Raw genomic sequence first — 46,748 nt, forward strand, 5'->3', positions numbered from 1 at the left:
GCATTGACCGCTTTTTCGCGGGCATGCTCCTCGTCCACTTCGACGATGAACATGTTCTCCTGGTACTTGTCCCAGTGGCCCGAGGCCTCCCACAGTTTGCGGTCTACGACCTGCGGCGTGTTCACCTCGACATAGCCGCCGCGTTCCTGCTGGCGGCGCATATAGTCCTGAAGAGTGGTGTAGACTTTCCAGCCGTTGGGATGCCAGAAGACCTGACCGGGCGCCTCTTCCTGCATGTGGAAAAGGTTCATCTCGCGGCCCAGCTTGCGGTGGTCGCGCTTGGCGGCCTCTTCCAGCATGGTCAGATGCGCCTTCAGCTTTTCCTTGCCGGTAAAGGCGACGCCGTAAATGCGCTGGAGCATGGGGCGATTGCTGTCACCGCGCCAGTAGGCGCCGGCAATGGACATCAGCTTGAAGGCATCGCCCGGCACCTGCCCGGTGTGCTGCAGGTGCGGGCCGCGGCACAGATCCTGCCAGTGGCCGTGCCAGTACATGCGCAGCGGTTCGTCGCCGGGAATGGCGTCGATGAGCTCGACCTTGTAGGGTTCGTTGTTGGCCTCGTAGAACTTCACCGCACGTTCGCGATCCCAGACCTCGGTGGTCACCGGCTCGCGCTTGTTGATGATTTCCTTCATCTTCTTTTCGATCGCCCCGAGGTCTTCGGGGGTGAAGGGTTCAGCGCGGTCGAAATCGTAATACCAGCCGTTCTCGATCACCGGGCCAATGGTGACCTTGGTATCGGGCCAGATCTCCTGCACGGCGCGGGCCATGATGTGGGCCAGGTCGTGGCGGATCAGCTCGTTCGCCTGCGCTTCGTCCTTCATGGTGTGAATTGCGATCTGCGCATCGGCATTGATCGGCCATTGCAGATCCCAGTGCTTGCCATCGATCGTGGCTGAAATCGCTTTTTTCGCCAGCGAGGTCGAAATGTCGGCAGCTACCTCGGCGGGTGTGACGCCAGCCTCGTAGCTGCGTGCATTGCCATCGGGAAGGGTGAGAGAAATCTGGGCCATATCGGCTGCTCCTCGTCGGTTTGGCGCCCACTGAACGCCCGGTTGCGGGTTGAATTGTTCGCGCTATGTGAAACGAGATGCAAAACGTGTCAAGCAATGAGAGAAGCAAGCCGGTGGAAAAACGCGTGTTTCAGGCGGTGACGAGTTCTGATGAGCCGCCATCCGCCAACGAGGCGCGCAATGGTCTGTGTCATGTGCTGAGCCTCGGTATGACCAAGATCGCCGACGGATTGATCGACCCGAAACTGGTGCTCAGCTGGCTGTTGACTGCGATCGGTGCCCCGGCTCTTCTTGTTGGATTGCTGGTTCCGATCCGCGAGGCTGGCGCCCTGCTGCCGCAGGTCCTTTTCGCGCCTCGGGTTGCGCGGATGCCCATCCGAAAGTGGGTCTGGGCCGCAGGATCGGCTGTGCAGGGGCTGGCAGCCGCAGCGATCTGTCTTGTCGCCCTGCAGTTTTCCGGCGCGGCGGCGGGGGTGCTGATCTGCGCGTCTGTCGCGATTCTGGCGGTGGCACGTTCGGCCTGCTCGGTGTCCTACAAGGACATTCTCGGCAAGACGGTTGCCAAAACCCGGCGCGGGGCGGTAACGGGCGCGGCGGCCTCTGTATCGGCCGTTGGTGTGATGATATTTGCCGGGCTGCTGATACTGGAGGGAGGCCGTAGCCAGACCATCGTCCTGCTGGCCATCGCGCTGGCCTCTGTACTGTGGATCGCTGCGGCGGCCGTGTTCACCCGGATCGAGGAGGAGCGCAGCGAAAGTCAGCCCGAGGGCGCATCGGTCGATTTCTCTATCCTGCGCCGCAATCCCAACCTGACCCGCTTTATCGCGGCGCGCGGGCTTCTGGTGTCCACTGCTCTGGCGCCGCCTTATCTGGTCATTCTGAACGGGACCGACGGGGAGTTTTCAAAACTTGGGGCGCTGGTCCTTGCGTCGGGCCTCGCCTCCCTTGTCAGCTCTTGGACGTGGGGACGGGCGGCCGACAAATCATCCCGGCGGGTTTTGATGCGCTCTGGCGTGATCGGTGCATTGGGGATGCTATGCGCGGTTGCGCTGTCACTGGCCGGGCTTGCACAAGGGCTTTGGGCGATACCACTGGTGCTCTTTTCCGTGATGATCGCCTATCACGGGGTGCGCCAGGGACGGTCCACATACCTAGTGGATATTGCACCAGAGCACGAGCGAGCCAATTGGACGGCGGTCGCCAACACGGTGATCGGGGTCTTGCTGCTTGCCGTTGGAGCCTTTGGGGGCGTGTTGTCTTTCCTTGGTCCCGAAGCGGTGCTTGTGTTGTTTGGTGCTTTGTCTCTGGCTGCTGCCGGAGTGGCACGCGGCCTGACCGAGGCAGAGTAGCGCGCTCCGGTCTTTACCTCGGCGAACCATTTGGTGCAGGGTGCGGCGAAAAGTCAAAAGGCGCTGCGGCGCTATTCTGGTGACAAAGGCGGGACGCGATATGGGCCAAACACAGTACCTAGAATGTGCGAATGGACGGCGGATTGCCTATCATGTGACGGATGGCACAGGCCCCGTGATCGTTTTCCTTGGCGGGCTCAAGTCCGACATGGAAGGCACCAAGGCCGTGCATCTTGAGGCTTGGGCCAAGGCGCATGGACGTGCGTTCCTGCGCTTTGACTATTCCGGCCACGGGGAAAGCTCGGGCACTTTTGAGGAGGGCTGCATCGGCGATTGGCTCGAGGATACGCTGGCGGCCATTGATGCCCTGACCGAGGGTGCGATCATTCCCGTCGGCTCTTCCATGGGCGGCTGGCAGGCGCTCCTTCTGGCCAAGGCGCGGCCTGAACGGATCGCCGGGATGGTCACGATTGCCGCCGCGCCGGATTTCACCGAGGACGGCTATTGGGCCAGCTTCACCGAGGCACAGAAGGCCAAGCTGGAGACGCATGGCTTTGTAGAGCTGCCAAGCGACTACATGGAACCCTACCGGATCTCCAAGCGCATGATCGAGGACGGGCGCAGGTGCCTTGTCCTGCGCGCGCCGCTGTCCTTGTCTTTCCCGGTGCGCTGCCTGCAGGGCACGGCGGACACGGCTGTCTCGACCGAGACGGCGCTGCGGCTGCTCGACCACGCAGAGTGCCCTGACATGCGCCTGACCCTGGTCAAGGATGCCGATCACCGGTTTTCAGATGAAACCTGCCTGTCTTTGATTGAACAGGCGATACTTGACGTGTTGGGGGCGGCGTGATGGAGAACATCGCGTCGGCTCTGGGCAAGACCGTCCTGATGCTTGGGGCCGTCGGGGCCGGATTGTGGGCCTTCGGCCCCTATGAGCCTGTCGATCTGAAGGCCTCTTTTGACCCGGCCAGTTTGGATGACGGGGTCGGGGCCTACTTCAAACGGGTTGAAAGCGCCTTCTCCGATATCACCCCGGGCACGGAAAAGCGCGTGGTCTGGGCCGGGGCGCCTGAGACGTCTACGCCCCTGTCTGTAGTCTATTTCCATGGGTTTTCCGGCACCTCCGAGGAAATCCGCCCGGTACCGGACCGCGTGGCTGCGGCCCTCGGGGCGAACCTTGTCTATACCCGGCTCGCCGGGCACGGACGCCCTGGGGCGGCCATGGCCGGACCCACTGTCAACGACTGGATGCAGGATCTGGCCGAGGCGCTGGCCGTGGCGCGGAAAGTGGGCGAGCGCGTGGTCGTGATTGCCACGTCCACGGGAGCGACCCTCATGACGGCGGCTGCGCTGGATCCAGAACTGTCGCGCGATGTGGCGGCGGTCGTTATGGTGTCGCCCAACTACGGCATCAATCACCCGGTGGCAGGCCTGTTGACCTGGCCCGCCGCGCGCCATTGGCTGCCGCTGCTGGCGGGCAGGGAACGCTCTTTCCCGGTACGCAGCCCGGACCATGAACGGTTCTGGACCACGTCATATCCTTCAGTCGCGGCAATGCCGATGGCCGCGCTTGTGAAGGCGGTGATGCAGCTGAAGGTCGAAGAGGCGCGCATTCCGGCCCTGTTCTGGTTTTCGAAAGCGGACCAGGTGGTGCGCCCGGATCTGACGGTGGATGTGGCGGCGCGTTGGGGCGGCCCGGTGCGCGTTCAAAATCACGACCCGGGGCCAGAGGACGATCCCTATGCCCACGTGATGGCCGGTGATGTCATGTCCCCGGGGCAAACGGATGTCGCGGTAGAGGATATTCTGACTTGGCTCACGGACCTGGAGATCCGGTGATGGAACAGCGTATCAGCCTGATCACCCTCGGGGTGCAGGATATGGACATGGCGGCGGCCTTTTATGAGGCGCTGGGCTGGCAACGCGCGCCAAGTCCGGATGGTGTCATCGCCTTTGATCTGATCTCGCAGACGCTGGGGCTCTACCCGCTTGAAAAACTGGCCGAGGATATCGGCCTGCCCCTGGCCGACCTCGGCACCGGAGCCATGACGCTCAGCCACAACACACGCAGGCCCGAAGATGTGGATGCGCTGATGGCTGCTGCAGAGGCGGTGGGCGCAAAGGTCTTGCGCCCTGCGGGCGATGTGTTCTGGGGGGGCTATATCGGCTACTTCCGGGCGCCGGATGGTCACATCTGGGAGATTGCCCATAATCCGTTTTCTCCGCTTGCCGAGAACGGTGCTTTCCGCTGGAACGGGTACCCGTCCTCCTCGTCAGATCAATCCCCCTTGTGATTTTCCGCGAGTCTTCGCACTGTTGACTTGATGGGTCGACTCGCCGCCGGATTGCGGGGCAGAAGACTGCACTCTTGACGGGGCACCAAAGATGGAATTCGAAAAAGCGGCTGATAGGGCAGGTCAACTTGGTGCCGAGCCGCTGGTCCTTCTTCCTGGAATGATGTGCGATGCGCGGATCTTTACCCCGCAGATCGAGGCCTTGTCGGCCTATTGTCCGGTCATAGTGGCCCCGCTTCTGGGCGGAGACCGGATCGAAGCGATTGCCGCACACATCCTGACGATGCTGCCCGAACGCTTTGCCCTGGCGGGCCTGTCCATGGGCGGCATCATTGCGATGGAGATCCTGCGCCGTGCGCCCGGCCGTGTCACCCGGCTGTGCCTCATGGCCACGACGCCTTTGGCTGAAACTCCGGCGCAGGCGGCCGAGCGGGAGCCCCTGATCATAGGGGCGCGTACCGGGCGGCTGGGTGAGATGCTTGAAAAGGCGCTTCCGGCAGAATGCCTTGCGCCTGGCCCCGGCCGTTCCGAGATCCTGAACCGGGTCAAGCAGATGGGGCTGACCTTTGGCAGCGATGTCTTTGTTGATCAGAACCGCGCTCTGCAGCGGCGCATGGACCAGCAGGCGGCCGCGCGCCGATGCCATGTGCCGACCCTGATCCTGTGCGGCGAATACGACCGCCTCACCCCCGTGAAACGTCACGAGCTTCTGGCCAGTCTGATCCCGCAGGCCCGGATGGAGGTCATCGGCGGCGCGGGCCACTTGCCCACCCTCGAGCAGCCAGATGTGGTCATCCGCGCGCTCAAGTCCTGGCTGACTGCCCCTGCAGAACAGCAGCACCCTGCTTAGGGTTTCGTAACCGCGTCCCGCTCTGCCTTGCTGAGCACCTGTGGCTCGCTCACCGGGCGACCCGTTTCGATGTCAAAGAACGGGGTTTGCTTCCAGCGACCCGACAGGCGCGCGGCGAGCATCCGTGTGAACATCGCATAGACCATCGGCAAAGCCCCTTTGGTCCTTGGCGGCTTGCCCGGGCGCCGCATGAAGGCACTCGTGGTGACCTTGCCGAAAATCTCGGGGCTTGCGAACAGGTTGGTGCGCATCCCGGCAAAGGGTAGCCCCGGTTTGATCAGGGTGTTGGCAAATGGCATGCCGCAGCACCCTGCATACCAGCGAAACAGCCCTTTTGGGCTCAGCCGCAACAGCTTGAGATGTTCGGCGCCCTTGGTGATATGAATGGCGTCCGGGGAGAGCTGGAACAGGTGCACTGGGCCCGGCGCCGGGTCAGGGCGGTTGTGGTGGATTTCATTGGCGCGGCAGTCGGCGCAGTAGCACTCCACGTGCGTGCCGGTCTTCAGCGCCTCAGGGGCAATGTGCCCCTGCAATGACCCGCAGCTGCAGGAAAACTTGCAGGTGGATGGATCGGGGGCTGCAGCCATGGCGTCAGACCGCGGCGATCTTTGGCTTGGTCCGTTTTGACTTGGGCGCGCCGTTACGGCTGTTGGCATTCATGAAGTCGATGACCAGCGGGCGGATGTTGTTGCGCCAGCTGCGGCCGGCAAAGATACCATAGTGCCCTGCACCGGGTTCCACATGGCTGGCCTTTTTTGCATCCGGCAGACCGGTGCACAGATCCAGAGCGGCGATACACTGGCCGGGGGCCGAAATGTCGTCATTGGCACCCTCTACCGTTTTCACGGCCACATCGGTGATCTTGCCGATGTCGACCTTGTGGCCATCGACGATGAATTCGTTCTTGGCAATCTCGCCGTTCTTGAAGATGCGCTCGACGGTTGAGAGGTAAAACTCGGCCGTCATGTCCATAACGGCGAGATACTCATCGTAGAACCGGTTGTGCGCATCATGGTCTGAGGCCTCGCCGCGGCTGACCTTCAGGATCTGGTCCATGAACGCCTTGGAGTGACGGTCCATGTTCATCGACATGAATGAGGACAGCTGCAGAAGGCCGGGATAGACCTTGCGCCCAACGCCCGCGTATTTGAAGCCAACACGCTGGATCATGGTTTCCTCGAGCTGGCCCATGGTAACGCGGCGGCCAAAGTCGGTGACTTCGGTCGGGGTGGCGTCAGGGTCAACGGGACCGCCGATCAGCGTCAGCGAAGAAGGCTGCGCATCAGGATCCTGTTCGGCCAGGTAGGCTGTGGCGGCCAGGGTCAGCGGCGCGGGTTGGCAGACGGCGATCACATGGGTTTCTGGGCCCAGTTCACGCATGAAATCAACGAGGTACAGCGTGTAGTCTTCGATGTCGAACTTGCCGGCGGACACCGGAATATCGCGGGCATTGTGCCAGTCTGTGACATAAACCTCGCAGTTCTCGACAAGGCTTTTCACGGTAGAGCGCAGCAGCGTCGCATAGTGACCCGACATGGGCGCGACCAAGAGAACCTTGCGCGGCTGAACCTCGCGTCCAACAACACGGAAGTGGATCAGGTCGCCAAAGGGCTTTTCGACCACGGTTTCGATTTCGACGGTGTGGTCTTTGCCATCCTCACAGGTGAAGGTGCCGATACCCCAGTCGGGGCGTGCCACCATGCGTTGAAAGGTGCGTTCCGTGACCTCTCCCCAAGCGGCCAGCCAGCTGAGCGCCGGGTTAGGGATCGCGGAGAAGGCCGGGTAGGATGCCATGGACAATGCCGTCGCCCCCAGCCACTGGTTCATGTTGCGGGCAGTTTCCATCAGGTCGTACGACATCATATAGCGCATGACTGGCTCCTTTTCGGTGTCCGCCCTGCAACCCGTTGCACAAATCATAGGCGGTATGCGCGCAGAGATTCGAACATTCTGTCACTTTAACGTAGACTGCATCGGAAAGAATTCTGCACAGCAGAAAGAGTAGGGGGGATTCCTTAAGATGACAACAAGCGACGTGCTGGAAGCTGAAACTTCGCCTGAACACCTTGAGCGGCTTAAGGAAAATTTGGAAAAAGTGGAACAGCTCTCTAAACGTCTGGTTGAGGTGATGGCTACAAAGAAGCCTCATCACCCGGGATTGGACGCTCCGAATCACGAGTTGTTTGCACGTGCAGCAACCTCTTACTGGGCCTCTATGCTGGAGAATCCTGCCAAGCTCCTGGAACATCAGATCGAGTATTGGGGAAAATCCGTGCTGAATTTTGCCGAGGCTCAGCAGGTTCTGGCCGGGCATACCGGAGAAGAGGATGAGGCTACCTCGCAGGATCGCCGGTTCAGCAACCCGATGTGGGAAAAGAATCCCTACTTCAGGTTCATCAAGCAGCAGTATCTGACGAACGCGGAGGCCATTCGGGATGCGGTCGAGGAGGCAGGCGATCTCAACCCTGTCGACAAGCAGCGCCTGAGCTATTTTGCCGATCAGATCATCCACATGATGGCACCGACGAATTTTTTGCCGACCAACCCGGACGCGCTGGAGCGCGCGCTGGAGACCGAGGGGCAGTCGCTTATTCAGGGGCTGGAAAACCTCGTGGCCGATCTTGAGGCCAATGATGGGGAACTGGTCGTGCGACTGGCCGATGACACGGCCTTCGAGATCGGCCGCAACCTGGCCACAACCCCCGGTGAGGTCGTCTACCGCAACCGCATGATGGAGTTGATCCAGTACCGACCGACCACGGATACGGTCCATGAAACACCGATCGTTCTGTTCCCGCCATGGATCAACAAGTTCTACATCCTCGATCTCAAGGCGCAGAACAGCCTGATCAAATGGGTGACAGAGCAGGGCTACACGCTGTTCGTTGTCTCCTGGATCAACCCGGATGCCTCTTATTCGGAGGTGGGGCTTGAGGATTACATCGAAGAGGGTTTCCTGAACGCCATCGATGAGGTCAAGAAGATCTGCAATGTGAAGCAGGTCAACGCGGTGGGCTATTGCATCGCAGGCACCACGCTGAGCCTGACGCTGTCCCTGCTGAAACAGCGTGGCGACAAATCGATAAAATCGGCGACCTTCTTTACCGCGCTTACAGATTTCGGCGATCAGGGAGAATTCACGCCCTTCCTGCAGAACGATTTCGTGGATGCCATCGAAGAGCAGATCGGCGACGATGGCATGCTGCCCTCCTATATCATGGCGCGGACCTTCTCGTTCTTGCGGGCCAATGACCTGGTCTATGGGCCCGCCATCCGCAGCTACATGATGGGAGAGACACCGCCGGCCTTTGATCTGCTGTATTGGAACGGCGACGGCGCCAACCTTCCGGGTAAGATGGCGGTCCAGTATCTGCGTGGCCTGTGCCAGAGCAATGACTTTGTGAACGACGGGTTCGAGATTCTCGGCCACAAGCTGCATGTGCGCGATGTGGATGTACCTTTGATGGCGGTGACCTGCGAGACCGATCACATCGCCCGCTGGAAGGATTGCTATCGCGGCGTGCAGCAGATGGGATCGCGCAGCAAGACCTTCATCGTGTCGCAGTCCGGCCATATTGCAGGCATCGTGAATCCGCCGTCGCGCAACAAATATGGCCACTACACAAATGAAGACCTCAAAGGGGATGCCGAGGCCTGGATGGACGGGGCAAAGTTTCACGAAGGCTCCTGGTGGCCCCGCTGGGAAGCCTGGCTGAAGAAACGGTCCGGCAAGCAGGTCCCGGCCCGTGAGCCGGGTGATTCGGCTCATCCACCCCTGGTTGCGGCCCCCGGAGATTATGTGCGCAAGGTTGCAAGGTCTTGAAAACGCAGGCACTCTGTAAAATTTCTGCATCGCAGCAATGTTTTTCTTGAAATGCTGCGATGCAGCAAGCATATTGGGTTCAGACAAGGGCAGACGGGATTGTCCCGGCTCCTGCAAATGAAGGAACCAGTACAATGGCTAAGACCCAGGATTTTACTGCAATGATGAAAGACATGATGGGTGCATTCCCGATGGACACCAAAGCCATGGAAGAAGCATTCAAGAACTCTGCTGCTCTGAACGAGAAGCTGGCGGCAGTTGCGCTGGGCGCGGCTGAGCAGTCTGCGGACATCTCCACCAAGTGGACCAAAGACACCCTGTCCAAACTGGGCGCGATGTCCAAGGTTCAGGCTGAGCCTGCGGATTATGCAAAGGCTGCAACTGATTTCGCTAGCGCCTCTGCCGAAGTGGCTGCCGAAAACATGGCCGCCTTCGCCGAGATCGCCAAGAAAGCTCAGACCGAAACCGTTGAGCTGCTGATGGCTGCGGGCAAGGACATGAGCGAAGAAGCGACCGCTGCTGTCAAAAAGGCCACCGAAGAGGTGACCACCGCTGCCAAGAAAGCAGCCGCGAAATAAGAACGTCCACATGAAGGCACCAGCTCTCCTCCCAATCGGTGCCGGAATGTGAAGAAAGGGCAGGCCACGCGGGGCCTGCCCTTTTTGCGTATTGCCTCGTCCTTTCAAAAGGCCATGGTCCTAAAACAGCGATGTTCCGGCTCCCAGCCGCACAGGCGCTTTATCTTCTCCGCGCTCATCTGTTGATCCAGGGTCGGCCCTTCGGCCGTGGCCCCATATTTGCACAGCACGTATTTCAGGGTGCGCACAACATAGCCGGACGCGTGGTCCGATCGGCGGGCGATTTCAGAAATGATCTGTGACACGGGCACGCCCGATTGAGCGCAGACATTGAATTCGCCAATCAGCTCGGGGCGTTCAAGCAGGGTCAGATATGCCCGAGCGAGGTCATCGCGGTGGACCAGCGGCCAACGGGTGTTGAGACTGCCCCAGACCTCGATCGGCTCATCGGCGCTCACGGCCGCGAGATAGCGCGCAAAGGCGCCGCCGCCTTCGTGATAGACCAGCGCCGGGTGCACGATTGCGGCTGAAACGCCTCTGGCGGACAGGACGCGCTGCCCCTGTTCCACCATCCATTTGAAACTCTCGATGGGGCGTTTCACACTCGTCTCATCGGCAATCCGGTTACCCGTCGCCCCGTAAAGCCAGCACCCTCCGGTGTAGAGAAGCCGCAGTGGCACACTGCGGTTCTGGACCTGCCTCAGCAGTTCGCTCACGACCATACGGTCGGTCTGGGCCATATCGCTGTCAAAGGTGGCAGCCGCGTGAATGACCGCATCCATGTCCTGAAGGACCGCAGCCCATTCAGCCGGATTGCGCAGGTCTCCGGGCAGGGGCGTTGCCCCGATGGCAGTGATTTCTGCGGCGCTCTGCGCGGATCGCGCAAGCCCCGTGACGGAATGACCATTTTGCACCAGCGTCCGTGTGATGGCAGTGCCGATCGATCCCGTTGCTCCAAGTAGTAGTACCCGCATGGTCTGGCCCTCATGCATTTTTGTCCGAGGGGTGATCTCTAGAAGCTGAAGCCTACTTCAGGTCAAGGGCAAAGCCCCCGGCTTTGCAGCGAAACGCATCAGTCCAAGCCTGCTACGGCAAACCATTCAATGCGCGAGGCTTTTCTTTTGTTCTGCGCTCGCATAGGGTTTTCTGCAGTGCATCATGTCTGGGGAGGTATGACATGGCGGAACAGGACAAGCCCCTGTTGATCAAACGCTACGCAAGTCGGCGCCTGTACAACACCGAAACCAGCGACTACGTGACGCTGGAAGATATCGCTGGGTTCATCCGGGATGGTCGTGAGGTCCAGATCGTTGACCTGAAGACCGGGGACGATCTGACGCGCCAGTACCTTCTGCAGATCATTGCCGAGCATGAAAGCCGGGGCGAGAATGTGCTGCCGGTGAACGTGCTCAACGATCTGGTTCGCAGCTATATGGTGCCGGGGGGCGGGGTGATGCCGCAATTCCTGCAGGCGTCCTTTGATATGCTGCGCGATAGCCAGTCAAAGATGATGGAGAATATGAATGCCATAAACCCGATGGCGAGTATTCCGGGGTTCGAGGCGATGAAGGCACAGCAGGAGGCCTTTCTCAAAGCGATGACAGGCGGCTTGTCGGGGGCATGGACGGGGGGCGCAAGTGGTCCAGAGCCCGAAAAAAAGGCTTCTGATAGTAGCGAGGAAGAGGATCTGGATGCGATCAAACGTCAGTTGAGCGAACTGCAGGACAAGCTGTCCAAGATCAAGTGATCCCGCCCTTTGCCTAAGAACCGCGGATGACACCGCAAGGAAACCCGGCTGCGCCGGGTTTTCTTTTTTTTGGGGGGCGCTCGCGAGATACAAATCCGGGCTGCTCCCGCCCGATCCTTGAACCAGCCCTGTCGGGCTGTATCGGATCCGTTGGGCCGGGCGCCGCGCAAGCGCGCGGCGCGTCATCGCCATATGGCAAACCGTATGGGGCCCCGTTGGGACGCCGTCTGTGGCGGGGCTGATCAGGCCGCTGCCCGTTCCATCGTTTCACTGACGGCGGAAAGGAGAATCTCGGAGATAACGTCCAGTTCGGCCTTGGTCAGGCGCACGGGCAAGCGTACATCGCAGGCCTTCATCAGCATGGCGCGGGTCTGGGGCAATTCGGGCAGGTCCGACAGAAACTGCCAGTTCCAGAAGGCCCGCGCGTTGTCTTCGGACAGGCCAAAGACCTGAACCTTGACGCCCTTTTCGGCCGCGGACGCTGCAAAGGCCCTGATCTCTTCTTCGGTCATGCCGACCAGGTTGAACTGGATGGAGTCCGGCGCGCGGCGCTCTGGCGGCAGCGGCGCTGGAACATCGAAATAGGGAGAGCCGTTCAGGCGGTCGGCAACATAGTCATGGTTCTTGAGGCCATCGCGCACACGCCGCGCAAGTTCCGGCAATTGCGGGCGGATCACGGCTGCCGAAAGGTTGCTCATGCGAAGGTTATAGAGCGGTAGCTGGTTCTGCCATTTGGCAAAGGCCTGAGCCAGATCCGGTGCATTTTCACCGCGTGGGCCTTTGTGCTTTTGCCAGTTGTGCTCATAGGCCCCCGACATGATCACCGCGCGGGCGACCAGATCCGCATCATCTGTGACCAGAATGCCGCCTTCGCCTGCGTTGATCATCTTGTAGGACTGGAAGGAAAAGCAGCCGACCCGTCCGATGGTGCCGATGTTCTTTCGGTTCCAGGTGGTGCCGAGCGAGTGGGCTGCATCCTCGATCACCGGGATGCCGCGCGCATCACATAGCTTCATGATCGCATCCATGTCCGAGGTATGGCCGCGCATGTGGCTGATGATCACAGCGGCGATATCCTGATCGAGGCGGACTTCGAAATCGGCCATGTCGATGCGATAATTCTCGCCCACCTCGCACAGGACCGGCACGCAGTCGGCATGCACCACCGAAGAGGGAACCGCCGCAAAGGTGAAGCCGGGGATCAAGACGCGGGCGTCGCGGGGCAGGCCCAGTGCTTTGAGCGAGAGGAACAACGCGGCCGAACAGGAGGAAACCGCGAGCGCATACTTGCAACCGATCAGATCTGCGAACTCCTGCTCCAGAAGGGCAACTGGCGCATCCTGGGGCGCCGTGTAGCGGAACAAATCGCCCGATTGCATCAGGGCATCGATCGCTTCACGAGCGGCAGCGGGGATGGGTTCGGCGTCGTGAACGTTGGGGGGCAGCGTCATATTTCAAATTCCCAAATGTTTCATTTCAATATTCTAAAACAGTGAGGGGGCAAAGCCAAGCGCCATGCGCCGAGTGTGGCCTCAGCACACCAAAAATTCACAGAACTGTTGCATTGCAGGAAGCGGGACCAAGCGCCCTTGCCCTCAGCCGGGGATCAGACGCCCAGGCGGTCGCGCAGGGCAAACCAGGTCATGGCGAGCACCAACAGGGGCGAGCGCATGCGCGGGCCGCCGGGAAAGGCTGGCGCGGGTACGCGAGACATGGTGTCAAACCCCTCGGCCTGACCTTTGATCGCCTGAGCCATCAGCTGGCCTGCGTGGGTGGCCGTGCCAACGCCATGGCCCGAATAGCCGGAGGCCGACAAAACGTTTGGAGCCAGCCGCGCAAGGTAGGGCATGCGCTTCATGGTGATCCCGAGCGTGCCGCCCCAAGCATAGTCCACGCGCACATCCCGCAGATGAGGGAATATCTGATGCATCGGCTTGCGCACCACCGCCTCGATGTCGGTGGGAAAGCGGTAGCCGTAGCTTTCGCCACCCCCGAAAAGGAGGCGTTTGTCGTGGCTGAGGCGGAAATAGTTGACCACGAATTTGCTGTCGGCCACCGCGACATCGCGGCTCAGTACCTCGGCGGCGCGATCGCCCAATGGTTCCGTTGCGACGATGAAGTTGTTAATCGGCATGACGCGGGCTGCGACCTGCCGATTGAGCCCGCCAAGATAGCCATTGCAGGCCAGGATCAGATGATCGGCTGTGACGCTTCCCGACGCTGTGCGGACCTTGACCTTGGTGCCCTCGGTGATGTCCAGCGCCTCGCTTTGTTCGTGAATTTGTGCCCCGGCCTGATGCGCGGCGCGGGCGAGGCCCAGGGCAAAGTTCAGCGGATGAAGATGCGCTGCGCCGTGATCGAGGAAGCCTCCCCGGTAGTCTGGGGAGGGACACAGCGCGTAACATGCCTGCTGATCAAGAACTTCAAGCTGATCATAGCCGTAGTGATCCTGCAGGTGGTGGGCATAGGCATGCAGATGATTCACATCCCCGCGCGTTGAGCCGGTCCAGGCCACGCCGGGTTTCAGGTGGCAGTCGATCTCATGTCGCGCGATCAGGGATTTGACCAGATCCTTGGCTTCTTCTCCCAGGTGCCAGAGCTTTTGCGCCTCGGTTTCCCCCATGAGGTCTTCAAGGTCTTCCTGGTCCATCCTCTGACCGCTGCCGAGCTGACCACCATTGCGACCCGAAGCGCCAAAGCCGACGCGGTGGGCATCAAGGAGCACCACCTTCATACCCGCCTCGGCGAGATGCAGGGCGGCGGAAAGCCCTGTGTAGCCGCCACCTACGATGCAGACATCGGCGCGAAGATCGCCCTGTAGTGCGGGAAAGGGAGCCGTCTCTGTCGCGGTCGCGGCGTACCAGCTGGCTGGGTAGTGGCCCTTGCGGTCGTTCGAATAGAGCAGGTTCAAGGCCATGGATCACCTCGTGCAGATGTGCGCGCCGGTTTCGGCGGCGCGTGTGGGTCGAGTTGCGGGGCCGCGTGGGCGGCGGTGTGGTCAAGGGTCAGACGTTCAGCAGCAGGTGCTCGCGCTCCCAGGGGGAGATGACCTGCAGGAATTCCTCATATTCGGTGCGCTTCACGATGCCGTAGACGCGTGCGAATTCGGGGCCGAGAATCTCGTGCAGCTTGGTGGCCTCGTCAAAAAGGTCCAGCGCCTGACCCATGACCTGGGGAATATCGCCTTCGCCTTCATAGGCGTCGCCCTTGAACTGGCGGCGCGGGCGCGCTTCTTCGATGAGCCCCAGATAGCCACAGGCTAGCGATACGGCGATGCCAAGATAAGGATTGCAGTCCATGCCCGCGAGCCGGTTTTCGACCCGGCGCGCGGCAGGGCTGGAGAGCGGCACGCGAATGCCCGTGGTGCGGTTGTCACGGCCCCATTCCAGGTTGATGGGCGCGGCGTGGTCTTTCACGTAGCGGCGGTAGGAATTCACGTAGGGCGCCATCACCGCGATGCCTGCGGGCAGGTGGTTCTGCAGCCCGGCGATGAAGTGATAGAAGGCATCGGTTTCACCGCCCTGCGGGCCGGAAAAGATGTTCTCTCCGGTTTCCTTGTCGATGATTGAGTGGTGGATATGCATGGCCGATCCGGGTTCATCCGCGATCGGTTTGGCCATGAAGGTGGCAAAGCAGTCGTGGCGCAGAGCGGCCTCGCGGATCAGGCGTTTGAAATAGAAGACCTCATCCGCAAGCTTGACCGGACTGCCATGGCGAAGGTTGATTTCAAGCTGGCCGGCACCGCCTTCCTGGGTGATGCCGTCGATCTCGAAACCCTGCGCCTCGGCAAAGTCGTAGATGTCGTCGATCACCGGGCCGAATTCGTCCACGGCGGTCATGGAATAGGCCTGCCGCGCGGCGGCGGGGCGGCCAGAGCGGCCCATCATCGGCTTGATCTCATGGGCGGGGTCGACGTTGCGGGCGACCAGGAAGAATTCCATCTCCGGTGCCACGACCGGCTCCCAGCCCTGGTCCCGATAAAGCTGGACGACCCGCTTCAGCACGTTGCGGGGAGAGCAGGCAATCGGATCGCCGTCCCGGTCATAGGCGTCGTGGATGACCTGAAGGGTCCAGTCCCCGGTCCAGGGCGCAGCCGTGGTGGTGGAGTAGTCTGGCCTCAGGATCATGTCCTTTTCAATGAAGCCGTCCTCGCCTGCCGCCTCTCCCCAGTCCCCGGTGATGGTCTGGTAGAAGATGCTGTCGGGCAGGTGGAAATACTCTTGCTTGTCGAACTTGCTGGCTGGCACCGCCTTCCCTCGGGCGATGCCGGGCAGGTCCGAGATGATGCATTCAACCTCGTCGAGACGACGGCCCTCCAGATAGGTTTTTGCTGCTTCGGGAAGGGCGTCGAGCCAGGCGGACATCAGGTCCTCTCTTTCTTGAAAAATTCTGCGAGGAAGGTTGCGATTTCAGGGTTGTCTACGGGGGTGTTCAGACCTTTGGAGGCGTTGTCGAGGATCGGGTCCGGCACCACGCCGCGACCGCGTTTCTCGATCAGGCCGCGCACGAAGTCGTTGGAAAACTCGGGATGTGGCTGCACGGTCCAGATGTGATCGCCGTAGGCCAGGATGCCGTTCTCGCAGAATTCGTTGCCTGCCAGGACACGGGCACCTTCAGGACGGGTGACCACCTGATCCTGATGCCAGGCATTGAGGGTGACGTCCTTGCCATCCTGCTGATAGGTCACATGACCCACCGCCCAGCCGCCATCGTATTTCGCCACGGTTCCGCCCAGGGCCTGCGCGATGATCTGATGGCCAAAGCAGATCCCGGCCATGGGCAGTTTCCTGGTGTTGATCTGGCGGATCAGGTCTTCGAGCGGGGGGATCCAGTCGTGCGGCTCATAGGCGCCGTGTTTCGATCCGGTGATCAGCCAGGCGTCCGCGTCTTCGGGTCCGTCAGGGAATACACCATCGACCACCGCCCAGGTTGCAAAGTCGAACCCATGCCCCCCCAGAAGGAGGCGGAACATTTCGTCGTAGTCGCCTGAGCTTTCGATCAGGTCCTCCGGGGCATGGCCGGTTTGCAGAATGCCGATTTTCATAGGTCACCAATTTGATCAAATTAACCGTAGCCGATGCGTTGCGCTCGGGCAAGGGATCATACGGCTTCCAGCCAGGACAGCCAGTGGCCTTCCTTCGGGCGGGATGAAAACTCGGCCAGTTCCTGCCGTTTTGTCATCACAAGATTGCGGATCGCCATTGCAGGCAGGATCCGCGCAATCAGCGGGTCGCTTTCGAAGAGGTCGATCGCCTCGTCCCAGCTCGAAGCAAGCTGGGGCAGGCCCTGGATGTCATAGATATTGCCACTGGAGGGGGCAGGGGGCTGCATTGCGTCCTCGATCCCGACGAGGGCCGCGCCCAGAACGGTGGCCAGCATCAGATAGGGGTTGATGTCGCCGCCTGCCGCGCGGTGCTCGATCCGCCGCGCCTTCGGGCTGCCGCCGGGAATGCGGATGGCGGCGGTGCGGTTCTCATAGGCCCAGGCGGCGCTGGTAGGCGCATGGGCGCCGGGAATCAACCGGTCATATGAGTTGCCATGGGGGGCAAAGATCAGCGTGCTGGGGGGCATCGCCGCAAGGCACCCGGCAACGGCGCTCAACAACAAATCCGATCCTGTCTCGGTGCCATCGTCAAAGATGTTGTTGCCAGCCTCATCCACCACCGAGAAATGCACATGCATGCCATTGCCGGCTTCTTCGGCATAGGGTTTGGCCATGAAGGTGGCTGCAAATCCATGTTTACGGGCCAAACCTTTTACCAAAGCCTTGAACAGCCAGGCATCATCTGCACAGCGCATGGCGTCCTGATGGTCGAGGTTGATCTCGAACTGCCCGAGCCCGGCTTCGGAGATTGCGTCTTTTGCCGGGATGCCCATTGCTTCAGCGCCTTCATAGACATCCGAGAAAAAGGCATCGAAGGCGTCAAGCTCGGCCACAGAGAGGACCGATTGCTGGTCCAGTTCGCGTCCCGTGAGCGGATCGATCGGCGGTCCGGGCTGGGCGCCGGCGTCATCCACGAGGTTGAATTCCATTTCCGTGGCAGCAACCACTTTCCAGCCGCGCGCAGCATATCGCCCAAGCACTTCCGCCAGAACCTGGCGCGGATCGCCAAGGAAGGGTGTCCCATCTTCCAGCACCATGGTCATCGGAATGAGGGCCGACGGGGTGCTGAGCCAGGGCATGGGAACCGCGCCCCTTTCGGTGGGCAAGAGGATGCCATCGGCATCGCCGGTCTCGAAAACCAAGGGGCTGTCTTCGATGTCGCGGCCCCAGATGTCAACGTTCAGCACCGAAACCGGCATGCGGGCGGTGCCGTCGTCCAGCTTGCGCGCAAGCTGCGCGGGCATACGCTTTCCGCGCATCTGCCCGTTCATGTCACAGGCGGCAATGCGGACGGTTCTGAGGCCTGAGAGATCCATGGGGGGCTCCATTGTTGGTGCTCATAGTTCTACCCGAGCCAATCAAAGACGCAATCAAAATTTGATCAAAAATTGTCGCAGGCGGATCTGCGCACAAAAAATGGCCCCCGAAGGAGCCAATTTTTGTTGCTGCGCAAGAGGCGAAATCAGCGGATAAGGTTTGGCCTCAGCCTCATTTTTGTTCGGCGCTCCTGCGGGATATGGCGGTTCAGTCTTTTGTTCACGAGGCCAAACAGCCCTATGATCAAAAGCGTCAGCAGGATGAAGTAGAAGGCCAGAATCGGGTAGGGGATGAAGGGGTTGAACGTCTTGTCCGCAAAGTAATTCGCGTAGTAGAGCGCATCGCCCTTTTGCCGCCATGCTGGAAAACCGGAAAAGAACACCAGCGTTGTGGCATGGAAAAGGAAGATTGCCTCATTCGTGTAAGACGGCCAGGCCAGCCGCATCATCGTCGGCCACATGATCCGCCGGAACCGGTGCCACCCCGACAGGCCATAGGCATCCGCCGCCTCGATATCGCCCTTGGGGATGGAGCGCAGCGCGCCATAGAAGATCTCGGCGCTATAGGCCGAGGTATTGAAGAACAAGACCACCAGCGCCCCCAGCCAGGCTGATGAAAATGCGTCGAGGATTGGGGAGAAGCCCTTCAGCTCAAGGAACAGGAAGTAGGCAAAGAAGAACTGGATGAAGAGCGGTGATCCCCGGAACACAAAGATGAACCACTCCGCCGGTTTGCGCCACATGGCGGAGGGGGAGTTTTTCGCCACCGCCAGAAGGTTGGCAAAGAAGAACCCGCTGATGACCGCGAGGGTGCCGAAATAGATGTTCCAGATCATCCCCGATCCGATCAGGGTGAAGTGTTCGCACAGGGTAAAGTCGCTGCGCGGCAGCAGGCGTTCCCCATAACCCAGCGAGCGGAAGGCGTAAGCCTGGATGGTCTCGATACAGCTCATGCCGCTTTCCTTTGCGCTTCTCCGCCAATGGTGGCCTGCCCATGTGAAAGCCGCGCGGAGATCCGAGCCAGAACCATCTCCGAGACCTTCGTGAAGGCGAGATAGAACACCAAGAGCGCGAGGAAGTACCACATGCGCCAGTCGTCATGGGGGTAGTCGGTGAATTTGGCTGTCTTGCTGCCGCCCAGCTCGCGCGCCCAGTAGACGATGTCCTCAACACCGAGGAGGAACAGAAGCGGCGTCGCCTTGATCAGCACCATCCAGAGGTTCGACAGGCCCGGCAGGGCGTAGGTCCACATCTGCGGCACGGTCACGCGCCAGAATGCCTGCCGACGGGTCATGCCATAGGCCTCTGCGGTTTCGATCTGCGCCCGCGGGACCGCGCCCATGGCGCCATGAAGGACGTTTGCCGCAAAGGCGCCAAAGACGATGGCAAAGGTCACCACGGCAAGGGTGAAGCCGTAGACCTCGTGGATCCACTGGGGAGAGGTGCCCAGTGGCATCTTTGCGATGTCACAGACAAGAAAATCGCTTCCCTGGCGGATGGGTTGATCCCAGTCCGGACACTTGATCTTGTGGCGCAGCCATTCGATGCCCTGGTCCAGAGCGATGACAAAGAACAAAAAGAAGGCGATGTCGGGCACGCCGCGCACGACGGCGATGTAGCCCTTGCCCAGCCAGGACAGAGGCAGAAACCGCGCGCGGGCCGCAATGGCGCCGCCAAAGCCGAACGCCAGCGCCAGCGGAGCCGTGATGGCCAGCAGCAAGAGGACCGTCCCGAAAGCGAGATAGAATCCCATGTGCTTTCCGGTGGTCAGGTAACATGACAGCCACTGGAGACCTTCCAGGCTGGCGGGGTCTGAGCAATAGGAAAAGATGGCTGACCTCGTTGTCTATGTCACCCGCATCCCTCCTTGTGGAGACGGATCATGCGCGCAACGGTGATAATGCAGCAAAGGGGAGCATCGCCCCCCTTTGCCAGTCATTTGATACAGGCAGGCAGAGCTTACCAGGTTCCGCCCACTTCCCATTTGGTGATCAGTGCGTTCAGGCTTCCGTCTTCCTTCATCGACGTGATGGCGGCGTCGAATTTTGCGCGCAGCTCGTCATCGCTTTCGCGGAAGGCCATGCCGATGCCACCGCCCAGCGGCACGTCGTCGCCTACAAACACCAGCTCAGAGCCTTCGACCTGCGGTTCCAGGAAGTCCTTGTCGGCCAGAACCGCATCGGCTTCGCCGGATTTCACGGCAGCGATGGTTTCATCCGGGGTGGGGAATTCCACCAGGGTCGCGCCAGTGTCGACCACGTGGTTGGCCTGGATGGTCGCAGTCTGCGCTGCGATGACGCCACCGGTCAGGTCCACATCCGCCGACAGGGCCGCATAGGCCGAGGGAGACGGCGGGGTGTAGCCCTGGGTGAAGTCGACCACTTCTTCGCGCGCTTCGGTGATCGACATGCCGGCGATGATCGCGTCGTAGTTGCCCGAGGTCAGGTTCGGGATGATCGAATCCCAGTCGTTGGTCACCCACTCGCAGGTCAGCGCGGCGCGCTTGCACAGCTCATCGCCCAGCTCGCGCTCGAACCCGTCCACTTCACCCTTGTCGTTGATGAAGTTGTACGGAGGGTAGGCGCCCTCGGTGCCGAGGCGCACGGTATCGGCCAGGGCAACGCCCGCGGTCAGGGCCAGGGCAGCGGTGCCGAGAAGAATGGATTTCATGAGGTTACTCCCGTTTGGTTGGTTTGTTTGTTGGTTGTTTGACTTAGCGTCTGGTCGAAGACAGGAACCCGCGCAAACGTTCCGAGCGGGTGTTGCCAAAGACCTCGTCCGGCGGGCCCTGTTCTTCGATCAGCCCCTGGTGCAGGAAGACGACGTGGTCGGAAACATCGGCAGCCATGTTCATATCGTGGGTCACGATCATCATGGTGCGGCCTTCGGCGGCCAGGTCTTTGATGACCCTCACCACTTCCTGCTCGAGTTCTGGATCGAGCGCCGATGTGGGCTCGTCGAACAAGAGCGCTTCGGGCTCCATGCACAGGGCGCGGGCGATGGCGGCGCGCTGCTGCTGGCCACCTGACAGTTGCGCAGGATAGGCATCGCATTTGTCGCCGATTCCAACCTTGTCGAGGTATTTGCGCGCAGAGTCCTCGACCTCGGCACGGTCCCGTTTCAGCACGGTGAGCGGGGCTTCCATGACATTCTGCAGGATCGTCATATGCGACCAAAGATTGAACTGTTGGAACACCATCGAAAGGTTGGTGCGAATGCGCAGCACCTGATTGGCATCTGCCGGACGGCGGCCTTGGCCGCTGCCTGTCCATTTGATCGGCTCCCCCTTGAAGAGGATCTCCCCCTCCTGGCTGTCCTCCAAAAGGTTGCAGCAGCGCAGAAGGGTGGATTTGCCCGAGCCGGAAGAGCCAATGAGCGAGACAACCGAGCCGCGAGGCGCCGTGATGTCAACACCCTTGATGACCTCCAGATCGCCATAGGATTTATGCAGGCCGCGGATCTCTAGAACGGGCGTTGTCTGCGTTGCTGGCGTCGGGGCGGGCATGAGAGCGGTCAAGGTGTGCATCGTCCGATTGGTAAAATTCTGTCTTATTGGACTCAAAAAAAGGCGGAATGCAATGTGCAAACCGTCAGATCACCGTGTGAACCCGGCGAAACGGCCAGCAGTGCTGCCAAAACGGACGTGGCCTCAGGCGTTTTTCCGTGCCCGTATCTTTTGTCCCGTCAAAACCGGACCTGGCGGTGTCGCAACAGCCAGATAATCCGCCATGGGGATCGCGACGACTCCCTTCAGATGCAGTGTCTCGGCCGTCTGCGCATCTAGCTCAGATATGGCCTGTGCAATCGCCTGAAAAAGCGGTGCAGGATCATTGCCAAGGGCGGTTATGAAGGGCAGTCCGGGCGTATTCACGGTGCGGTCAATGACCTCCAGATCGGCGGCGAAATCGTCGTATTTCTGGATCATCTGCCAGGACAGGATATCGAGGCAGGCAAAATCCGCGCGGCCCTCTGCAACGGCTTTGGCCGAATCCTGATGGCTGCCGGTTTCAATCAGGCTGCCAGGCAAGAGGCCCGCATCCTGCATGTGAATGATCGGCCCCGCCCAGCCCGACTGTGACAGGCTGTCGTTATAGGCAAATGCCTTGCCGTCAAATCCCTGCAAGCCGCCGCCGCTGCCTTTGCGGGCCACAAATACACTGTAGTAATACCCCGGCGGGCAGCCTTCATGCCCGTAGTCGGGGGTTCCGACAAGCTGCACCTCGCCGTAAAGGCGCGTGCGCAGGGGGCAACCGCAGGTCTGTCCCAGGACGAGGTCCTTTGCGGTCCAGGCGCTCCAGGCATCCTTTGTGCGATCCGGCGCCTCGGGCAGGTCATCGTAGAGGCCCTTGAGCGCGTCGCGAATGGCCCCCCAGAACCTGTCATTGGCAGCAGCGGTCTCCGGGCGGTCGTACATTCCAAGATGGGTGATCACAGGCTTGCCTCCGCACGTTGTCGCGCCAGAGCGCTGTCCCGGTCACTGACCCCCAAGAGGCTGGCAGAAAGGCGCAACAGACTGTCCTCGCCTGCGTCCCGCTTCCCATCGGCAAGCACCACCTGCCAAAGGGCTTCGATTACGCCGATGCGATCCTCATAGCGCACGGCATCCTTGATCGCGCGGGTGAAGCGGACAGTGTCGGGGGCCTCGGCCTCCATTGCTTCGGCCTCTTCGCGCAGGATGATCGCACCGCCCATGTCCAGCCCGTAGCGCGACTGGTTGATGCGGTCGATCCGGTCCTTTTCGACCTCGGAATAATTGTGGTCCGAGCGCGCCACCCGCACCAGAAGCGCACAAAGCGCAAGGCGGGCGTCCGTATCGTTCAAAGGCGCATCCGCCGGTGACAGCAGACGGTTAAGAAGATCCCGGAACATCATTTGGCATCCTCTGGGGTTGGGGCAAGCTTCTGCAGGGCGCGCGCTCGCGCGGTCTGGCTATCGGCATAGGACAGCCCCATGGCCTTGCGGGCATCCTCGACGATCTTGACCTCGCCTTCCTGTTCGTTGCCGTCGGCCAGCACCACTTCCCACAGGGCGTCCAATGCCGCCAGGCGTTCTTCCAGCCCTGTTGTTTCACGGATCAGGCGGCCGAAGGTGTCGGTTTCGGGCGCCGCTGCATGAAGTTTTTCACAATTGGCGCGCACCTTTGCGGCTTCGATGGCGTTGTGCTGGTAGACCCGCGCCAGAATCCGGTCGATCAGGCTTATCTCTTCCAGCTGATATTCCCGATCGGATTGCGCGACGCGCACCATAAGCGCACCAAGGGCCAGTTCAGCATCCGGGTCCGGCAGAGCCGGGGACTGCGGCGGGCGGAAGGCTTGAAAGAGCTTTTTCAGCATGAGGTCAGTTGATCCTGCAAATGAATGGCGGCCAACGGCGCTTAGCCATCGTAGCCTTCGATGATCTCCATGTCCCCTGTAGAGACCGGATCGCGCAGAGCCTTGGCATCCTGATAGGCGACGGAGTCATAGCAGGCCTTGGCGGTCTCGAAATCCTTGAATTCGATCACGACGGTGCGGGCGCGCATTGTACCTTCGCGCACCTCTTTCGGACCACCGCGGACCAGAAATTTCGCGCCATATTCCGCAAAAGGCGCCGCGTTTGCGGCTACGTAGTCCTTGTACCGCTCCATGTCGTCAACATCGACGTGGGCCACCCAATATCCTTTTGGCATTCGGAATCCTTTTTCTTCTTTTCGCCAAGCTGAAACAGGTGGAGCGCAAAGACAATGGCCGGCTTTGGCAGAATTTCCCCGTTCCCTGTGTCAAAATCTCAAGAATACGTCAGAAAAGGCAAGTAAATTCAAAGGAAGCCGCCCGCACGCGGCGGGCGGCTCTGGAATTGCCGTCTCAGCCAATCTCGGAAAGGCGTGCAAGCGCCTCCTTGATCCTGGTTTCTTCCTCTTCGCGCGCGGCAAGGTTTTCTCGCGCTTCTTCCACCACTTCATCCGGCGCGGAGGCCACGAACTTGGGATTGTTCAAACGGCCACGCAGGCCCCCCAGTTCCTTTGCCAGCTTGCCAAGGGTTTTCTCAAGGCGCGCCTTTTCCTCGTCGATGTCGATGATATCGGCGAGCGGCAACCCGAAGGAGGCACCGGGCGCCGAGATCGAAACGCAGCCCTTGGGCAGGCTGTCGACCTTTGTCAGGCTGTCGATGCGCGCAAGCCGTTTGATCAGCGCCTCGTTGCGGTCCCAGGCGGTCTGGGCAGCGGCGTCGATCTCGGTCACCAGCATGGCGACTTTCAGGCCCGCAGGCACATGCATCTGCGCGCGGGCGGAGCGGGTGTTCTCGATCACCGAGATGACCCAGTTGATTTCGCGGTCGGCGTCGGGATTGACCAGATCGGCGGCGGTGTAGGTGGGCCAATCGGCGTGGACCAGCATCTTGGCGCGAGTGCCTGTCTGCCCCCACAGCTCTTCGGTGATGAAGGGCATGATGGGGTGCAGAAGAATCAGACACTGATCCATCACCCAGCGCATTGTCTCGCGGGTCTCGGCCTGGGCTGCGGCGTCATCGCCCTGCAACAGCGGTTTGGACAGTTCCACATACCAGTCGCAGACCTTGCCCCAGACAAAGGCATAAAGCGCCTGCGCCGCATCGTTGAAGCGGAAGGCCTCAAGCGCTGTATCCACCTCTTCACGCACGCGAGCGGTCTCGCCGATGATCCAGGCATTGACGGCCTGCGCGGGGTTCAGATTCGCAACGGATTTCTGCGGCACCGCATCGGAGAAGACCTCGTTCATCTCGGCAAAGCGGATGGCGTTCCACAGCTTTGTGCCAAAGTTCCGGTAACCCGCGATGCGCTGCATATCGAGTTTCAGCACCCCGCCAAGCGAGGCCATGGCCGCATTGGTGAACCGCAGCGCGTCGGCGCCATATTCGTCAATGATATCCAAGGGGTCGATGACATTGCCGGTGGATTTCGACATCTTCTTGCCCTTGGCATCGCGCACGAGGCCATGGAGGTAGACGGTATCAAACGGGATCTGATCGACGACCGCCAGCTGCATCATCATCATGCGCGCCACCCAGAAGAACAGGATGTCCTGCCCCGTGACCAGGGTCGAGGTCGGGAAGTATTTTTTCAGCTCCTCGGTGTCCTCGGGCCAGCCCAGAGTGCCGATCGGCCAAAGGCCGGAAGAGAACCAGGTGTCCAGCACATCGGGGTCGCGCCAGACCGGGTAGACCAGTTTGGTGGGATCCTGCGTGGTCTCATACTCTGCCAAGGCAGCCGCGAAGGCATGAACGGCCTCGGCGCGGGTTTCGACCTCAACCACAGCGGCGTGGTTCAGCGGGGCGGGCAGCCCAACGAGGATGTCGTCGAACTGCGATTTGACGCTGTCGAAATCGGCGGCGCAGTGGCGCGGCTCTTCACCGATCAGCAGCTTCTGCTCCCACATCAGGCGCAGGCTTTCGACCAGATCAAGGGCGCCGTCGCCTTCATCGTCGGTGAAGCCTTCACCGGACAGATCGAAGCCATACCAGACTGGAATCTGATGACCCCACCACAGCTGGCGCGAGATGCACCAGGGTTCGATGTTTTCCAGCCAGTGATAATAGATCTTTTCCCCGCTTTCCGGCAGGATCTTGACGGTGCCATCCTTCACGGCCTCCAGCGCGGGGCCGACGACCTTTCCGGCGTCCACGAACCACTGGTCGGTCAGCATCGGTTCGATGACGACCTTGGAGCGATCCCCAAAGGGCTGCATGATCGGTTTATTCTCGACCAGCGGCACAAGGGTTTCGACCTCGTTGCCGTCCTCGTCCTTGCTGGTCTCCTTGACCATCACGGCGAGACCCTCGGCGGTGATCTGCTCCACCACCTTTTTGCGCGCCTCGAACCGGTCGAGGCCCCGCAGGTCTTCGGGCACAAGGTTGATGGCGTCGGCCTCAGCCTCGGTCAGGGTTTGCTCGCCCTTGGCGACAGCCATGGCGGTGGTTGCGGCCTCGGCATAGGGGGCGCCGTCTGCGCGCATCGCGCCCTTGGTGTCCATCAGGCGGTACATCGGAATGCCGCCGCGCTTGGCCACCTGATAGTCGTTGAAATCATGGGCGCCGGTGATCTTCACGGCACCGGATCCGAAATCGGGATCGGGATATTCATCGGTGATGATCGGGATCAGGCGGCGGTGTTCCTTGGGGCCGACGGGGATCTCGACCAGCTTGCCCACGATGGGGGCATAGCGCGCGTCATCGGGGTGAACGGCCACCGCGCCATCGCCCAGCATGGTTTCAGGCCGGGTGGTGGCGATGGAGATGTAATCGCGGGTCTCTTCCAGCGTGACGTTCCCGTCCTCGTCCTTTTCGACGTAGGTATAGGTCGCGCCATTCGCGAGCGGGTATTTGAAGTGCCACATGTGGCCCGCGACCTCGATATTCTCGACCTCAAGGTCAGAGATTGCGGTCTCGAAATGCGGGTCCCAGTTTACCAGCCGCTTGCCGCGATAGATCAGGCCCTTGTTGTACATATCCACGAAGACCTTGATCACCGCATCGTGGAAATTGCCCTCTTCGCCCTCAGGGGCACCGGGGGCGCCGGACATGGTGAAGGCGTTGCGCGACCAGTCGCATGAAGCGCCAAGGCGTTTGAGCTGATTGACGATGGTGCCGCCGGACTGGCTTTTCCACTCCCAGACCTTTTCGAGGAAGGCGTCACGGCCCAGTTCCGCGCGCGAGGGCTGTTGGGTGTTCGCGAGTTCTCGCTCCACCACCATCTGGGTGGCGATGCCGGCGTGGTCCTGGCCGGGCTGCCAGAGCGTGTCGAACCCCTGCATGCGCTTCCAGCGGATCAGGATATCCTGCAGCGTGTTGTTGAAGGCGTGGCCCATGTGCAGAACGCCGGTGACATTGGGCGGCGGGATCATGATGCAATAGGTGGAGGCCTCGGGCTTTGCGTTTGCGCCGGCCTTGAAGCAACCGGCCTTTTCCCAGGCGTCATAAAGGCGGCTTTCCGCCTCGGCTGCGTTGAATGTCTTTTCCATCGCCATCGGTTTGGTCCTGCGTGCGTGTCATTTTGGATCGCTTCCTCCCTTACAGAAGGGGGCGGCAAAGGGAAAGTGGGAAGGCGGGGTAGGGGCGGCGCAGGGGAAACGGGCGGGCCGGTTACGCGGGCTTAACGGCTGGCGGGTACTCTGATTCATTAAGAGAACAGCGGGCCCATCCCTCCTCCCGCAATTCACTAAGCCGCCCGGCCGGACTTTGATGCGGGAAACTGCAAAGTTGGCCGGGCGCACTATTTTTTCAGAACTTTCCGTGTTCTTTTGAGGCTTCCGATGGGCTAGCCGCGTGCCCCGCTGCGGTCCAGTTTGGTGGCCAGGTGGATCAGGCTTTCCGAAGAGCGCACGCCACGCGCCTCGCCGATGCGGTCAATGGTTTCATCCAGCTCATCGGTGGTTTGTGCCACCACCTGTGCCAAAAGATCGAACCGCCCCGATGTTGTATGCACGATCTCAACCCCTGGCAGGCTGCGCAGGCGGGCCAGAACCTCGGGCCCGCTGCGCGGTTCGATCGAGATTAGCACTGTGGCCTGCAGCGGCGGGCGCACCGCGGGCGAGAGCTTCAGCGTGTAGCCAGAGATCACGCCAAGGGTCTCAAGTCTCTCGATGCGCGTCTGAACGGTGGTGCGGGCCAGCCCAAGATGTCGGGCAAGCTCGGCTACAGAGCGCCTCGCATTGTCTCGCAATAGTGTCAGCAGGTGCCGGTCGGTATCGTCGATCTGCATCATTCAGCCGAAGTTATGACGGAAATTTCCGTCACTTTAGCAAAAGTGACGAGGGGAATCGACGTGCAAAAGAGCGAAACTGGTAAAAACACTCAAAACACTTGCAGACCGTCAAACGAGGCCCTGATCCGATGCAGCATATTCCCGCGCTTTGGCTTGATCCTGAAACCCACCTAGCGCGCCGCGCCCCGGATCATCCGATCCTCTATTTTGCGCCGCAGGTGCTGCATCAGGTTGCAGACCGTTTTCTGCGCGGCTTTCCGGGGCTGGTGACCTATGCGGTCAAGGCAAATCCCCATCCGGCGGTGCTGTCCAACCTGGTCGCGGCGGGGGTTTCTGCCTTTGATGTGGCCTCGCCCGCGGAAATGGAGGCCGTCCGCGCGGCCAGCACGGATGCGGTGATGCATTACAACAATCCGGTGCGTTCGGAGGCAGAGATCGCTGCCGGGATTGCCCACGGCGTGGCCAGCTGGTCGGTGGATGATGCAAGCGAACTGGAAAAGCTGCGCGAGGTTCCGCGCTCCTGCGAGATCGCCGTGCGTTTTGCCCTGCCGGTTTCAGGCGCGGCCTATGATTTCGGCAGCAAGTTCGGCGCCGCCCCGGAAGAAGCGATTGCGCTCTTGAAAAAGGTATCTGCGATGGGCTGGACAGCCGCCTTGTGTTTCCATCCCGGAACGCAGTGCGAGGATGCGGCGGCCTGGGTCGAATACATCCACGCGGCACGCGGGATTGTTGATGCAGCGGGGGTCAAGGTCGCACGGCTCAATGTGGGCGGGGGTTTTGCGGCCAATCGCGATGGCAAGGCGCCGGACCTGGAGAATGTCTTTGCGGCCATAGGTGCTGCTGTAACCGAAGCCTTTGGCAGCGAGGCGCCTCAATTGATCTGCGAGCCGGGCCGGGCGATGGTGTCGGAGGCCTTTACCCTTGCAGCCCGCATCAAAGGGCTGCGCAGAGGGGGCGAGGTGGTCTACCTCAACGACGGGATTTATGGCGGGCTGGTGGATATCCGCGACATGGGTCTGCCGGGACGTGTTGAGGTTGTCAGTTCTGACGGGCAACACAGATCTGCGGTGCGCAAACCCCGCATCGTTTTTGGCCCCACCTGCGACAGTCTGGACCGTTTGCCGGATGGTCTGCCCTTGCCCGAGGACAGCGTGATCGGGGATTATGTGCTCTTTCCCGGGCTTGGTGCCTATTCTTCCGCCATGAGCACCCAGTTCAATGGCTATGGGCTCTCTGACGTGGCGACCGTGATCGCGCTCTCTGGACAAGCTGGCCGCTAAGGCTAATGTCGGCCCCAAAGCAAGCATCACGCGCGCGGAGGGGACGAGCATGCAGAAATTCGGTAAAAGCCAGCCAGTCAAACGCACCGAGGATGTCCGGTTCCTGACCGGTCACGGGCAATACATCGAAGATGCGGCACCGCAGGAGGCCCTGAGAACCTGGGTCTTGCGCAGCCCTGTGGCCCATGGGGTGATCACCACTCTCAACACCGATGATGCCCGCGAGGCGGACGGCGTTCATATGGTTGTGACCTATCAGGACTACGTGGATGCAGGGTATGACACGGGTATGGATGGCATCCTGATCAAGAACCGGGATGGCAGTGGCGCAGCAGCGCCGCATCGTCCGATGCTGGCCCATGACCGTGTGCGTCACGTCGGGGAGCCGATTGCCGTTGTTGTGGCCGACACGCTCGATCAGGCACGTGATGCGGGCGAGATGATCGAGCTGGAGATCGACGACCTGCCGGTGAAACTCGACATTGCGCCGGGCGGAGAGCCGCTTCACCCGGATGTGCCCGACAACCGGGCCTTTGATTGGGGCATTGGCGATGAGGCCGCCACCGAAGAGGCCTTTGCCAAGGCGGCGCATACCGTGTCACTGCAAGTCGAGGACAATCGCATCATCGTCAACTCGATGGAGCCGCGCGGCTGTTTCGCCGAATGGCGCGAGGGCCGCCTGCATTTCACCTTTGGCGGGCAGGGGGTCTGGGGCGTCAAAGGGAACCTTGCGAAGAAACTGCGCCTTGAGGAGGAGCAGGTCCATGTGGTGACGCCGGATGTCGGCGGTGGCTTTGGCATGAAGTCCCAGCCCTATCCCGAATATTACGCGGTGGCCCACGCGGCCCGCGTTCTGGGGCGTCCGGTGCTGTGGATCGGGGACCGCTCGGAATCCATGCTCTCGGACAATGGCGGTCGTGATCTGACGTCGCTCGCAGAGCTGGCCTTTGATGAGGATCTCAAGATCACGGGCTACCGCGTTCACACGCTCTGCAATCTGGGTGCCTATAACGCGCCGTTTGGGCAGATCATCCAGACCACGCTGTTCAGCAAGGTTCTGACCGGTGTCTATGACATCAAGACCGCGTGGCTGCGTTCCGAGGGGATTTACACCAATACCACGCAGGTCGATGCCTATCGTGGCGCGGGGCGCCCCGAGGCGATCTATGTGCTGGAGCGCGTGATGGACCGCGCCGCGCGCGAGCTGGGCGTGGATCCGCTGGAGCTGCGCCGCCGTAACTTCATCGCGCCAGCGTCCTTCCCCTATCCGACGATCGTCGGCGAAACCTATGACGTGGGAGACTTTGGCCGGGTGCTGGATCGCGCGGCCGAGGAAGCGGATCTTGGGGGCTTTGCGGACCGCAAAGCTGCCGATGCAGCCAAGGGCCTGCTGCGCGGCGTAGGCCTCTGTTACTATATCGAAAGCATTTTGGGTGATCCTTCGGAAGGTGCAGAGGTCGAGTTTCTGGAGGATGGCCGGGTGAATATCTATGTCGGCACGCAAAGCAACGGACAGGGGCATGAAACCGTTTATGCCCAGTTCCTTGCTGACCAGACCGGCATCCCGGCGGACCGGATCACCGTGGTGCAGGGCGACAGCGACCGGATTGCGCGCGGCGGCGGCACGGGCGGCTCCCGCTCTGTCACGACCCAGGCCAACGCGGCGCTGGCCACGGTGGACAAGATGATCGAAGCCTTCACGCCTTTCCTTGCGGGTGAAATGGGCGTCGAGGAAGATGCGATCGAGTTTGATGGAGAAACCTTCCGCGCACCGGGATCCAACCTGACGCCAACCTTCGTGGAGGCCGCCGAGATGGCCCGCGCGCAGGGCCGTACCGACCTCATGCGTCATTCTGCGCGGGCCACGCTGCCGGGGCGTTCGTTCCCGAATGGGGCCCATATCTGCGAGGTGGTGATCGATCCTGAAACCGGCGCAGCGGAGGTGGATCGCTACACAGTGGTTGACGATTTCGGCAACCTGATCAACCCGGCGCTTGCCGAAGGGCAGGTCCATGGCGGCGTCGCCCAGGGCCTGGGGCAGGCCATGCTGGAACGCGTGGTCTACGACAGCGAGGGGCAGCTGCTCACGGCATCGTTCATGGACTATGCCATGCCAAGAGCCTCTGATGTGCCGATGATGGGATTTGCGACCGAAGCCGTGCCCTCCACCCAGAACCCGATGGGGATGAAGGGCTGCGGCGAGGCCGGAACGGTGGGCGCCATGGCGGCGGTCGCCAACGCGGTTCAGGATGCGGTCTGGGCGCGCGGTGTGCGCCAGATGGACATGCCGTTCACGCCGCTGAAACTATGGGAAGTACTGAGGGATGACACTATCGCGGCTGAGTAAACGTCTGCTTGGATGGCTCGGACGGCCTTTGCGGTCCGAGCATTCCGGCGAGACCGCGATGCGTGGGCCGCAGGCCCATGTGATCATTCTGGATGGCACCATGACTTCGCTTCGGCCCGGCGAGGAGTCCCATGCCGGGCAAACCTATCAGCTGTGCCGCGAAGGTGGCCCAAAGGTGTCCGTCTTCTATGAATGTGGCGTGCAGTGGAACGGCTGGTCCAGCGCGCGCGATGTGATCGTTGGCAAGGGAATCAACCGCCAGATCCGCCGCGCCTATGGCTACCTCGCCTCGCGCTACCGGCCCGGCGACAGCATCTACCTGATCGGCTACAGCCGGGGCGCCTATGCGGTACGCTCGCTCGCCGGGGTGATCGGCGAGGTTGGCCTCCTGCGCCCCGATCACGCGACCGAACGCAATATCCGCACCGCTTATCGCCACTATCAGGAAGGGCAGGATCCAGAGGTCGCCCGCGCGTTTCACGATGCTTATTGCCACGAGACCACGACGATCGAGATGATCGGCGTCTGGGATACGGTAAAGGCGCTGGGCTTTCGTTTTCCGATCCTTTGGCGCTGGGCCAAGGATCCGCATGGGTTCCACAATGACAGGCTTGGCCCTCATGTTAAGAACGGCTATCACGCCCTTGCCCTGGACGAGACCCGCGATGTCTTTGCGCCCGTTCTTTGGTCCTGCGAGGATGACTTCAACGGCCGCGTGGAGCAGATGTGGTTCCGCGGCGCCCATGGAGATGTGGGAGGTCAGCTGGGCGGGAATGAAGAGGCACGGCCGTTGGCAAATCTCTCGCTTGTCTGGATGCTGGAGAAGGCCGAGGATTGCGGTCTGCCTCTGCCGCAGGACTGGCGGATGCGGTTCCCCGTGGATCCCGGCGCGCCCTCGGTCGGAACCTGGCGGGGTTGGGGGAAGATCTTTGTGCTGCGCAGCAGACGTCGCATCGGTAAGGACCCGAGCGAGCGGCTGCACAGCAGCGCCAAAGGGTATGTGATCAAGGAACCCCGCTCATCCTGGCGCATGCCTTGGCCCTTGCGCGCGACGCGCTAGCAAGCAAGCGCTGAGGCGAGCAGGGACTCAGCCCTTTGCAGGCGGCAGCTTCATCACGATACAGGTGGTTGATCCCGTGGCATAAAGCTTGCCATCCTCGACACCGCGGATTTCTCCGTGTGCAACACCGGTCGAGCGGCCCACGTGATCTGTGACGCCGGTGCAGTCTACCGTAACGCCCAGCGGGATCGAGCGCAGGATATTGATCTTGTATTCCAGGGTTGTGTAGGCCGACCCCTTGGGAACGCGGGTCATCACGGCGCAGGCCATGGCGCTGTCCAGGAGGGTGCCATACCAGCCGCCATGAACCGTGCCCATGGGGTTGGTGTAGGAAAACTCCGGCGTGCCCCGGAACACCACGCGCCCGTCTGAAACCTCATGCAGGCGATAGCCAAGCTGCGCGCCAATGGGCGGGCCGGGCAGCTTGCCATCCAGAATGCCCTGCATGAACTCCAGGCCTGACAGCTTGGTGATTTCTTCCATAGGCAGGAGATCAGCCTGGGATTTTGCGGTGAACATCAAACGCCTCCTTCATGTGAATTGCCCGGCGACAGGGCCGGGCAATTCACAGTTCCATTTTGGAATGAGGCTAGGCGCGCATCACAGCGCCAGCAAGTCTTACGCGACGTTCTCGAGCGAGACCTTGGGGGTGATGCCAAGGGCAAAACAGACATCGCGGGTCAGCTCGGGGCGGTTCAGCGTGTAGAAATGCAGTTTCTCGACGCCGCCCTCTAGCAGCTCGGTGCACAGCTCGCTGCACATCGCGGTGGCCAGCAGATCGGCGCGATCATCGCGGAGGGCCTTTTCAAAGGCGTCCTCGACCCAGGCGGGGATCTTGGTGCCGCAACGGCGGGCAAAGTTGCGCGCGCCTTTCCAGTTCTCGATCGGCAGGATGCCGGGAGTGAGCTTGGAACCATCGATCCCGGCCTTCTCGCAGGCATCGCGGAAACGGAAGAAGGTTTCCGCCTCAAAGAAGAACTGGGTCAGCGCCTCATCCGCGCCCGCGTCCAGCTTGCGCTTGAGCCAGTCCACATCGGCCTGAGCGGTTGCGGCCTCGGGGTGCTGATCCGGGTAGGCACCGACACGAATGGTGAACTTACCGGTGTCGGCCAAGGCCTCAATCAACTCGACCGAATTGGCAAAGCCTTCGGGATGAGGGGTGAATTTGCCTTCGCCTTTTGGCGGGTCGCCCCGCAGAGCGACAATCTCGGACACCCCTGCCTCTGCAAAACGGTCTGCGATTTCAAGCGTTTCCGCCTTGGTGGCCTGCACGCATGTCAGATGCGCGGCCACATTCAGGCCCGAGGATTTGTGCAGCGTTGCAACCGCGTCGCGGGTCAGATCGCGTGTGGTGCCGCCCGCACCATAGGTGACGGAAACGAAACGCGGGTCGAGCGGCGCAAGTGTCTGAACGGTGTCCCACAGGCGGAAGGACGCTTCCAGCGACTGCGGGGGGAAGAATTCAAAAGAGATGTCAGGGGTCTTCATTTTCGGGATCTCCGACTGATTTGACCCCTTGTCGCATAGCCTGCATTGTGAAACAAACTCATAATTCTCAAGAACAACATGAGCGGCGCGATAGGATGCATCTCGAATTTCGTCACCTTCGAACGATCAAGGCCATTCACGAGGCGGGCGGGCTTGCCCGTGCGGCCGAGCAGCTGAACATCACGCAAAGTGCCCTTAGCCATCAGATCAAGGGGCTGGAGGATCAGGCGGGGGTCGAGCTGTTCTTGCGGCGCTCCAAGCCGATGAAGCTCTCGGCGGCGGGCTTGCGTCTGCTCCGGTTGGCTGAGCAGGTGCTCCCCCAGGTCGAGGCGGCGCAGGCCGAATTCTCCAACCTTCGCGACGGGCACGCCGGGCGCATGCATATCGCCATTGAATGCCACGCCTGTTTCGAATGGCTCTTTCCGGTGCTCGAAGCCTTTCGCAAAAGCTGGTCGGATGTGGATGTGGACATTCGCCCGGGTCTTGCCTTTGACGCGCTGCCTGCCTTGCAAAAGGAAGAGGTGGATCTCGTGGTCTCCTCCGATCCAGACACAATTGCGGGTGTCGAGTTCATCGAGCTTTTTGACTACAACCCTGTGTTTGTGGCGTCGTCCCACAACCCTCTGGCCGACAAACCTTTTGTGGAGGCTGAGGATTTTCGCGATCAGACCCTGATCACCTATCCGGTGGAAAAATCGCGCCTGGACGTGTTCAGCCAGCTTCTGATCCCGGCAGGGGTAGAGCCCGCATCGATCCGGCAGGTGGAGTTGACTGCGGTGATTCTCTTGCTTGTGGCCTCCAACCGGGGTGTTTCGGTGCTGCCCGATTGGGTGGTGCGCGAGGTGAAATATTCATCCGACTACGTGACACGCCCGCTTACGAAAGACGGCATCACCCGCAGGCTTTATGCGGCGGTGCGCAGCGAGGATCGTGACAAGCCCTACATGCAGGAACTGATCCGATTGGCCAAGGTCGAGGCACGCAAGCTTCAGCAGCAGTAAGCAGGACCTGAAATGAAGAACGCCCGCCAGTGTTTCATGGCGGGCGTTTTCAATGGATGATCAGGCCTGTCAGATCAGTTTCACGATCTGCTTGCCGGTATTGCCTCCACGCAGCATGGAGCGGAAGGCATCGGGGGCGTTCTCAAGGCCAGTCGCGATGTCTTCAAGGAAGCGGACCTCCCCCGAGGCAACCTTGGGGCCGACTTCCTTCAGGAACTCCGGATAGCGGTCAAAGTGGTTCGAGATGATGAAGCCGTTCACCGACAGGAACTTGACCAGGATGTTCCGCCAGATGTTCGGACCGGTCAGCGCCGCGTCCGACGCCCCGGCGCCAAGGCCGCCTGCGTTGTACCATGCAATCATGCCGCAGATCGGAATGCGCCCATGGGGGTTCATCAGGGGCAGCACCGCCTCAAGCACCTTGCCGCCGACGTTCTCGAAATAAATGTCGATTCCCTTGGGGCAGGCGGCGGCCAGATCCTTGCGCAGGGATTTTGCATCCTCATAGGCGCGATGATCGAGGCATTCGTCAAAGCCGAAGGTCTCGGTCGCCAGTTTGCATTTGTCCGCACCGCCCGCGATTCCAACAACGCGCAGACCTGCGAGTTTGGCAAGCTGACCCACCATCGACCCGACCGGGCCGGTCGCGGCTGCCACAACAAGGGTTTCCCCGGCCTGCGGGCGGCCATAGGCGGTCAAGCCATGCCATCCGGTAAACCCGGGCATGCCCAGAACGCCAAGCGCCGCAGTGATCGGACCCTGCGCAGGATCCAGCTTGCGCAGCTCCTTGGCGGGCAGGCAGCCGTGGCTTGCCCAGCCGAGCATCCCGAAGGCATAGTCGCCGGGCTTGAAATGCGGGCTGTTGGAGGCGATCACCTCGCCGACGGCTCCGGCCTCCATGGTGCCGCCGATCGGCACCGGGGCGGCATAGGATTTGGCATCGTCCATCCGACCTCGCATGTAGGGGTCCAGCGACATATAATGCGATTTTACAAGGACTTCGCCCTCACCCGGTATGGGCAGGTCTACTGTTTCGAGACGAAAGTTCTCGTTCGTCGGCTCACCGACGGGGCGGCTGGCCAGCACGATCCGTTGCATCTGTTCGCTCATTTGGGTCTCCCCTCCCTATTTCTTTATCCAAGGTGTCAGTTTATCTGAACTGTGTGGTTCAGTTTCGCGCATTGCAACCCATAGCAGGAATAACCCAACGGCACATCCAGACCATGGGATGTCATTGACCCCGTGAGACCTTGGGCATTCACTCTTGGCAACGGGGAGCAGGGCGCGTATAGGCACGGTTTGACCGGCATCTCCCCCCGACCGATACAGGAGTCTGCAGACATGATTGGCAGCGCGAACCTCAACGTGATGATCAAGGCCGCCCGCAAGGCAGGCCGTTCCCTTGTGAAGGACTTTCGCGAGGTCGAGAACCTGCAGGTATCGATGAAGGGTGCGGGGGATTTCGTCTCCAAGGCCGATATTGCAGCCGAGAAGATCCTGAAGGACGAGCTGATGGGCGCGCGCCCCACCTATGGCTGGCTGGCCGAAGAAGGCGGTGAGATCCCCGGTGAAGACCCGACCCGCCGCTGGATCGTCGATCCGCTGGATGGCACCACCAACTTTCTGCACGGTCTGCCCCATTGGGCGATTTCCATCGCGCTGGAGCACAAGGGCAAGGTGGTTGCGGGCGTGATTTACGATGCCGCCAAGGACGAGATGTTCTTTGCGGAAAAAGGCACTGGCGCCTGGATGAACGACATGCGGATCCGGGTTTCGGGCCGCCATCGGATGATCGAGACGATCTTTGCGACCGGTCTGCCATTCGGCGGGCGCTCCGACCTGCCTGCGACCCTGCAGGATCTGGCCCGTTTGATGCCTGCCTGCGCCGGTGTGCGGCGCTGGGGCGCGGCTGCGCTGGACATGGCTTATGTGGCTGCGGGGCGCTACGACGGCTTCTGGGAGCGGCGACTGAATCCGTGGGATCTGGCGGCAGGTATCATCATCGTGAAAGAGGCCGGTGGCCTGATCGAGGCGATCAACCCCGATGAAGGCATTCTCGAGTCCGGTGAGGTCGTCTGCGCCAATGAGGCCATCTACGAGAATTTCGCCAAGGTGATCCGGGGCTGATTGCCAACAGCGGAGCGATTTGACCAACATTAGGAAGCGCGTTCAGCCGGTCTGGCTGGGCGCGCTTTTCTCTTTCGCCCACGGGTTTGGCGCGGAGCGCTGTGCAGGGGACTACTTGCCCCAGGGCCCAGGATTGCGTCTCTCTGTGTGTACCCGGCGGGGGATGCGCGGCACGCGTGTGGGGCTGGACTCATACCGTGTTTCGGGATGCGGCGGCAGCCCTTGTGTCCGACCCCAGAAGGCTGTGCCACCGCGTTTCAGCCACAAGGGAATGCAAAGCCCCATGCCCACGACAAAACCGCCAGCATGAGCCCAATAGGCAACGCCGCCGGTGTCCGGGTCGGAACCGAGCCCGCCGACGAACTGGATCACGAACCAAAGGCCCAGCATGATGAAGGCCGGGATCGAGAAAACCCGGAAATAGATGATCAGGATCAACAGAATATCGATGCGCGCCCTCGGGAACATGAGAAGGTAGCCCCCCATGACCCCCGCAATTGCGCCTGAGGCGCCAACCGTGGGCACCGTGGACATGGGCGCTGCCATCACATGCAACAGGCCGGCTCCGATCCCTGCGACGAGGTAGAAGCCGAGAAAGGGCAGGTGGCCCATCTCGTCCTCCAGGTTATCGCCAAAGATCCAGAGAAACAGCATATTGCCCGCCAGATGCATGAAACCGGCGTGCAGAAACATCGATGTGAACAGGCTGCCAAAGCCGCTGCCGTAGGTCACCTCGCGCGGGATGATGCCGTAAGCATAATAGAAACCGGCCATTGACCGGTCGCTGGTGTAGGTCGAAATCGCATAGAGAAACACCGCGATATTCGCCGCCATCAGGAGGTAGACAACATAGGGCGTGCGCCCCGACGGGTTGTGGTCGCGTAGCGGAAACATGGGCCGAACGCTGGGCCGGTTTCAGCCCAGCGTCAAGGTGTTATCGGGGAAAGCGGGTCATTCAGGCGCTGCCACCCAGAAGCGCTGCGTTGCCGCCGGCTGCAGTGGTGTCCACGCAGACATGACGCTCTGCCAGAACCCGTGCCGGATCGGGATCGCCGGGGATCAGCGGAATGATTGGCCCCTGACGTTTTGCTAGGATCTGCTCGATCCGCCGTCCGGTTTCCTCGTCGCCCCACCACAACACACCGGAGAAGCCCTCGATGAACTCAAGGCGGTGGAGGTCAATAAGCCCATTTGCTTCGATGGCCGTACCGCCAAGCGCGAGAACAGCTTCTTTCTGGGCGGCCGCTGCCTTGGCACCTGGTCCCAGGCACAACAGCGGCGGGCGCGCCGATGTTGTGAGACGGTTGGATTCGCCTGTCGGGCCGGGCAGCGAGGTGGTCCTGGCCGGGGCCTCTGTCCCTGAAGGAACGGGCAATTCGGTCATTGAGCCTTCCCAGTCCGCGCCGCTGCTCTGACGATCAGGCGCGCAGAACCGCGCCATGTAGTAGGGGCCGCCTGCCTTGGGGCCGGTGCCCGAAAGGCCTTCGCCGCCAAAGGGCTGGCTGCCGACAATGGCGCCGATCTGGTTGCGGTTGACGTAGATGTTGCCTGCGTGCACCCGGTCGCAGACGTGCTGAACCCGGTCATCGATCCGCGTATGCAGGCCAAAAGTCAGACCATAGCCGGTCGCGTTGATGTCATCGATCACACGGTCCAGATCCTGCGCCTTGAACCGCGCCACATGCAGGACGGGGCCAAAGATCTCCTTTTCGAGCGCGCCAATGCCCGGCACGCTGATCAGAGTGGGCGCCACGAAGGTTCCGCCCTGTGGCGTCTGCATTTCTTTCAGAACGCGGCCCTCGGCACGGGCCTGATCGATATGTGCCAGAATGCCTGCGCGCGCGCCCGCATCGATCACCGGACCGCTGTCCACATCCAGATGCCACGGATCGCCAAGATTCAGCACATCCATGGCGCCCTTGAGCATCTTCAAAAGATCGTCGGCAATGTCCTCTTGTACGTAAAGGCACCGCAGGGCGCTGCAGCGCTGACCGGCAGACTGAAAGGCGCTTTCGATGATGGATTGCACGGCCTGTTCGGGCAAGGCGGTGGAGTCGACGATCATTGCATTAAGACCGCCGGTTTCAGCAATCAGCGGCGCTCCGGGGCGCAGGTTGTCGGCCATGGCGCTGCGGATTCGCAGGGCGGTCTCGGTGGAGCCGGTAAAGGCGACACCGTCGATGCGCGGATCCGAGGTCAGCCCGGCGCCAACCCGGCTGCCTGGTCCCGGTAGCAGTTGCAGGGCGGTGCGGGGCACGCCGGCCTCATGCAGCAGTTGAACGGCGCGGTGGGCGATCAGCGGGGTTTGTTCCGCCGGTTTGGCCAGAACCGCATTGCCCGTGGCCAGCGCCGCCGAGATCTGCCCGGTGAAGATCGCCAGCGGGAAGTTCCAGGGCGAAATGCAGGTGAACAGGCCTGCGGGGTCCGCATTCGGAATGCGGGCGGCGTAGTAGCGCAGAAAATCCACTGCCTCGCGCAGTTCTGCCACCGCATCGGGAATGGATTTGCCCGCTTCCCGTGCCAGAAGAGCGAACAACTCGCCATAGTGGTCTTCGTACAGATCAGCCGCCTTGTTCAGGGCCGCTGCGCGGTCAGTCGCGGGGGCATCCCAGGGCCGGGCTGCCGAAAGCGCGGTTTCCACATCTGCTGCGCTGGCTGGGCGTAGCTGTCCGACCACGGTGAGGTCGGACGGGTTGGTGACATCCTCGGCCGCCTCTGGCGCGGCATCCCCTGCCAGCAGCGGTCCGGCTGTCCAGCTATGGGTGCGCCAGGATGCGCGCGCCCGTTCGATAGCCGCCAATGTCGGGGCATGGCCCAGGTCAAATCCCTTGGAGTTCGGCCGTTCCGGCGCGAACAGTTCCGGGCCGGTGGGGATGCTGCGGCTTACGTCCGAAATCGCGTCAAAGGGATCGGCGGCCACCACTTCGGGCGGTACGTTCTCATCCACTATCTGGTTCACGAAAGACGAATTTGCGCCGTTTTCCAGCAGACGCCGCACCAGATACGCCAGAAGATCACGATGGGCGCCGACCGGCGCATAGATCCGGCAGTTGGTGCTGTTCTGGTCTTTCACCATCTGGTGCAGGGTTTCGCCCATGCCATGCAGGCGCTGGAATTCGAACAGGCTTTTGTCCTCGGCCATATGCAAGATGGCGCTGACGGTGTGGGCGTTGTGGGTGGCGAACTGCGGATAGATCCGGTCGGTCACCCCGAGCAGTTTGCGGGCATTGGCGATGTAGGACACATCGGTCAGCGCCTTGCTGGTATAAACCGGGAAACCATCCACGCCTTCGACCTGAGCGCGCTTGATCTCAGTGTCCCAATAGGCGCCTTTCACCAGACGCACCATGAAGCGGCGGTCGTACCTCTCGGCCATCCGGTAAAGTGCATCGATGGCAAGGCCGGTGCGCGGCCCGTAGGCCTGCACCACGACGCCAAAACCCTCCCAGCCCGCCAGCGAAGGATCAGAGACGACTGCCTCGATCACTTCGAGTGACAGGGACAGGCGGCCGGCTTCTTCCGCATCGACGTTGAGGCCCATGCCGGCCGCCTTGGCCAGAAGCGCCAGCGCTTTCAGGCGCGGGACCAACTGCTCCATCACGCGCGCGTCCTGTGCCAGCTCATAGCGCGGGTGGAGGGCGGACAGTTTCACCGAGATGCCGGGGTTCTTGCGGATGTCATCGCTGGTGCAGGCTGCGGCTATGGCCGAAATTGCCTTGGAGTAAGACAGGTGATAACGCGCGGCATCAGCCTCGGTCCGGGCCGCTTCACCCAGCATGTCGTAGGAATAGGTATAGCCCTTTGCCTCCATACCGGCGGCGCGTTTCATGGCGCTTTCGATGCTTTCACCCAGGACGAACTGCCGTCCCATTTCCTTCATCGCGCGGCCAACGGCGGTGCGGATCACCGGCTCGCCGAGGCGCTTGATGGCGCCGCGCAGTGCGCGCACGGGGCTTGGCTTGTCCTCGTCCAGCACCTTCCCGGTCAGCATGAGGGCCCAGGTAGAGGCATTGACCAGGGGGGAGGAGGAATGACCAAGGTGCTTGCCCCAGTCGGAGGGCGCGATCTTGTCTTCGATCAGCGCATCGATGGTGTCGGCATCTGGGACCCGCAGCAGCGCCTCGGCAAGGCACATCAGCGCGATACCTTCGTCCGTGGAGAGGCCGTATTCGGCGAGGAAGACCTCCATCAATCCGGGGGCAGAGTGGCCACGAATGTCTTTTACAAGGGCTGCGGCATTGGCGCAGATCGCCTGCCGATCGGCTAGGGACAGGGCTGCGGTTTCGACCAGCCGGTCGCGCATGGCGGTTTGGTCCGCATAGGTTCCGGCGTCGATCAGATCGCGCAGCTTGCCGGACTGGATTGGGGTGGCTTGGGTCATGCAGAAAACTCCAACAGAAAATCCGCAACGGGTCTGATGGTCAGGTTACACCGGAATGCGCGGGACATTCGCCTGAATGTGTGGTATCTGCAGTGCGATTGACGGAATTTTGGCGCATATTGAGGTTCAAATGATCTTTTCTGATCTCGACCGCTATGATCGGGCGATTCTGAATGTGCTGGCGGAGGATGGCCGGATCTCGGTCGCAGACCTCGCCAGGCGGATCGGCTTGTCCAAATCTCCGACCCAAACCCGTCTGAAGCGGATGGAGACCGAGGGCGTGATCACAGGATACCGCGCCCTGGTCGATCCCATCCGGCTTGGTCTTGATCACGTCGCTTTTGTCGAAGTGAAGCTGGACGATACCCGCGAGGCGGCCCTGTCGCGGTTCAATGCCGCGGTTGTGAAAGTCCCTGAGATCGAGCAGGTTCACATGATGGCCTCACATTTTGACTATCTCCTGAAGGTGCGGACACGTTCCATGACGATCTACCGCGAGGTACTGGGGGAGCGGATATCCTCCCTGCCGCATGTGGCGTCGACCTCGACCTACGTGGCGATGCAGGCGGTGAAGGAGGACGGCGCATTTGCGCAACTGTGAAGACACACAGGCGGCACGCGCCACAAAAAAGGAATTTTGAATGAGCGATTACCCAAAGATCTGGCTCTTGCGTCATGGCGAGACGGAATGGAATGCAGAGCGGCGCGTTCAGGGACAGCTTGAGTCCCGGCTCAGCGAGCGTGGCCTTGGGCACGCACGGCGTCAGGCCGAACTGATGGCCCCGGTCCTGGCGGCCGAGAACCCACCGTGTTTCGTCTCGCCCCTGGGGCGGGCGCAGCAAACCGCTGAAATCGCCTTGGCCGGACGCGGTTTTGTGACCGATGCGCGCCTCGCCGAAGTTCATGCAGGGATTTTTCAAGGGCACAGGTTGGCCGATCTCAAACAGGCAGACCCCGCCTATTTCGAGCGCTATGTGACCCCGCTTGACATGTTCTGCGAAGCCCCCGGCGGAGAAGGGTACGGACCGTTCCGGGCGCGCACACTGGATTTTCTGAAAACACTGACCGGCCCGTCTGTTGTCGTAGCCCATGGGCTGCTGGGGCAGGTGATGCGCGGCATCGTCTGCGGGCTGAGCCGTGCTGAGATGGCGCAGCTCGAGAACGGGCAGGGCTGTGTCTATGTTCTTGAGAATGGCTCCGAAACGGTTCTGCGCTGACTGAATAAGAGTGGAAAAAAATCGCACAGACCCTCTTGCGCAGCCTCTGGGATTTCTCTAAATCCCGGCCCAGCGGGTGATTAGCTCAGTTGGTAGAGCGCTTCGTTTACACCGAAGATGTCGGGAGTTCGAGTCTCTCATCACCCACCATTCTCCCCATTATTATTCACCCGCGGTTTGGCTCTTCAGTGCGTGATGTGTAACCCTCTGGCAAAGCGCACAATTGTGTTGGCCATGTCTTTTCCCTAGGCATGATTCTGTAACGTCCTCTCCATCAGTCTGACCCTGTGCAGGGTGGCCGAAAACCGGCATGTGCTGCACAAGGTCAGGCAAGTCATGCAAGGCCGCAGGTCAGAACGGCATCCTGAAGCTCAGAGAGGCGCCGAAGGATTCAAAACCGGCGGCACCGATACCGTCGTAGAAACCTTCGACCGAGATCTTGATGTCGCGATCCGGCATGAACCATGTGGCACCTGCTTCCAGCCGCCCCCGGAAATCGGAATCAGATGAGGCAAGAGTGGCGTCCGTCGGGTTGCTGTCCTGCAGTTTGTTGAAATCGTAGATGCCGGAGAAAGAGACATAGGGCGCAAACTGCAAGCTATCGCCTCGGTTGATCTCCCATGACAGCTTCGGGCCGAACTCCAGGCGCCCCAGATCGAAGTCCTGCGACGGGATCGTGCGCCCCAGCGAGTCGGTGTAGCTCTCCTGCGTCTCGTGATAATAGGTGACGCGCGCAAACGGGCTGACGGTCAAGGTCGGGTTCAGCTCAAAATCGCCGGTCAGCCCCGCCTGGACCAGGATTCGCTCTGTTTCGAAGTCATCCTCGAACAGTCCCAGCGCATTCACCTTGTTCCTGGATTGGCCGTAGGTTGCGGATGCATCCAAGTAAAGGTTCTCTTGAAGGCGGATGACGGCATAGGGGCCGATCATCCAACCCAACCCCTGCGCGGAGGTGTTCGCAGCTCCGTTCTCTTCTTCGGTAAAGTCCAGCTGTCCCATGACGCCAAAGACCGCGCGGTCTGAATTGGTGTAGTCAACACCGGCAAACAGAAGTCCGGACTTGCTCTTGGAGTGGATGTTCTTGCTGATGGCGTAAGTGCCTTGCGCCCAGAAGTCCCAGCCGGACCAGGCCGTCTGGCCAAACAGGGAGGCATCGCCCGCGTCGTTTACGCTGGCACGGCTGACCTGCGCTTCCTGATCGAAGCCCGCGAAGAGGCTCGCTCTGGCGGGCGTAACATCAGAAGGGGGCACGCCGTTTGTGGTGACCTGTCTGTTCGTCCCGTCCTCCAGCGCAGGGGGGCGGGTGGTCGGGGAACTGAGCGATGACCGCCAGGCGGTGCCATCGTTTCTCCGGCGCATCTCCTCGGCAAAGGCCCGGTAGCTGAATTGGAAGCTTCCTGAGTGCGCACCAGAGGTGGCGTTGAAAGCCAGCCGGTTCACGCCCCCCTGATGCCCCGCGACGTTTCTGGCAAGGCGTGAGACCAGGTTCGGCTGGTTCGAAACGATGTTATTGGCCCTGCCGGTTACGAAGGAGGCGATGACTTCCTGGGTTTTGCGAATGTCTGCCTGGTCATTTCGGGTGTTGGTCATCGTGAAGGAAACGCCGGTAAGGCCGGGGGCGCTGGCTGTCACGGTGTAAGGCATCAGGGTCGGGCTTCCCTGATAGCCCGAAGCGATACCGTTTGCCGTCAGGCCCGAGCTGGTCGCTGTGCCATCGGACCCTGTGGTGACGGACTCGGTGTTGGTGCCGGTGCTCGCAAAGATCAGCGATGCGCCTGTGGCCGGGGCTGTGAAAGTCACGACCACGCCCGCGACACCCGCGCCGCCCGCTGTTGTTGCAGTGACCACGAGGGGGGCTGCGAAAGTCTGATTGATTTCGGTGCTCTGATTTGATCCGGAGGTGAGCTGCAAGCTGCTGGGAACCGCCTGCGCCGTGCCGCTGATGCGGACATTAAAGGGGTTTTCATCCGCGTCGGTATTGACAAGGCTTAAGTCAAATCCAAAGGCGCCGCTCGATGGGGCAGTATAGCTCAGGGTGAGCGTCGCCGTGCCGCCGCCTGCGGCCAGGGATGTCGAATCAAGCGTGATACTGTTCACGGTGACATTGCTTGCGGCGGTGATATTGCCGCCGATGGTTGGCGTTGTGAGCGTGAGCGTGTCCGTTCCTGAATTTGTGATCGTGTAGGTCAGAGTCGCTGCCGATCCTGAGCCGACCGGGGAGGAGACCGAATCCGTTCCGCCATCGCTGATCGCACCGCTTTCGGAGGAGGAGACTTCAATCTCCGGTGTGCCGCTTGCGCTGCCTGCAACCGTGAAGCCGAACGTGCTGGTCGACAAAAGCGTTGCGGCGCTCGTTTGCGACGCAGGGGAAGGCGTGCCCGCCGTCAGCGAAAAGAAGATCGTTACGTCAAAACTGTATGCTCCGCTTTGCTCCGGCGAATAGGAGATCTCCAGCGTGGTCGTTCCGCCTCCACTCGCCACCGTGTTTGAGGCAAGCGTGATGCTGTTGATGACGACATTGCTCTCGTTCGAGATGTTGGCGGCAACGGTTGGCGTGATGATATTGAGGGGGGCCGTGCCGGGGTTGGTGATGGTGTAGCTGATCACATTGGCGTTTCCTGCAGGGGCAACACCTGAAATCGTGTCTGTGGCACCATTGGTGAGCGATCCACTTCCCGCGGATCCGAGGTCAAACTCTGCGGTGCCAATGGCGGTGCCGCTGACAGTGAGTGTGTAGCTGCCCTCATCCGCATCATCGCTGGCTATGGTCAGATCAAAGGAAAAAGCACCGTCTGCGGTCGGAGTATAGAGCACTGTGAAAGTTGTCGTCGCACTCGCCGCAACCGAAGAGGATCCGGGCGACGAGATTGAATCGATCGTCACGTTACTGGCCGAACCTCCGCTTGGCGTGCCTGAGATCGTGAGCGTTGCGTTGCCTTCGTTCGCGATCGTGTATGTCAACGTCTGCTGGTCGCCTGCCGTCACGCTGCCCTGAGGATCGCTGCCGCCGTTGGCGATAGAGGTCGATGCAGGACGCTGAATGTCGATTTCCGGGGAGGCCACGGTCAGCGTCGCCGAGGAACTGCCCGAATTTCCGAGGCTCGAGCTGAGAGACCCGGTCGTATTGACGTAGGATCCGTCAGCAGAGGCGGTCACAGCGACCGTTACCGTACAGCTTGAGCCGGATCCAACGGTCCCGCCGGAATAGCTGATGGTTCCCGTTCCGCTTGTCGCCGTCAACGTGCCGCCACTGCAGGTGGTGGCCGCGCCTGCGGGCGATGCCACCAATAGGCCTGCAGGCAGGGAATTGGAGAAGTCGAGGCTCGTGGCCCCGGCTCCGTTCCCGGTGTTGTCGATCGCGAAGGTCACAGTCGAAGTGTCGCCCGCCTGGATGGTGTTCGGGACAAAGCTCTGAGTGAAGCCTGGTGCAGTTGTCGCGGCGCCGCTGATGGTAAAGTTGAACGGGCTTTCATCACTGTCGTTGTTGGTGAATGCCAAATCGAAAGAGAAGGCTCCTGCCGCCGTCGGGGTGTATTGGACGTCAAATTCGGTGGTGCCTCCCCCCGCTGCCACTACGCTCGCGGCCGGAGCTCCGATTGAATTCACCGTGACATTGCTCAGGTTCGCAGGGCTTGCGGTCGCCAGTGTCAGGTCGGCGGCCCCCGAGTTGGTCACCGTGTAGGTAACGGTCTGCGCAACTCCGGCGGGCTTGCTGCCCTGATCGTCGGTGCCGCCATCGGCGACGGAATTGGTGGTGGATGAGGTCAGGTTGTCGATCTCGGCCTTGGCGTTGATGGTGCCCGAGATGGTGACGTTGAAGGTGGTCTCGTCGGTGCCGTCCTCGGCGTCATTGGTGGTGAAGCTGAAGGGGACGGAGAAGCTTGCGCCGTCGGTGGTGGAGCTTGGCGTGAAGGTGATGCTGATGGCACCGGTCTCGGAGCCTCCGGCCGCGACGGTGCTGGTGACGATGGAGGTGGCGCCGAAGCTGGCGTTCGTGGGCGTGCCTTGGGTGAGGGCCGAGAGGTTGAGCGGCCCCGATCCGCTGTTGGCGACGG

40 protein-coding genes and 1 tRNA gene (1 of these 41 running past the window's edge) are annotated in these 46,748 nt (G+C 61.2%); 16 read left to right on the forward strand and 25 right to left on the reverse strand.

What is annotated here, in order from left to right:
• Positions 1-1,013 carry the 5' portion of a threonine--tRNA ligase gene (gene thrS, locus AADA15_RS04700; RefSeq protein ID WP_341640387.1) on the reverse strand. 934 nt of this gene lie to the left of the window's left edge, so the window shows 1,013 of its 1,947 coding nt (coding positions 1-1,013); its start codon is at positions 1,011-1,013; its stop codon lies off the left edge, out of view.
• Positions 1,014-1,126: 113 nt separating this feature from the next.
• On the opposite strand from thrS, the gene AADA15_RS04705 reads away from it, so the two are divergent.
• The 5 genes from AADA15_RS04705 to AADA15_RS04725 all read left to right on the forward strand — a co-directional run bounded on the left by AADA15_RS04705 (position 1,127) and on the right by AADA15_RS04725 (position 5,506).
• Positions 1,127-2,362 (forward strand): MFS transporter, encoded by a 1,236-nt coding sequence (locus tag AADA15_RS04705; RefSeq protein WP_341640388.1) that lies wholly within the window; start codon positions 1,127-1,129, stop codon positions 2,360-2,362.
• Positions 2,363-2,462: 100 nt separating this feature from the next.
• Entirely contained in the window at positions 2,463-3,212 is a 750-nt protein-coding gene (locus AADA15_RS04710; RefSeq protein ID WP_341640389.1) for an alpha/beta fold hydrolase, read from the forward strand.
• Positions 3,212-4,201 carry an alpha/beta hydrolase gene (locus tag AADA15_RS04715; RefSeq protein ID WP_341640390.1) on the forward strand — a complete coding sequence of 330 codons (990 nt, stop codon included), beginning with the start codon at positions 3,212-3,214 and terminating at the stop codon, positions 4,199-4,201. Before AADA15_RS04710 ends, AADA15_RS04715 begins: the two co-directional genes overlap by 1 nt.
• Positions 4,201-4,656: a VOC family protein gene (locus AADA15_RS04720; protein WP_341640391.1), complete on the forward strand. Its 456-nt coding sequence runs from the start codon at positions 4,201-4,203 to the stop codon at positions 4,654-4,656. Before AADA15_RS04715 ends, AADA15_RS04720 begins: the two co-directional genes overlap by 1 nt.
• Before the next feature lie 91 nt (positions 4,657-4,747).
• The gene (locus AADA15_RS04725) at positions 4,748-5,506 is read left to right on the forward strand and encodes an alpha/beta fold hydrolase (RefSeq protein WP_341640392.1); all 759 of its coding nucleotides are present in this window, start codon (positions 4,748-4,750) and stop codon (positions 5,504-5,506) included.
• Here AADA15_RS04725 and AADA15_RS04730 read toward each other — a convergent pair.
• Complete coding sequence (locus AADA15_RS04730) at positions 5,503-6,093, reverse strand: DUF6151 family protein (protein ID WP_341640393.1); 591 nt, start codon at positions 6,091-6,093, stop codon at positions 5,503-5,505. The two genes, AADA15_RS04725 and AADA15_RS04730, sit on opposite strands and share 4 nt — an antisense overlap.
• Before the next feature lie 4 nt (positions 6,094-6,097).
• Positions 6,098-7,378: a polyhydroxyalkanoate depolymerase gene (gene phaZ, locus AADA15_RS04735; protein WP_341640394.1), complete on the reverse strand. Its 1,281-nt coding sequence runs from the start codon at positions 7,376-7,378 to the stop codon at positions 6,098-6,100.
• A gap of 148 nt (positions 7,379-7,526) precedes the next feature.
• Between phaZ and AADA15_RS04740 the strand changes: the two genes are divergently transcribed.
• Positions 7,527-9,329, forward strand: coding sequence for a PHA/PHB synthase family protein (locus tag AADA15_RS04740; protein ID WP_341640395.1), 1,803 nt, complete (start codon positions 7,527-7,529; stop codon positions 9,327-9,329).
• A 134-nt stretch (positions 9,330-9,463) separates the two neighbouring features.
• A complete protein-coding gene (locus tag AADA15_RS04745) occupies positions 9,464-9,907 on the forward strand; it encodes a phasin, PhaP (protein WP_341640396.1) in 444 nt (147 codons plus the stop codon).
• 104 nt (positions 9,908-10,011) lie between these two features.
• Here AADA15_RS04745 and AADA15_RS04750 read toward each other — a convergent pair whose 3' ends face one another.
• Positions 10,012-10,881 carry an NAD-dependent epimerase/dehydratase family protein gene (locus tag AADA15_RS04750; RefSeq protein WP_341640397.1) on the reverse strand — a complete coding sequence of 290 codons (870 nt, stop codon included), beginning with the start codon at positions 10,879-10,881 and terminating at the stop codon, positions 10,012-10,014.
• Between the two features lie 203 nt (positions 10,882-11,084).
• On the opposite strand from AADA15_RS04750, the gene phaR reads away from it, so the two are divergent.
• Positions 11,085-11,654: a polyhydroxyalkanoate synthesis repressor PhaR gene (gene phaR, locus AADA15_RS04755; protein ID WP_341640398.1), complete on the forward strand. Its 570-nt coding sequence runs from the start codon at positions 11,085-11,087 to the stop codon at positions 11,652-11,654.
• Positions 11,655-11,896: 242 nt separating this feature from the next.
• Here the strand turns inward: phaR and AADA15_RS04760 are convergent, their stop codons facing one another.
• From AADA15_RS04760 to AADA15_RS04830, 15 genes are all read right to left on the reverse strand, one after another.
• Positions 11,897-13,105, reverse strand: a complete 1,209-nt coding sequence (locus AADA15_RS04760; protein ID WP_341640399.1) for a DegT/DnrJ/EryC1/StrS family aminotransferase — start codon at positions 13,103-13,105, stop codon at positions 11,897-11,899.
• A 155-nt stretch (positions 13,106-13,260) separates the two neighbouring features.
• The gene (locus AADA15_RS04765; RefSeq protein WP_341640400.1) at positions 13,261-14,571 is read right to left on the reverse strand and encodes an NAD(P)/FAD-dependent oxidoreductase; all 1,311 of its coding nucleotides are present in this window, start codon (positions 14,569-14,571) and stop codon (positions 13,261-13,263) included.
• An 88-nt stretch (positions 14,572-14,659) separates the two neighbouring features.
• Positions 14,660-16,018, reverse strand: a complete 1,359-nt coding sequence (locus tag AADA15_RS04770) for a glutamine synthetase family protein (protein WP_341640401.1) — start codon at positions 16,016-16,018, stop codon at positions 14,660-14,662.
• Positions 16,018-16,698, reverse strand: coding sequence for a type 1 glutamine amidotransferase (locus tag AADA15_RS04775; protein ID WP_341640402.1), 681 nt, complete (start codon positions 16,696-16,698; stop codon positions 16,018-16,020). Before AADA15_RS04775 ends, AADA15_RS04770 begins: the two co-directional genes overlap by 1 nt.
• Positions 16,699-16,754: 56 nt before the next feature.
• Positions 16,755-18,074, reverse strand: a complete 1,320-nt coding sequence (locus tag AADA15_RS04780) for a glutamine synthetase family protein (protein WP_341640403.1) — start codon at positions 18,072-18,074, stop codon at positions 16,755-16,757.
• Positions 18,075-18,220: 146 nt separating this feature from the next.
• The gene (locus AADA15_RS04785) at positions 18,221-19,027 is read right to left on the reverse strand and encodes an ABC transporter permease (RefSeq protein WP_341640404.1); all 807 of its coding nucleotides are present in this window, start codon (positions 19,025-19,027) and stop codon (positions 18,221-18,223) included.
• Positions 19,024-19,905, reverse strand: a complete 882-nt coding sequence (locus AADA15_RS04790) for an ABC transporter permease (protein WP_341640577.1) — start codon at positions 19,903-19,905, stop codon at positions 19,024-19,026. The genes AADA15_RS04785 and AADA15_RS04790 overlap by 4 nt, the downstream gene beginning before the upstream one ends.
• Before the next feature lie 128 nt (positions 19,906-20,033).
• On the reverse strand, positions 20,034-20,744 hold the full coding sequence (locus AADA15_RS04795; protein WP_341640405.1) for a transporter substrate-binding domain-containing protein: 711 nt from the start codon (positions 20,742-20,744) through the stop codon (positions 20,034-20,036).
• A gap of 43 nt (positions 20,745-20,787) precedes the next feature.
• Positions 20,788-21,579 (reverse strand): ABC transporter ATP-binding protein, encoded by a 792-nt coding sequence (locus AADA15_RS04800; protein WP_341640578.1) that lies wholly within the window; start codon positions 21,577-21,579, stop codon positions 20,788-20,790.
• A gap of 144 nt (positions 21,580-21,723) precedes the next feature.
• The gene (locus tag AADA15_RS04805) at positions 21,724-22,506 is read right to left on the reverse strand and encodes a phosphate/phosphite/phosphonate ABC transporter substrate-binding protein (protein ID WP_341640406.1); all 783 of its coding nucleotides are present in this window, start codon (positions 22,504-22,506) and stop codon (positions 21,724-21,726) included.
• Positions 22,503-22,943 carry a tellurite resistance TerB family protein gene (locus AADA15_RS04810; RefSeq protein ID WP_341640407.1) on the reverse strand — a complete coding sequence of 147 codons (441 nt, stop codon included), beginning with the start codon at positions 22,941-22,943 and terminating at the stop codon, positions 22,503-22,505. The genes AADA15_RS04805 and AADA15_RS04810 overlap by 4 nt, the downstream gene beginning before the upstream one ends.
• The gene (locus tag AADA15_RS04815; RefSeq protein ID WP_341640408.1) at positions 22,943-23,407 is read right to left on the reverse strand and encodes a tellurite resistance TerB family protein; all 465 of its coding nucleotides are present in this window, start codon (positions 23,405-23,407) and stop codon (positions 22,943-22,945) included. The genes AADA15_RS04810 and AADA15_RS04815 overlap by 1 nt, the downstream gene beginning before the upstream one ends.
• A 41-nt stretch (positions 23,408-23,448) precedes the next feature.
• A complete protein-coding gene (locus AADA15_RS04820; protein ID WP_341640409.1) occupies positions 23,449-23,742 on the reverse strand; it encodes a DUF1330 domain-containing protein in 294 nt (97 codons plus the stop codon).
• Between the two features lie 175 nt (positions 23,743-23,917).
• Positions 23,918-27,055, reverse strand: a complete 3,138-nt coding sequence (locus AADA15_RS04825; RefSeq protein WP_341640410.1) for a valine--tRNA ligase — start codon at positions 27,053-27,055, stop codon at positions 23,918-23,920.
• Between the two features lie 290 nt (positions 27,056-27,345).
• A complete protein-coding gene (locus AADA15_RS04830; protein ID WP_341640411.1) occupies positions 27,346-27,789 on the reverse strand; it encodes an Lrp/AsnC family transcriptional regulator in 444 nt (147 codons plus the stop codon).
• A gap of 131 nt (positions 27,790-27,920) precedes the next feature.
• Between AADA15_RS04830 and AADA15_RS04835 the strand changes: the two genes are divergently transcribed.
• From AADA15_RS04835 to AADA15_RS04845, 3 genes are read left to right on the forward strand one after another with little or no spacing between them, the layout of a single operon-like run.
• Positions 27,921-29,072 carry a type III PLP-dependent enzyme gene (locus tag AADA15_RS04835; RefSeq protein WP_341640412.1) on the forward strand — a complete coding sequence of 384 codons (1,152 nt, stop codon included), beginning with the start codon at positions 27,921-27,923 and terminating at the stop codon, positions 29,070-29,072.
• Between the two features lie 49 nt (positions 29,073-29,121).
• Entirely contained in the window at positions 29,122-31,419 is a 2,298-nt protein-coding gene (locus AADA15_RS04840) for a xanthine dehydrogenase family protein molybdopterin-binding subunit (protein ID WP_341640413.1), read from the forward strand.
• Positions 31,397-32,479, forward strand: coding sequence for a T6SS phospholipase effector Tle1-like catalytic domain-containing protein (locus AADA15_RS04845; RefSeq protein ID WP_341640414.1), 1,083 nt, complete (start codon positions 31,397-31,399; stop codon positions 32,477-32,479). Before AADA15_RS04840 ends, AADA15_RS04845 begins: the two co-directional genes overlap by 23 nt.
• 27 nt (positions 32,480-32,506) lie before the next feature.
• Here the strand turns inward: AADA15_RS04845 and AADA15_RS04850 are convergent, their stop codons facing one another.
• Positions 32,507-32,998 carry a PaaI family thioesterase gene (locus tag AADA15_RS04850; protein ID WP_341640415.1) on the reverse strand — a complete coding sequence of 164 codons (492 nt, stop codon included), beginning with the start codon at positions 32,996-32,998 and terminating at the stop codon, positions 32,507-32,509.
• 99 nt (positions 32,999-33,097) lie between these two features.
• Positions 33,098-33,967: a methylenetetrahydrofolate reductase [NAD(P)H] gene (gene metF / locus AADA15_RS04855; RefSeq protein ID WP_341640416.1), complete on the reverse strand. Its 870-nt coding sequence runs from the start codon at positions 33,965-33,967 to the stop codon at positions 33,098-33,100.
• Positions 33,968-34,062: 95 nt separating this feature from the next.
• Here metF and AADA15_RS04860 point away from each other — a divergent pair, with 95 nt between their 5' ends.
• On the forward strand, positions 34,063-34,968 hold the full coding sequence (locus AADA15_RS04860; RefSeq protein ID WP_341640417.1) for a LysR family transcriptional regulator: 906 nt from the start codon (positions 34,063-34,065) through the stop codon (positions 34,966-34,968).
• Between the two features lie 69 nt (positions 34,969-35,037).
• Here the strand turns inward: AADA15_RS04860 and curA are convergent, their stop codons facing one another.
• On the reverse strand, positions 35,038-36,078 hold the full coding sequence (curA, locus tag AADA15_RS04865) for an NADPH-dependent curcumin/dihydrocurcumin reductase (RefSeq protein ID WP_341640418.1): 1,041 nt from the start codon (positions 36,076-36,078) through the stop codon (positions 35,038-35,040).
• A gap of 231 nt (positions 36,079-36,309) precedes the next feature.
• Here curA and AADA15_RS04870 point away from each other — a divergent pair, with 231 nt between their 5' ends.
• The gene (locus tag AADA15_RS04870; RefSeq protein ID WP_341640419.1) at positions 36,310-37,095 is read left to right on the forward strand and encodes an inositol monophosphatase family protein; all 786 of its coding nucleotides are present in this window, start codon (positions 36,310-36,312) and stop codon (positions 37,093-37,095) included.
• Between the two features lie 111 nt (positions 37,096-37,206).
• Here AADA15_RS04870 and AADA15_RS04875 read toward each other — a convergent pair whose 3' ends face one another.
• Positions 37,207-37,989, reverse strand: a complete 783-nt coding sequence (locus AADA15_RS04875; RefSeq protein WP_341640420.1) for a rhomboid family intramembrane serine protease — start codon at positions 37,987-37,989, stop codon at positions 37,207-37,209.
• A 61-nt stretch (positions 37,990-38,050) separates the two neighbouring features.
• The gene (putA, locus tag AADA15_RS04880) at positions 38,051-41,476 is read right to left on the reverse strand and encodes a bifunctional proline dehydrogenase/L-glutamate gamma-semialdehyde dehydrogenase PutA (RefSeq protein WP_341640421.1); all 3,426 of its coding nucleotides are present in this window, start codon (positions 41,474-41,476) and stop codon (positions 38,051-38,053) included.
• Positions 41,477-41,606: 130 nt separating this feature from the next.
• On the opposite strand from putA, the gene AADA15_RS04885 reads away from it, so the two are divergent.
• From AADA15_RS04885 to AADA15_RS04895, 3 genes are all read left to right on the forward strand, one after another.
• Positions 41,607-42,077, forward strand: coding sequence for an Lrp/AsnC family transcriptional regulator (locus tag AADA15_RS04885; protein ID WP_341640422.1), 471 nt, complete (start codon positions 41,607-41,609; stop codon positions 42,075-42,077).
• A gap of 40 nt (positions 42,078-42,117) precedes the next feature.
• Entirely contained in the window at positions 42,118-42,693 is a 576-nt protein-coding gene (locus tag AADA15_RS04890; protein ID WP_341640423.1) for a histidine phosphatase family protein, read from the forward strand.
• A 74-nt stretch (positions 42,694-42,767) separates the two neighbouring features.
• Positions 42,768-42,843 (forward strand) — tRNA-Val (locus AADA15_RS04895).
• Positions 42,844-43,044: 201 nt separating this feature from the next.
• Here AADA15_RS04895 and AADA15_RS04900 read toward each other — a convergent pair.
• On the reverse strand, positions 43,045-46,748 hold a 3,704-nt coding region (locus tag AADA15_RS04900), incomplete at its 5' end, for a DUF7933 domain-containing protein (RefSeq protein WP_341640424.1).

Source organism: Phycobacter sedimenti (assembly GCF_038148855.1).
Taxonomy (GTDB): domain Bacteria; phylum Pseudomonadota; class Alphaproteobacteria; order Rhodobacterales; family Rhodobacteraceae; genus Phycobacter; species Phycobacter sedimenti.

Bases quoted from the DNA above. Each gene is read 5' to 3' on its own strand.
- AADA15_RS04725 (WP_341640392.1), top strand. From the start codon at position 4,748: ATGGAATTCGAAAAAGCGGCTGATAGGGCAGGTCAACTTGGTGCCGAG.
- AADA15_RS04885 (WP_341640422.1), top strand. From the start codon at position 41,607: ATGATCTTTTCTGATCTCGACCGCTATGATCGGGCGATTCTGAATGTG.
- AADA15_RS04775 (WP_341640402.1), bottom strand. From the start codon at position 16,698: ATGAAAATCGGCATTCTGCAAACCGGCCATGCCCCGGAGGACCTGATC.
- AADA15_RS04780 (WP_341640403.1), bottom strand. From the start codon at position 18,074: ATGGATCTCTCAGGCCTCAGAACCGTCCGCATTGCCGCCTGTGACATG.
- metF (WP_341640416.1), bottom strand. From the start codon at position 33,967: ATGAAGACCCCTGACATCTCTTTTGAATTCTTCCCCCCGCAGTCGCTG.
- AADA15_RS04730 (WP_341640393.1), bottom strand. From the start codon at position 6,093: ATGGCTGCAGCCCCCGATCCATCCACCTGCAAGTTTTCCTGCAGCTGC.
- AADA15_RS04770 (WP_341640401.1), bottom strand. From the start codon at position 16,018: ATGTCCGCCTGGCTCGACGCCCTTCCCGAAGCAGCAAAAACCTATCTG.
- AADA15_RS04760 (WP_341640399.1), bottom strand. From the start codon at position 13,105: ATGACGCTGCCCCCCAACGTTCACGACGCCGAACCCATCCCCGCTGCC.
- AADA15_RS04860 (WP_341640417.1), top strand. From the start codon at position 34,063: ATGCATCTCGAATTTCGTCACCTTCGAACGATCAAGGCCATTCACGAG.
- AADA15_RS04815 (WP_341640408.1), bottom strand. From the start codon at position 23,407: ATGCTGAAAAAGCTCTTTCAAGCCTTCCGCCCGCCGCAGTCCCCGGCT.
- AADA15_RS04720 (WP_341640391.1), top strand. From the start codon at position 4,201: ATGGAACAGCGTATCAGCCTGATCACCCTCGGGGTGCAGGATATGGAC.
- phaZ (WP_341640394.1), bottom strand. From the start codon at position 7,378: ATGCGCTATATGATGTCGTACGACCTGATGGAAACTGCCCGCAACATG.
- AADA15_RS04810 (WP_341640407.1), bottom strand. From the start codon at position 22,943: ATGTTCCGGGATCTTCTTAACCGTCTGCTGTCACCGGCGGATGCGCCT.
- AADA15_RS04890 (WP_341640423.1), top strand. From the start codon at position 42,118: ATGAGCGATTACCCAAAGATCTGGCTCTTGCGTCATGGCGAGACGGAA.
- AADA15_RS04830 (WP_341640411.1), bottom strand. From the start codon at position 27,789: ATGCAGATCGACGATACCGACCGGCACCTGCTGACACTATTGCGAGAC.
- phaR (WP_341640398.1), top strand. From the start codon at position 11,085: ATGGCGGAACAGGACAAGCCCCTGTTGATCAAACGCTACGCAAGTCGG.
- putA (WP_341640421.1), bottom strand. From the start codon at position 41,476: ATGACCCAAGCCACCCCAATCCAGTCCGGCAAGCTGCGCGATCTGATC.
- AADA15_RS04870 (WP_341640419.1), top strand. From the start codon at position 36,310: ATGATTGGCAGCGCGAACCTCAACGTGATGATCAAGGCCGCCCGCAAG.
- AADA15_RS04845 (WP_341640414.1), top strand. From the start codon at position 31,397: ATGACACTATCGCGGCTGAGTAAACGTCTGCTTGGATGGCTCGGACGG.
- AADA15_RS04875 (WP_341640420.1), bottom strand. From the start codon at position 37,989: ATGTTTCCGCTACGCGACCACAACCCGTCGGGGCGCACGCCCTATGTT.
- AADA15_RS04785 (WP_341640404.1), bottom strand. From the start codon at position 19,027: ATGAGCTGTATCGAGACCATCCAGGCTTACGCCTTCCGCTCGCTGGGT.
- AADA15_RS04835 (WP_341640412.1), top strand. From the start codon at position 27,921: ATGCAGCATATTCCCGCGCTTTGGCTTGATCCTGAAACCCACCTAGCG.
- AADA15_RS04715 (WP_341640390.1), top strand. From the start codon at position 3,212: ATGGAGAACATCGCGTCGGCTCTGGGCAAGACCGTCCTGATGCTTGGG.
- AADA15_RS04710 (WP_341640389.1), top strand. From the start codon at position 2,463: ATGGGCCAAACACAGTACCTAGAATGTGCGAATGGACGGCGGATTGCC.
- AADA15_RS04750 (WP_341640397.1), bottom strand. From the start codon at position 10,881: ATGCGGGTACTACTACTTGGAGCAACGGGATCGATCGGCACTGCCATC.
- AADA15_RS04820 (WP_341640409.1), bottom strand. From the start codon at position 23,742: ATGCCAAAAGGATATTGGGTGGCCCACGTCGATGTTGACGACATGGAG.
- AADA15_RS04740 (WP_341640395.1), top strand. From the start codon at position 7,527: ATGACAACAAGCGACGTGCTGGAAGCTGAAACTTCGCCTGAACACCTT.
- AADA15_RS04825 (WP_341640410.1), bottom strand. From the start codon at position 27,055: ATGGCGATGGAAAAGACATTCAACGCAGCCGAGGCGGAAAGCCGCCTT.
- AADA15_RS04850 (WP_341640415.1), bottom strand. From the start codon at position 32,998: ATGTTCACCGCAAAATCCCAGGCTGATCTCCTGCCTATGGAAGAAATC.
- curA (WP_341640418.1), bottom strand. From the start codon at position 36,078: ATGAGCGAACAGATGCAACGGATCGTGCTGGCCAGCCGCCCCGTCGGT.
- AADA15_RS04840 (WP_341640413.1), top strand. From the start codon at position 29,122: ATGCAGAAATTCGGTAAAAGCCAGCCAGTCAAACGCACCGAGGATGTC.
- AADA15_RS04800 (WP_341640578.1), bottom strand. From the start codon at position 21,579: ATGCCCGCCCCGACGCCAGCAACGCAGACAACGCCCGTTCTAGAGATC.
- AADA15_RS04745 (WP_341640396.1), top strand. From the start codon at position 9,464: ATGGCTAAGACCCAGGATTTTACTGCAATGATGAAAGACATGATGGGT.
- AADA15_RS04765 (WP_341640400.1), bottom strand. From the start codon at position 14,571: ATGGCCTTGAACCTGCTCTATTCGAACGACCGCAAGGGCCACTACCCA.
- AADA15_RS04795 (WP_341640405.1), bottom strand. From the start codon at position 20,744: ATGAAATCCATTCTTCTCGGCACCGCTGCCCTGGCCCTGACCGCGGGC.